This window comes from Acidovorax temperans, assembly GCF_028596105.1.
GTDB lineage: Bacteria > Pseudomonadota > Gammaproteobacteria > Burkholderiales > Burkholderiaceae_C > Acidovorax > Acidovorax temperans.
The window spans coordinates 1,127,501-1,185,171 of record NZ_CP117193.1 but is presented as its reverse complement, the minus strand read 5'-3'; the positions used below and the strand labels follow the sequence as shown (position 1 = coordinate 1,185,171).

At 61.7% G+C, this 57,671-nt stretch carries 49 protein-coding genes, 2 tRNA genes, 2 rRNA genes, 2 pseudogenes and 1 riboswitch (2 of these 56 running past the window's edge); of the genes and pseudogenes, 21 read left to right on the top strand and 34 right to left on the bottom strand.

Annotated features, from left to right (window positions below; translation table 11 throughout):
• The 9 genes from bamA to rpsB form a co-directional block, all read right to left on the bottom strand.
• On the bottom strand, positions 1–391 hold the 5' end (the start) of the coding sequence (gene bamA / locus PQV96_RS05545) for an outer membrane protein assembly factor BamA (RefSeq protein ID WP_207373271.1). Its footprint begins 1,907 nt before the window's first position; 391 of the gene's 2,298 nt are visible here — the first part of the coding sequence; the start codon lies at positions 389–391; its stop codon lies beyond the left edge, outside the window.
• 23 nt (positions 392–414) lie between these two features.
• On the bottom strand, positions 415–1,797 hold the full coding sequence (rseP, locus tag PQV96_RS05540; RefSeq protein WP_207373272.1) for an RIP metalloprotease RseP: 1,383 nt from the start codon (positions 1,795–1,797) through the stop codon (positions 415–417).
• A gap of 25 nt (positions 1,798–1,822) precedes the next feature.
• Positions 1,823–3,001 (bottom strand): 1-deoxy-D-xylulose-5-phosphate reductoisomerase, encoded by a 1,179-nt coding sequence (gene ispC, locus PQV96_RS05535; protein ID WP_207373273.1) that lies wholly within the window; start codon positions 2,999–3,001, stop codon positions 1,823–1,825.
• On the bottom strand, positions 2,998–3,852 hold the full coding sequence (locus PQV96_RS05530; RefSeq protein WP_207373274.1) for a phosphatidate cytidylyltransferase: 855 nt from the start codon (positions 3,850–3,852) through the stop codon (positions 2,998–3,000). The genes ispC and PQV96_RS05530 overlap by 4 nt, the downstream gene beginning before the upstream one ends.
• Positions 3,853–3,860: 8 nt before the next feature.
• Complete coding sequence (gene uppS, locus PQV96_RS05525) at positions 3,861–4,592, bottom strand: polyprenyl diphosphate synthase (RefSeq protein WP_207373275.1); 732 nt, start codon at positions 4,590–4,592, stop codon at positions 3,861–3,863.
• A gap of 32 nt (positions 4,593–4,624) precedes the next feature.
• On the bottom strand, positions 4,625–5,185 hold the full coding sequence (gene frr / locus PQV96_RS05520) for a ribosome recycling factor (RefSeq protein WP_044396876.1): 561 nt from the start codon (positions 5,183–5,185) through the stop codon (positions 4,625–4,627).
• Positions 5,186–5,228: 43 nt separating this feature from the next.
• Complete coding sequence (gene pyrH, locus PQV96_RS05515; protein WP_044396902.1) at positions 5,229–5,951, bottom strand: UMP kinase; 723 nt, start codon at positions 5,949–5,951, stop codon at positions 5,229–5,231.
• 53 nt (positions 5,952–6,004) lie between these two features.
• The gene (gene tsf, locus PQV96_RS05510) at positions 6,005–6,931 is read right to left on the bottom strand and encodes a translation elongation factor Ts (protein ID WP_044396877.1); all 927 of its coding nucleotides are present in this window, start codon (positions 6,929–6,931) and stop codon (positions 6,005–6,007) included.
• Between the two features lie 108 nt (positions 6,932–7,039).
• The gene (rpsB, locus tag PQV96_RS05505) at positions 7,040–7,792 is read right to left on the bottom strand and encodes a 30S ribosomal protein S2 (protein WP_273624786.1); all 753 of its coding nucleotides are present in this window, start codon (positions 7,790–7,792) and stop codon (positions 7,040–7,042) included.
• Positions 7,793–7,966: 174 nt separating this feature from the next.
• On the opposite strand from rpsB, the gene PQV96_RS05500 reads away from it, so the two are divergent.
• From PQV96_RS05500 to PQV96_RS05490, 3 genes are all read left to right on the top strand, one after another.
• The gene (locus tag PQV96_RS05500) at positions 7,967–9,313 is read left to right on the top strand and encodes an amidase (RefSeq protein ID WP_273624785.1); all 1,347 of its coding nucleotides are present in this window, start codon (positions 7,967–7,969) and stop codon (positions 9,311–9,313) included.
• 50 nt (positions 9,314–9,363) lie between these two features.
• Positions 9,364–10,590, top strand: coding sequence for an FAD-dependent oxidoreductase (locus PQV96_RS05495; RefSeq protein ID WP_273624784.1), 1,227 nt, complete (start codon positions 9,364–9,366; stop codon positions 10,588–10,590).
• Between the two features lie 91 nt (positions 10,591–10,681).
• Entirely contained in the window at positions 10,682–12,229 is a 1,548-nt protein-coding gene (locus PQV96_RS05490) for an NAD(P)H-hydrate dehydratase (RefSeq protein WP_273624783.1), read from the top strand.
• Between the two features lie 80 nt (positions 12,230–12,309).
• Here the strand turns inward: PQV96_RS05490 and rnr are convergent, their stop codons facing one another.
• Complete coding sequence (gene rnr, locus PQV96_RS05485; RefSeq protein WP_207373279.1) at positions 12,310–14,649, bottom strand: ribonuclease R; 2,340 nt, start codon at positions 14,647–14,649, stop codon at positions 12,310–12,312.
• 19 nt (positions 14,650–14,668) lie between these two features.
• On the opposite strand from rnr, the gene PQV96_RS05480 reads away from it, so the two are divergent.
• Positions 14,669–14,753, top strand: a tRNA-Leu gene (locus PQV96_RS05480).
• A 162-nt stretch (positions 14,754–14,915) separates the two neighbouring features.
• Positions 14,916–15,000: transfer RNA gene (locus PQV96_RS05475), tRNA-Leu, on the top strand.
• Positions 15,001–15,077: 77 nt separating this feature from the next.
• Here PQV96_RS05475 and PQV96_RS05470 read toward each other — a convergent pair.
• Entirely contained in the window at positions 15,078–15,515 is a 438-nt protein-coding gene (locus tag PQV96_RS05470) for a GNAT family acetyltransferase (RefSeq protein WP_207373280.1), read from the bottom strand.
• 15 nt (positions 15,516–15,530) lie between these two features.
• A complete protein-coding gene (locus PQV96_RS05465) occupies positions 15,531–18,260 on the bottom strand; it encodes a DUF349 domain-containing protein (RefSeq protein WP_207373281.1) in 2,730 nt (909 codons plus the stop codon).
• A gap of 990 nt (positions 18,261–19,250) precedes the next feature.
• Between PQV96_RS05465 and PQV96_RS05460 the strand changes: the two genes are divergently transcribed.
• The 3 genes from PQV96_RS05460 (at position 19,251) to nrdR (ending at position 22,132) form a co-directional block, all read left to right on the top strand.
• Positions 19,251–20,117 carry a lytic transglycosylase domain-containing protein gene (locus PQV96_RS05460; RefSeq protein WP_044402740.1) on the top strand — a complete coding sequence of 289 codons (867 nt, stop codon included), beginning with the start codon at positions 19,251–19,253 and terminating at the stop codon, positions 20,115–20,117.
• A gap of 116 nt (positions 20,118–20,233) precedes the next feature.
• A riboswitch (ZMP/ZTP riboswitch) is annotated at positions 20,234–20,384 on the top strand.
• A gap of 36 nt (positions 20,385–20,420) precedes the next feature.
• Positions 20,421–21,665: a serine hydroxymethyltransferase gene (glyA, locus tag PQV96_RS05455; protein WP_044402743.1), complete on the top strand. Its 1,245-nt coding sequence runs from the start codon at positions 20,421–20,423 to the stop codon at positions 21,663–21,665.
• Positions 21,666–21,682: 17 nt separating this feature from the next.
• Positions 21,683–22,132 carry a transcriptional regulator NrdR gene (gene nrdR, locus PQV96_RS05450; RefSeq protein ID WP_044402746.1) on the top strand — a complete coding sequence of 150 codons (450 nt, stop codon included), beginning with the start codon at positions 21,683–21,685 and terminating at the stop codon, positions 22,130–22,132.
• Between the two features lie 168 nt (positions 22,133–22,300).
• Here nrdR and PQV96_RS05445 read toward each other — a convergent pair whose 3' ends face one another.
• The 3 genes from PQV96_RS05445 to aroC are packed head-to-tail and all read right to left on the bottom strand — an operon-like array spanning position 22,301 to position 26,405.
• The gene (locus PQV96_RS05445; RefSeq protein ID WP_273624782.1) at positions 22,301–24,079 is read right to left on the bottom strand and encodes a bifunctional metallophosphatase/5'-nucleotidase; all 1,779 of its coding nucleotides are present in this window, start codon (positions 24,077–24,079) and stop codon (positions 22,301–22,303) included.
• Entirely contained in the window at positions 24,076–25,284 is a 1,209-nt protein-coding gene (locus tag PQV96_RS05440; RefSeq protein ID WP_273624781.1) for an MFS transporter, read from the bottom strand. The genes PQV96_RS05445 and PQV96_RS05440 overlap by 4 nt, the downstream gene beginning before the upstream one ends.
• Positions 25,285–25,307: 23 nt before the next feature.
• Complete coding sequence (gene aroC / locus PQV96_RS05435; RefSeq protein ID WP_273624780.1) at positions 25,308–26,405, bottom strand: chorismate synthase; 1,098 nt, start codon at positions 26,403–26,405, stop codon at positions 25,308–25,310.
• 189 nt (positions 26,406–26,594) lie between these two features.
• Between aroC and PQV96_RS05430 the strand changes: the two genes are divergently transcribed.
• Positions 26,595–28,751 (top strand): bifunctional diguanylate cyclase/phosphodiesterase, encoded by a 2,157-nt coding sequence (locus tag PQV96_RS05430; protein ID WP_273624779.1) that lies wholly within the window; start codon positions 26,595–26,597, stop codon positions 28,749–28,751.
• A 24-nt stretch (positions 28,752–28,775) separates the two neighbouring features.
• Here PQV96_RS05430 and PQV96_RS05425 read toward each other — a convergent pair whose 3' ends face one another.
• Positions 28,776–29,228, bottom strand: coding sequence for a CBS domain-containing protein (locus PQV96_RS05425; RefSeq protein WP_066691606.1), 453 nt, complete (start codon positions 29,226–29,228; stop codon positions 28,776–28,778).
• A gap of 100 nt (positions 29,229–29,328) precedes the next feature.
• Between PQV96_RS05425 and PQV96_RS05420 the strand changes: the two genes are divergently transcribed.
• The 3 genes from PQV96_RS05420 to PQV96_RS05410 all read left to right on the top strand — a co-directional run bounded on the left by PQV96_RS05420 (position 29,329) and on the right by PQV96_RS05410 (position 31,972).
• A complete protein-coding gene (locus PQV96_RS05420) occupies positions 29,329–30,639 on the top strand; it encodes an O-acetylhomoserine aminocarboxypropyltransferase (RefSeq protein ID WP_273624778.1) in 1,311 nt (436 codons plus the stop codon).
• Between the two features lie 2 nt (positions 30,640–30,641).
• Positions 30,642–31,460, top strand: a complete 819-nt coding sequence (locus PQV96_RS05415; protein WP_273624777.1) for an alpha/beta fold hydrolase — start codon at positions 30,642–30,644, stop codon at positions 31,458–31,460.
• A 164-nt stretch (positions 31,461–31,624) separates the two neighbouring features.
• Positions 31,625–31,972 (top strand): Mpo1-like protein, encoded by a 348-nt coding sequence (locus tag PQV96_RS05410; RefSeq protein ID WP_273624776.1) that lies wholly within the window; start codon positions 31,625–31,627, stop codon positions 31,970–31,972.
• Positions 31,973–32,071: 99 nt separating this feature from the next.
• Here PQV96_RS05410 and PQV96_RS05405 read toward each other — a convergent pair whose 3' ends face one another.
• On the bottom strand, positions 32,072–33,316 hold the full coding sequence (locus tag PQV96_RS05405; protein ID WP_273624775.1) for a YihY family inner membrane protein: 1,245 nt from the start codon (positions 33,314–33,316) through the stop codon (positions 32,072–32,074).
• Positions 33,317–33,644: 328 nt separating this feature from the next.
• Between PQV96_RS05405 and PQV96_RS05400 the strand changes: the two genes are divergently transcribed.
• Together PQV96_RS05400 and PQV96_RS05395 are read left to right on the top strand one after the other, a co-directional pair.
• Positions 33,645–34,067 (top strand): DUF2069 domain-containing protein, encoded by a 423-nt coding sequence (locus PQV96_RS05400; RefSeq protein ID WP_207373288.1) that lies wholly within the window; start codon positions 33,645–33,647, stop codon positions 34,065–34,067.
• A gap of 42 nt (positions 34,068–34,109) precedes the next feature.
• Positions 34,110–35,528 carry an FAD-binding oxidoreductase gene (locus PQV96_RS05395; protein ID WP_207373289.1) on the top strand — a complete coding sequence of 473 codons (1,419 nt, stop codon included), beginning with the start codon at positions 34,110–34,112 and terminating at the stop codon, positions 35,526–35,528.
• 14 nt (positions 35,529–35,542) lie between these two features.
• On the opposite strand, the pseudogene PQV96_RS05390 reads toward PQV96_RS05395, so the two are convergent.
• Positions 35,543–35,917: pseudogene (locus PQV96_RS05390) on the bottom strand (LysR substrate-binding domain-containing protein); the annotation flags it as partial.
• On the opposite strand from PQV96_RS05390, the pseudogene PQV96_RS05385 reads away from it, so the two are divergent.
• From PQV96_RS05385 to PQV96_RS05360, 6 genes and pseudogenes are all read left to right on the top strand, one after another.
• Positions 35,896–36,996: pseudogene (locus PQV96_RS05385) on the top strand (MFS transporter); the annotation flags it as partial. The pseudogenes PQV96_RS05390 and PQV96_RS05385 overlap by 22 nt on opposite strands.
• Positions 36,997–37,090: 94 nt before the next feature.
• On the top strand, positions 37,091–37,945 hold the full coding sequence (locus PQV96_RS05380) for a thymidylate synthase (protein WP_273624774.1): 855 nt from the start codon (positions 37,091–37,093) through the stop codon (positions 37,943–37,945).
• Between the two features lie 115 nt (positions 37,946–38,060).
• On the top strand, positions 38,061–38,675 hold the full coding sequence (locus PQV96_RS05375) for a DUF4337 domain-containing protein (RefSeq protein WP_273624773.1): 615 nt from the start codon (positions 38,061–38,063) through the stop codon (positions 38,673–38,675).
• Between the two features lie 23 nt (positions 38,676–38,698).
• A complete protein-coding gene (locus tag PQV96_RS05370; protein ID WP_273624772.1) occupies positions 38,699–39,202 on the top strand; it encodes a dihydrofolate reductase in 504 nt (167 codons plus the stop codon).
• Positions 39,203–39,404: 202 nt separating this feature from the next.
• Positions 39,405–40,169, top strand: coding sequence for an FAD-binding oxidoreductase (locus PQV96_RS05365; RefSeq protein WP_242638024.1), 765 nt, complete (start codon positions 39,405–39,407; stop codon positions 40,167–40,169).
• Between the two features lie 9 nt (positions 40,170–40,178).
• Positions 40,179–40,886, top strand: a complete 708-nt coding sequence (locus tag PQV96_RS05360) for an FAD-binding oxidoreductase (protein WP_273624771.1) — start codon at positions 40,179–40,181, stop codon at positions 40,884–40,886.
• Between the two features lie 51 nt (positions 40,887–40,937).
• On the opposite strand, the gene PQV96_RS05355 is transcribed toward PQV96_RS05360, so the two are convergent.
• The 3 genes from PQV96_RS05355 to PQV96_RS05345 all read right to left on the bottom strand — a co-directional run bounded on the left by PQV96_RS05355 (position 40,938) and on the right by PQV96_RS05345 (position 42,961).
• Positions 40,938–41,522 carry a GGDEF domain-containing protein gene (locus tag PQV96_RS05355; RefSeq protein ID WP_207373294.1) on the bottom strand — a complete coding sequence of 195 codons (585 nt, stop codon included), beginning with the start codon at positions 41,520–41,522 and terminating at the stop codon, positions 40,938–40,940.
• A gap of 91 nt (positions 41,523–41,613) precedes the next feature.
• Positions 41,614–41,772 (bottom strand): hypothetical protein, encoded by a 159-nt coding sequence (locus PQV96_RS05350; RefSeq protein WP_207373295.1) that lies wholly within the window; start codon positions 41,770–41,772, stop codon positions 41,614–41,616.
• Between the two features lie 148 nt (positions 41,773–41,920).
• On the bottom strand, positions 41,921–42,961 hold the full coding sequence (locus PQV96_RS05345) for an IS630 family transposase (RefSeq protein WP_044395424.1): 1,041 nt from the start codon (positions 42,959–42,961) through the stop codon (positions 41,921–41,923).
• Positions 42,962–43,217: 256 nt separating this feature from the next.
• Here PQV96_RS05345 and xth point away from each other — a divergent pair, with 256 nt between their 5' ends.
• The gene (xth, locus tag PQV96_RS05340) at positions 43,218–43,997 is read left to right on the top strand and encodes an exodeoxyribonuclease III (protein ID WP_207375372.1); all 780 of its coding nucleotides are present in this window, start codon (positions 43,218–43,220) and stop codon (positions 43,995–43,997) included.
• A gap of 117 nt (positions 43,998–44,114) precedes the next feature.
• On the opposite strand, the gene PQV96_RS05335 is transcribed toward xth, so the two are convergent.
• The 13 genes from PQV96_RS05335 to PQV96_RS05275 form a co-directional block, all read right to left on the bottom strand.
• On the bottom strand, positions 44,115–45,092 hold the full coding sequence (locus PQV96_RS05335; RefSeq protein ID WP_273624770.1) for a ferritin-like domain-containing protein: 978 nt from the start codon (positions 45,090–45,092) through the stop codon (positions 44,115–44,117).
• Positions 45,093–45,306: 214 nt separating this feature from the next.
• Positions 45,307–46,920 (bottom strand): nitrogen regulation protein NR(I), encoded by a 1,614-nt coding sequence (ntrC, locus tag PQV96_RS05330; RefSeq protein ID WP_273624769.1) that lies wholly within the window; start codon positions 46,918–46,920, stop codon positions 45,307–45,309.
• A 37-nt stretch (positions 46,921–46,957) separates the two neighbouring features.
• Complete coding sequence (glnL, locus tag PQV96_RS05325; protein WP_207375383.1) at positions 46,958–47,989, bottom strand: nitrogen regulation protein NR(II); 1,032 nt, start codon at positions 47,987–47,989, stop codon at positions 46,958–46,960.
• A 63-nt stretch (positions 47,990–48,052) separates the two neighbouring features.
• Positions 48,053–48,574 (bottom strand): hypothetical protein, encoded by a 522-nt coding sequence (locus PQV96_RS05320; RefSeq protein ID WP_207375375.1) that lies wholly within the window; start codon positions 48,572–48,574, stop codon positions 48,053–48,055.
• A 202-nt stretch (positions 48,575–48,776) separates the two neighbouring features.
• Positions 48,777–50,192 carry a type I glutamate--ammonia ligase gene (gene glnA / locus PQV96_RS05315; RefSeq protein WP_207375376.1) on the bottom strand — a complete coding sequence of 472 codons (1,416 nt, stop codon included), beginning with the start codon at positions 50,190–50,192 and terminating at the stop codon, positions 48,777–48,779.
• Between the two features lie 167 nt (positions 50,193–50,359).
• The gene (locus PQV96_RS05310; RefSeq protein WP_207375377.1) at positions 50,360–51,181 is read right to left on the bottom strand and encodes a competence/damage-inducible protein A; all 822 of its coding nucleotides are present in this window, start codon (positions 51,179–51,181) and stop codon (positions 50,360–50,362) included.
• A gap of 5 nt (positions 51,182–51,186) precedes the next feature.
• On the bottom strand, positions 51,187–52,068 hold the full coding sequence (locus tag PQV96_RS05305; protein WP_207375378.1) for an EI24 domain-containing protein: 882 nt from the start codon (positions 52,066–52,068) through the stop codon (positions 51,187–51,189).
• A 39-nt stretch (positions 52,069–52,107) separates the two neighbouring features.
• Positions 52,108–53,121: a sterol desaturase family protein gene (locus PQV96_RS05300; RefSeq protein ID WP_207375379.1), complete on the bottom strand. Its 1,014-nt coding sequence runs from the start codon at positions 53,119–53,121 to the stop codon at positions 52,108–52,110.
• 39 nt (positions 53,122–53,160) lie between these two features.
• Complete coding sequence (locus PQV96_RS05295; protein ID WP_207375380.1) at positions 53,161–53,949, bottom strand: polysaccharide deacetylase family protein; 789 nt, start codon at positions 53,947–53,949, stop codon at positions 53,161–53,163.
• A 21-nt stretch (positions 53,950–53,970) separates the two neighbouring features.
• Entirely contained in the window at positions 53,971–54,957 is a 987-nt protein-coding gene (locus PQV96_RS05290) for a YVTN family beta-propeller repeat protein (protein WP_207375381.1), read from the bottom strand.
• Positions 54,958–55,010: 53 nt separating this feature from the next.
• On the bottom strand, positions 55,011–55,754 hold the full coding sequence (locus tag PQV96_RS05285; RefSeq protein WP_207375382.1) for a 16S rRNA pseudouridine(516) synthase: 744 nt from the start codon (positions 55,752–55,754) through the stop codon (positions 55,011–55,013).
• 107 nt (positions 55,755–55,861) lie between these two features.
• A 5S ribosomal RNA gene (rrf, locus tag PQV96_RS05280) occupies positions 55,862–55,974 on the bottom strand.
• A 140-nt stretch (positions 55,975–56,114) separates the two neighbouring features.
• Positions 56,115–57,671 (bottom strand): 23S ribosomal RNA (locus tag PQV96_RS05275); it runs 1,322 nt beyond the window's last position.

Genomic DNA, 57,671 nt, shown 5'->3' with positions numbered 1-57,671 from the left:
GACCCTCGGTCAGACCCACATCCCGCATGGCTTTCTTGAGGACTTCCTTGTCGAATTCACGCGTGCCCGCAAACTCTACGTCGGCAATGGTAGGACGCTCTTCCACCACCACCACAAGAACGTTGCCGGACGCCTCAAGGCGCACGTCCTTGAAAAGCCCCAGGGCAAACAGCGCGCGGATGGCCGCAGCGCCCTTGTCATCGTTGTAATCGTCGCCCACGCGCAGCGGCATGGAAGCGAAGATGGTTCCCGGTTCCACGCGCTGCAGGCCTTCCACGCGGATGTCCTGAACCTTGAAAGGCTCCAGGGCCCACGCAGCGTTGGCAACAAATACCATGGCTGCAACGGCAGAGGCGGTGCGCACGCCAAGGCGAGTGATGTGTTTTTTCATGAATGGAACTGAAGCCGATATGGCTAGGCAAATACGGCCAGAAGTTTGGCGAGGTATCGGGAGATATCGTTAAAAAGAGCGATAGACATCATCAAGGCAAGCACTGCCACGCCGCCACGCTGGAGGTATTCCATCCAGGTGTCGGAGACACTTTTGCCAGTGACTCCCTCCCAAAGATAATACATCAGGTGCCCGCCATCGAGCACTGGCAGAGGTAACAGGTTCAGCACGCCCAGGCTCACGCTGATGAGCGCGAGGTAGGCAAGGTACTGCATCAATCCCATCTCGGCGGAGCGGCCTGCATAGTCAGCAATGGTCAAAGGGCCGCTGAGGTTCTTGAGCGAGGCCTCGCCAGTCAGCATGCGCCCCATCATGCGCAAGGTGAGAGTTGACACATCCCAGGTACGCTCAAAGCCCCGGGCCAGGCCCTCCCACAGTCCGTAGTCCACCTCAACCATCTCGGGGCTATCCCCCACATAGGCATTGATCCGCCCCACGGAGACGCTGCCGTCCCTGACGTTATCTGGGACCACCTCCAACTCCAGCATCTGCCCACCGCGCTCCACCATCCAGATCTGTGGAGCCACTTTGCCCTCTTGCACCGACGAACGAATCAGCTCGCGCAGCTGCATTCCGTCCACCACATTGGTGTTGCCTACCCGGCGCACCACGTCGCCGTTGCGCAGCCCCGCACGCTCAGCAGCTCCCCCTGGCATGACTTCACCAATGGATGGGCGCGTCCAAGGGGCCATCACTCCAATTTTTCTAAAGAGCTGGGCATCGGCATCGCGCACATCCAGCACAGACAGATCCATCACCACTTCGCGCGGTGAACTGCTGGGCGTGTTTTGCAACTCCAGGCGAACACGCTCGCCGTCCAGAGCACCTTGGGTCAATACCCAACGCAGCTCTTCGAACGAACGTATCGGCACCAGCTCGTCGTCGCCCGTCGCAGCCCGGCGCACCAGCTCACCACCCACCAAACCAGCCTTGTCCGCCACCGAACCGGCAACAGGGCTCGATAACACGGCTTTGGGCTCTTGCACGCCACCCCAATTGACGATGGAATACAGCAACACAGCCAGCAGCAGGTTGGCCAGAGGACCAGCAGCAACAATCGCAGCGCGGGAGCGCAACGGCTGGGTATTGAACGCCAGGTGGCGCTCGTGAGGATCCACAGGGGCCTCACGCTCGTCCAGCATGCGGACATACCCCCCCAAAGGGAACAGGCCAATGACAAACTCCGTATCGGAGCCCTTGCCCTTCCAGGTGAACAGCGGTTTGCCAAACCCCACAGAAAAGCGCAACACCTTGACACCGCAGGCAACCGCCACCCGGTAATGCCCATATTCATGGATGGCGATGAGAAGCCCCAGAGCCACGAAAAAAGCAACAACGGTCAGCATGAGACGCTCCTGAAGAAACAGTCAGTCAAAGCGCCAGAGCCGCAGCCGCACGTTGCGCAGCCACACGAGCGGCGGCATCCAGCGCCAGCAAGGACTCCAGCGAATCCGGCTTGGAGGGCTGCACCGCGTCCAAAGTTGCAAGGTTGACCGCATGGATATGGTCAAAACGCAGTTTGCCCGTCAGGAAGGCTTCCACCGCCACCTCATTCGCGGCGTTCAGCACCGCCGTGGTGCCTTCCGGAGCGTTCAATGCCTGCCACGACAGATGCAATCCAGGAAAGCGCCGGACATCCGCTTCTTCAAACGTGAGGGCCGCCAGCGCTGCAAAGTCCAGTCGGCTGGCCCCACTCTCGATTCGTTCGGGCCAGGCCAGACCGCAAGCTATAGGCACACGCATGTCGGGCGTGCCCAGTTGCGCCAGGATGGACGCATCTTTGAACTGAACCATGGAATGGATGATCTGCTGCGGATGGATCACCACCTTGATCTGCTCAGGCGCCAAATCAAAAAGCCAGCGTGCCTCGATGACTTCCAAAGCCTTGTTCATCATCGTGGCGGAGTCCACCGAGATTTTTCGACCCATGGAGAAATTGGGATGCGCGCAGGCCTGGTCGGGGGTGATCTGCGCCAAGGCCTCTGGCGCACGGGTACGAAACGGACCGCCAGAAGCGGTGAGCAAAATGCTGTCCACCCGGTCGACCCAACACGCAGGATCTTCAGGCAGGCACTGAAAAATGGCTGAATGCTCGCTGTCGATGGGCAGCAGGGTGGCGCCGCCCTCGCGCACAGCGCGCATGAACACATTACCACCCACCACCAGCGCCTCTTTGTTGGCCAGCAACAGGCGTTTGCCCGCGCGGGCAGCAGCAAGGCAGGGCGACAAGCCCGCAGCCCCCACGATGGCGGCCATGACGGCATCCACCTCTTCGTGAGACGCTATGATTTCAAGAGCACCTTGCGCTTGCAGTACGGACGTTTGAAGCCCATTTTGCTTGATTTTTTCTGCCAGCAACTGCGAATGGGGAGCGCTCGCCATGACAGCGAAGCGGGGCTTGAATTGGGCGCACTGCTGCAGCATCAAATCGACCTGGGTCGCCGCGCTGAGCGCAAAGACCTCGTAGCGATCCGGGTGCCTCGCCACCACGTCGAGCGTGTTTTTTCCGATGGACCCCGTGGAGCCCAGAACCGTGATTTTTTGCTTCATACAGAAATAAGTCGGGTGAGCATCAGCGCCAGGGGAAGCGTTGGCAGCAACGCGTCAACCCGGTCAAGCACGCCCCCATGGCCGGGCAGCAGCCCGCTGCTGTCCTTCACGCCCGCGCTGCGCTTAATCAGCGATTCGACCAGATCGCCCGCCACACTCATGGCCACCATGAACACCACGGCGATGGCCAGGAACCACCAGCCCGCGGAATACAGGCGGGTATAAAAACTGGCGACGTCCGCCTGAAAATAACGGTCAGCCACAACCCAGGCCACGGCCAGGCACAACACCCCCGCCAGACCACCCCAAACCCCCTCCCAGCTCTTGCCAGGGCTAATGGAGGGCGCCAGCTTGTTGCGGGTGAAGCGCAGGCCAAAAGCCCGGCCGGCAAAATATGCAAAGATGTCAGCCACCCACACCAGGGTGAGTACCGACAACAAGAAATTGATACCGAGGATGCGTGCCTGCACCACAGCAAGCCAGGCCAGCCACAGCGCCAGCACACCCAAACCGATGCGCACGGGCGCCGGAATTAGCGGCCAGCCGGGCACACCGGCGCGCAACAACCAGGCGGTGCATGCCACCCACAGCCCGCCGCCCAACGTCCACAACAGCGGCAACGGGCGATCCAGCCAGCCAGCCCACCAACTGCCGGCACATAAGGCCAAACACACAGCCGACAAGCCCAAGGCGGCTGCATTGCCACGCCCATTCAAGCGCCCCCACTCCCAGGCACCAGCCGCCATAAAGACCAGAACCACCAGGGCAAAAGGGGTGACGGAGGGATAGAACAACGCTGGCAGCAGGATGGCCAGCAGGACCAGGGCAGTGATGACGCGCTGTAGCAGCATGGGGCCTTTCAGCCCGGCATCGGATCACGATGCGCGGACGCTATTTGTTCAGAGGTTTTGCCAAAACGGCGCTCACGCGATTGGAAGGAATCCAATGCCTCGTCCAAGGCGGCTTCATCGAAGTCGGGCCACAGACGGTCACTGAAAAACAGCTCGGAGTATGCGGCCTGCCACAGCAGAAAATTGCTGATGCGCATCTCTCCGCCGGTGCGGATGATCAGATCAGGATCTGGTACGTGCGACATGCCCATGGCGGCGTGCAGGCTTGCTTCGGTGATGGGCATACCCTTCGCGGCCAAGCCAGCTGCTGCTTGCGCGATGTCCCAGCGGCCGCCGTAGTTGAAGCACACGTTCAGGATGAGGCGGTTGTTGTCAGCCGTAGCGGCCTCCGCCTGGGCCAGGCCCTCACTCACTTTGGCAGACAGACCTTCGCGGCTCCCGACAAAGTGCAACTGCACGCCATCTTTCTTGAGCTGGGGAACCTCTCGGCCCAGGGCCATCGCCAGGAGCTCCATGAGGCCCGAGACCTCATCGGCCGGGCGGTTCCAGTTTTCAGAAGAAAAGGCAAAAACGGTCAGGACGGAAACGCCCCGTTGCACGCACGCACGTACGCAGCGACGAAGCGAATCCACCCCTTGCTTGTGCCCCGCCAAACGCGGCAGGAAACGACGTTTGGCCCAGCGGCCGTTGCCATCCATGACGATGGCAATGTGGTGTGGCACCACCGGGGAATCAGACATTTCAACGATCAGCCAGCTCCAGCAGTGGGAGCTCAGACCGCCATGATTTCTTGTTCTTTGGCAGCGACCAAAGTATCGATCTCGGCAATATGCTTGTCTGTGAACTTCTGAACGTCAGTTTCTGCGCGCTTTTGGTCGTCTTCCGAAGCAAGCTTGTCCTTGACCAGCTTCTTGACCGATTCGTTGGCATCACGGCGCAGGTTGCGCACGGCGATCTTGGCGCTTTCACCCTCATTGCGGGCCAGCTTGGTCATTTCCTTGCGGCGCTCTTCGCTCATGGGTGGCATGGGGACGCGGATCAACTCGCCCATGGAGGCAGGATTCAGACCCAGATCGCTTTCACGGATGGCCTTTTCAATCTTGGCGCCCATGCCCTTTTCCCAGGGCTGGACGCTGATGGTGCGCGAGTCGAGCAAGGTCACGTTGGCCACTTGACTCAGGGGCACCATGGAGCCGTAGTACTCGACCTGAATGCTGTCCAGCAAAGCAGGGTTGGCACGGCCCGTGCGGATTTTTTGCAGGTTGTTCTTGAACGCTGCGATGGACTGGTCCATCTTGGTTTCAGCGGTTTTCTTGATATCGGCAATCGTCATGATGGGTTCCTTGGGGCGAGACTGCTGGGGTTCTTGGGGAAGGTCAGGCGTACACCAACGTACCTTCGTCCTCACCCATCACCACGCGCCGCAGGGCGCCATGCTTGATGATGGAGAACACTCGCACTGGCAGTTTTTGATCACGGCACAAGGCAAATGCGGTAGCGTCCATGATGCCCAGATTGCGGGACATGGCCTCATCAAAGCTGAGCTTCGTGTAACGCGTGGCAGTGGGATCCTTGTGAGGGTCGGCAGTATAAACGCCGTCCACCTTCGTTGCCTTGAGTACCACTTCAGCGCCGATCTCGGCACCACGCAGAGCGGCAGCCGTGTCCGTGGTGAAGAAGGGGTTGCCCGTGCCTGCTGCGAACACCACCACTTTGCCTTCTTCGAGGTACTGGAGCGCCTTGGGGCGGACATAGGGTTCCACCACCTGTTCAATCGCAATGGCAGACATCACACGAGCGGTGAGGCCCTGCTTGTCCATGGCATCGGCCAGGGCCAGCGCGTTCATCACGGTGGCCAGCATACCCATGTAGTCAGCGGTTGCTCGGTCCATACCGACTGAGCCACCCGCCACACCACGAAAAATATTGCCCCCCCCAATCACCACCGCGACCTGGACACCCAGGCGGGTCACATCAGCAATTTCCTCCACCATGCGGACGATGGTGGCGCGGTTGATACCAAAGGAGTCATCGCCCATCAGCGCCTCACCGGACAGCTTGAGCAAGATACGCTTGTGGGCTGGCGCGGCGATGGTCATGGGCAGTTTCTCCAATGGTTGATGGTGTTTGGGGGTTGAGCGGGGTCGGAAGATTAGGCAGCAGCCTTGGCAGCGGCCACTTGTGCAGCCACTTCAGCGGCAAAGTCGTCCACCTTCTTCTCAATGCCTTCACCCACCACGTACAGCGTGAAGCTCTTCACGGTGGTGTTGGCGGCCTTGAGCATTTGGGCCACAGTTTGCTTGCCGTCAGCAGCCTTCACAAAGACCTGGTCAGCCAGCGAGACTTCCTTCAGGTACTTCTGCACTGCGCCATCGATGCGCTTGGCGGTGATTTCAGCGCTTTGGGCAGGCTTGCCAGCAGCGATCAGTTCCTTGTTGGCTTCGTCAGCCTTGCCTTCGGCCACCGAACGCTCCTTGGCGATCAGGTCAGCAGGCACGTCAGCGCTGGTCAGGGCCACGGGCTTCATGGCAGCGATGTGCATGGCCACGTCCTTGGCGGCCACTTCGTCGCCTTCGAACTCGACGACCACGCCAATGCGCGAGCCGTGCAGGTAAGAAGCCAGCTTGGAGCCAGAGAAGTACTGGAAGCGGCGGAACGACATGTTTTCGCCGATCTTGCCGATCAGGCCCTTGCGCACGTCTTCCAGGGTGGGGCCAAAGCTGTCTTGCTCGTAGGCCAGAGCGCCCAGGGCTTCAATGCTGGCAGGCTTGTGCTTGGCGACCAGCTCCGCTGCGGCCTTGGCCATGGCGATGAAGCTGTCGTTCTTGGACACGAAGTCAGTTTCGCTGTTCACTTCCACCAGGGCACCCGTGGTGCCGTCGATGAAGCTGGCGACCACGCCTTCAGCGGTGATGCGGGAAGCGGCCTTGCCCGCCTTGGTGCCGAGCTTGACGCGCAGCAGCTCTTCCGCCTTGGCCATGTCGCCATCAGCTTCCGTCAGAGCCTTCTTGCATTCCATCATGGGGGCGTCGGTCTTGCCACGCAGTTCAGCAACCATGCTTGCGGTAATTGCAGCCATCTGTGTTCCTTCCGTATTCAGTTCAAAGTATTCAAAACTCGGGATAAAAAAAGGGGGCTAACCAGGAGCCCCGCTTTCCTTCGCGACCGCAGTCGCGCAGTCGGGTGCTTAGGCAGCCGACTCTTGCACTTCCACGAATTCGTCGGTGCTTTCCGAAGCAGCAGCCTTCACCACTTCGTTCACAGCGTTGGCGCGGCCTTCGATGATCGCGTCAGCAATGCCGCGGGCGTACAGCGTCACAGCCTTGGCCGAGTCATCGTTACCGGGGATCACGTAGTCGATGCCTTCTGGGGAGTGGTTCGTATCCACCACACCGATCAGAGGAATGCCCAGCTTCTTGGCTTCGGCCACAGCAATCTTGTGGAAACCCACGTCGATGATGAAGATGGCATCAGGCAAAGCAGCCATATCCTGGATGCCGCCGATGTCTTTTTCCAGCTTGGCGATTTCGCGGCTGAAAGTCAGTTGTTCTTTCTTGCTCAGGTTTTCCAGGCCGGTTTCCAGCTGGGCCTTCATGTCCTTCAGGCGCTTGATGGAAGTCTTCACCGTCTTGAAGTTGGTGAGCATGCCGCCCAACCAGCGCTGGTCCACGAAAGGCACGCCAGCGCGTTGCGCTTCAGTAGCGAGGATTTCACGGGCTTGGCGCTTTGTGCCGACCATCAGAATCGTGCCGCGGTTGGCAGCCAGTTGCTTGGCGAACTTTTGGGCTTCCTGAAACAGTGGCAGCGACTTTTCCAGGTTGATGATGTGAATCTTGTTGCGATGGCCGAAGATGTAGGGAGCCATCTTGGGGTTCCAGAAGCGGGTTTGGTGACCGAAGTGGACACCGGCTTCCAGCATTTCGCGCATGGTAACGGACATAAAAATACTCCAAAGGTTGGGTCTAAAATCCAGCCCCATAACTTGTTACTTCTGCTGAAGTGACAACACCTTGACGGGGCTGGTTTGCGATTGGCTTTGCCGCACCTGCTGCGCTCAGGCCCAAAGGACCACGCGCCACTGCATACAGCAAAACCCAAAGATTCTAGCACACCCATGCAAGCCGACCTGATCGCAACCCGGGCTTTGGTAGAAGCGGGCGCCCTGACTGCCGCCCAGGTGATGGACGAATCCATGCGCCTGGCGCAAGCCCCCGCCGCCGCCCACGCCTTTGTGTCCGAGCGCTTTGAAGCCGAGCGCGAGCGCCTTCACCACACAGAAACAGCGCACCTGCCGCTGGCTGGGCTGGCTGTTTCTGTCAAAGATCTTTTTGATTTGGCGGGGCAGGTCACTACGGCAGGCTCCCTCGCCTTGCATGACACACCCGCCGCAACCAGCGATGCGCCCACCGTGGCACGTTTGCGGGCCGCTGGCGGCAGCATCGTCGGCCGCACGCACATGGTGGAATTCGCTTTCTCCGGCATCGGCACCAACCCACATTTCCCAACGCCCGCGGCGTTCGACTACCGCTTTGGCCCCCTGCCTGGCGCAGCGCGAGTGCCCGGTGGGTCTTCGTCGGGCGCCGCAGTGTCGGTAGCCAGCGGTGCGTGTTTTGCAGCACTGGGCTCAGACACCGGGGGGTCGATTCGCATTCCTGCCGCGTTCAACGGCATTGTTGGTTTCAAAAGCACAGCCCGCCTGGTCCCCACCACTGGCGCCGTGCCACTGTCCACCACCCTCGACACCGCCTGCGCCATGACCCGCAGCGTGCGCGATGCCATCGTGGTGCATGAGGTTTTGGCCGCACGCCGCGTCGCCCGCAGCGCAGCCCCCTTGACTGCCTGGCGGCTGGCCGTGCCTACCCACACATTTCTCGATGCACTGGATGGCACAGTGAGCACGGCCTTCCAGCGCACGCTGGACCTGCTGCGCCAGGCTGGCGCACAGATCGAGTCGATTGATTTGCCAGAAACGGGCGAGCTGGGCCCCATGCAGGCGCAGGGCAGCCTGGCTGCCGCCGAAAGCTACGCCTGGCATCGCCCGGTGCTGGCCCGGCATGCCGAGCAATACGACCCGCGCGTGCGCAGCCGGATCGAGCGCGGCGCAGCGATGAGCGCGGCCGACTACATCCACCTGCAGCACGCCAGGCAAGCGTGGATATCAAGAATGGAAGCGCGGGTTGCAGGCTTTGATGCCCTGCTCTCCCCCACCGTCGCCATCGTGCCGCCCTTGCTGTCTGACGTAGCCCCGGGGGAAGCGCGTGACGCTGCCTTCTTCCAGGCCAACGCCCTGGTGCTGCGCAATACCAGCGTGGTCAACATGCTGGACGGGTGTGCCTTGTCACTGCCCTGCCATGTGCGGGGCGAGTTGCCCGTGGGCTTGATGGTCTGGCACGCCGCAGGGCGTGACGATGCCGTCTTGAACGTTGGCCAACGTATCGAAGAATTACTACAAAAACAATAGCTGCTGGCGCTTACCTACAAAGCGCCAGAGCCCAATTTCGCTATTAATCCATGAAGATCGCCATCGTGGGCGCCGGAATCATCGGCGTCACCACTGCATACGAGTTGGCGCACGACGGCCATGAAGTCACCGTGCTGGAACAACGCAGCGCAGCAGCGGAAGAAGCCAGTTTTGCCAACGCAGGCCTGTTATCGCCCTACCTGACCACCCCTTGCACCATCGCGGGCAAACCGAGCCCCACAGCGCAGCGCCCTTGGCACACGCACACCGGCATTCGTCTGGCCCAGGGGGCTGGGCTGCACGAACTGGCCTGGCTGTGGCGCTGGCGCCGCAGCCACACGCCCCTGTCCACCCTCGAGAGCCTGGCCCGCTACAGCCGTGAACGCACGCAAGCGATTGCTGCGCGCCACGAGCTGGACTTTGAAGCCAGCACGGGCCGACTGCTGTTTTTCCGCACCGCCAGGCAACGCGCGCAGTACCAGCCGCTGCTGGACTGGATGCGCGAGGCGGGTACGGCAGTGCAAGACATGGACGCAGATGCAGCCCGCCAAGTCGAACCCGGTCTCTCGCCCGAGGCCCCGCTGCACAGCGCCGTGTTGCTGCCCCATGCCGTATCAGGCAACTGCCGGCTGTTCGCGCAAATGCTGCGCCAGGGCATGCAGGGGGCCGGGGTGCAATTTGTTTTCAATGCCCGGGTGGCCAGCTTGTCGAGCCAGCCCACGGGAATCTGGGTGGATGGCGAGCCCGACATGCGCCGTTTTGATGCCGTGGTGGTGTGCGCAGGCGCAGCCTCGCACACACTGCTGCGCCCGCGCGGCATTCGGCTGCCCATGGCCCCGGTGTTCGGCTATTCAGTGAGCGCCCCCTTGCGCGAAGCCACCCATGCGCCGCTGACCAGCGCACTGGACGTGCAAGAGCAAATCACCATCACCCGCCAGGGCCAGCGCGTGCGCATCACCGGCGGCGCCGAACTGGGATCGCCCCAGGCCGCCCACCACCACGCCACACTCCAAAAGCTGTACCGGGCCGTCAATGACTGGTTTCCGGGAGGGGCGCAGTTGTCGGGCCCGCTGCAAATCTGGCGCGGCGCCCGCCCTACGCTGACCGATGGCGCTCCTGCCCTGGGCGGCACCGCCCTGCCCGGCATTTGGCTGAACACCGGTCATGGTGCGGGTGGCTGGGCACTGGCCTGTGGTTGCGCTCGCGCTTTGGCAGACATGCTGAGCCAACGCGCACCAGAGATCAGCGTGCAGGGGCTGGAAGCGCAGCGCTTCTGAACCCACGCTGCGCCCACCCCATGGGCGCAGCCAGCACGCACAATGTCGGGTACGGCAGTTCCCGTGAACTGCGGGACTGCAAGACCTTGCCATGCAACGCATCACGCCCGACCAAACCTACCCCCTGTTCAACACCGAAGCCACCCGCCGCCTGGAGCAAGCCATGGCCGCCCAGTTGGCGCCGCACACCTTGATGCAGCGTGCTGGCCTGGCTGTGGCGCAACTGGCGCAAGCCATTGCACCGCATGCCCGCACGATCTGGATTGCCTGCGGCCCAGGCAACAACGGTGGAGACGGGCTGGAGGCCGCGCACCATTTGGCCCGCGCTGGGCGCAAAGTTGTCGTCAGCTGGCTGGGCACCACCGAGACATTACCGCCCGACGCGCGCCAGTCCTGGGAAAAAGCCCGGCACTGCGCGAAGATTGTGTGGACCGACACGCCGCCCACCGATCTGACCGGGCAAGACCTGTGCATTGACGCCCTGCTGGGCATTGGGGTGCGGTCATCCACCAGGCAGACACCATCCGGCTCGGCACACGGCAGCGTACTTGCCCAGTGGTTGGCACAACTGCGCAGTAGCGCGGCCCCCGTGCTGGCGGTGGATGTGCCCTCTGGACTTGACGCCGACACAGGCCAGTACGCCCCCGGACTGGAGCCTGCCACTCACAGTACGGCGACGAAACCCGGCACAGCACATTACACGCTGAGCCTGTTGACGTTAAAGCCCGGACTGTTCACCGCCCACGGCAGGGACGCCGCAGGGCAGGTGTGGTGGCATGACCTGGGAGCTACCGCTGAGACCGGGCTGAACCACGAGCCCCCCACCGCCTGGCTGGCGGGCCCACCCCCTCGCGGGCACCGTAGCCACGCCAGCCACAAGGGCAGCTATGGCGATGTGGCCATTGTGGGTGGAGAAGGTCTGGCCTTGCGCGGCATGGGGATGACCGGCGCAGCCTTGCTGGCGGGCTCCGCAGCATTGCACGGCGGAGCGGGCCGAGTGCTGGTCAGCCTGCTGGACCAAGATCACGCCACCGAGATCCACACACAACCCGAACTGATGCTGCGCCGATTTGAGGCACTCGAACTGGAAAGCCTCAGCGTGGTGTGCGGTTGCGGCGGCGGGCAGGAGGTGCGCACCGTGTTGCCTGCAGTGCTGCAACGGGCTCAGGCGCTGGTGCTGGACGCCGATGCACTGAACATCATCAGCACCGACGGTGCCCTGCAACAGGCGCTGACAGCGCGTAGCGCCAGGCAACGCCCCACAGTTCTCACACCCCATCCGCTGGAGGCAGCGCGGCTGCTGCACACCACAGCCGCACAGGTGCAAGCCCACCGGCTCATGGCGGCCCGCGAACTGGCAAAAAAATTCCAGTGCACAGTGGCTCTCAAGGGGTCCGGCACGGTCATTGCCCACCCCGACGACATTCCGCACATCAATCCCACAGGCAATGGGAGGCTAGCCACGGCGGGCACAGGGGATGTGCTCGCAGGGCTCATCGGCGCAGGGCTGGCCGCAGGCATGCCACCATTACAGGCGGCTATCCGGGCCGTGTTTGCACACGGCGAAGCGGCCGATGCGTGGCCCCTCGATGAGCCTCTGACTGCCGGGGCCTTGGCGCGGAGGATCAGAATCGGGTAAGGCCAGGCGCCCAGCCAACTTCACCCCTGCAGAGGCTGACTCCATCAGCCCTCTCAGCGGCTTTCAGGCTTGCTGAGCATTCAACCTCGCCGGGGTTTGCGGGCCTTGCCCCTGGATGATTTGCCCGAGGTCGCCGCCTGCTTGACCGCTGCCTTGAGCGACTGAATGGGAGAGCGTGCCGCGCGACCACGCCCCGCAGGCTCCATATCAGTGGCTGCTTCCGGCTTGGACTTGCGCCCCTTGGCTGCCACAGTCTCTTTTCGACCAGTCTCCGAGCGACCTTTTCGCGCGCCGGAGTCGGCACTTACGCCTTTGTCCCTGAGTGCCCGCCCGAGCAGCTCCTCGTTCTCGCGCACCAATCGGAAGTCGATCTTGCGTCCATCCAGGTCCACACGGCTGACCTGCACACGCACGCGCGTGCCGATGGCATAGCGAATGCCAGTGCGCTCACCACGCAGCTCTTGTCGGGCCTCGTCGAACTTGAAGTATTCGCCACCCAGCTCCGTGATGTGCACCAGGCCTTCGACGTACATCGCGTCCAGGGTCACGAAAATGCCGAAGCTGGTGGCTGCGCTGACAACGCCGCTGTATTCCTCACCCAGATGTTCGCGCATGTACTTGCATTTGAGCCAGGCTTCCACGTCACGGCTGGCTTCGTCGGCGCGGCGCTCATTGGCACTGCAGTGCAAGCCCGCAGCCTCCCACGCCTGGGTTTCCCGGCTTGGGGGTTTGACGTCTTTTTTCGGTTTGGTTCCTGGGGCAGCAACGCGCCCCGCCAGCCGTTTGGCCAGCTTGGCATGGGCCTCGCCTGGGGTGGGCAACACGGGCAATTGGTACCGGGTGTTGCCCAAAATGGCCTTGATCACCCGGTGCACCAGCAAGTCTGGGTAGCGGCGAATCGGGCTGGTGAAGTGGGTGTAGGCCTCAAATGCCAAGCCGAAATGGCCGCTGTTGATGGGCGTGTAAATGGCCTGCTGCATGGACCGCAGCAGCATGGTGTGAATTTGCTGCGCGTCAGGCCGCTCTTTGGTCGCCTCGGCAATGGCCTGGAATTCAGAGGGCTTGGGGTTGTCGCTGATCGACATGCCCACCGCCATGGCCTTGAGATACCCGCGCAGGATTTCCTGCTTCTCAGGCGTGGGGCCCTCGTGTACACGGAACAAGCCGGGCTGCCCGCCCTGCTCAATGAAGTCCGCGCTGCAGACGTTGGCAGCCAGCATCGCCTCTTCGATCAGCTTGTGCGCATCGTTGCGCGTGCGGGGTACGATCTTCTCGATACGGCCATTTTCATCACACACGATCTGGGTTTCGGTGGTTTCAAAATCCACCGCACCACGCTGTTGGCGCGCCACCTGCAACGCGCGGTACACATCGTGCAGGTTGAGCAGATCTTTCACGCGATCCTTGCGCTTGCTGGCCTCAGGGCCACGCGTATTCGCCAGGATGGCCGCCACCTCGGTGTATGTGAACCTCGCGTGGCTATACATCACGGCGGGATAGAACTGGTACGCGTGCACCTCCCCCTTGGCCGTGACCAGCATGTCGCAAACCATGCACAGTCGCTCCACCTCAGGGTTGAGTGAGCACAAGCCGTTGCTCAACTTCTCGGGCAGCATGGGAATCACCCGGCGTGGGAAGTACACACTGGTGGCACGGTCATAGGCATCGATATCGATGGCACTGCCGGTTTCCACGTAGTGGCTCACATCGGCAATCGCCACCAGCAAGCGCCAGCCCTTGCCTCGCCCCACCTTGGCAGGCTCACAATACACGGCATCGTCGAAGTCGCGCGCATCTTCCCCGTCAATGGTGACGAGCGGCACATCCGTCAGATCAATGCGGCGCTTCTTGTCGATGGCCCTGACTTTTTCTGGCAGCGCCTTGGCCTGGGCCAGACACGCTTCAGAAAACTCATGCGGCACACCGTACTTGCGCACCGCAATCTCAATCTCCATGCCTGGGTCATCAACCTCGCCCAGCACCTCGGTGATGCGCCCGACGGGCTGCCCAAACAATGCCGGTGGCTCAGTCAACTCCACCACCACAACCTGGCCTGGCTTGGCAGCACCAGTTGCGCCCTTGGGAATCAGAATGTCTTGCCCGTAACGCTTGTCTTCCGGGGCGACGAGCCAGACGCCACTCTCTTGCAAAAGCCTGCCAATCATGGGCTGAGAGGGGCGCTCGATAATCTCTACCACCCGGCCTTCCGGACGGCCGCGGCGATCTTGCCGAACGATGCGCACACGAACGCGGTCTTTGTGCAGCACTGCTCGCATCTCGTTCGGGGGGATGTAGATATCTCCCTCACCATCGTCACGAATGACAAAACCATGCCCATCACGGTGCCCCTGGATGCTGCCTTCGATTTCGTCAGACAGGTGTGCGGGCGCAGCGCCGGGGGTGTTTTTTTTGATATACAATCTAAATCTTTCCTGAAATGCCCAGGTGGCGGAATTGGTAGACGCACTAGTTTCAGGTACTAGCGAGTAACATCGTGGAGGTTCGAGTCCTCTCCTGGGCACCAAGTTTAACGACAACCGATGACGGTTTTCGAAATAAAAAAGCCACTGCATGTTCAGTGGCTTTTTTGTTGGAGCAGGAGCTTCGCTGAGTCATTTTTTAAAAAATGACCGAGAAAGCCGAGAGCATCAAAAATTTGCTCTATAATTCAAATCTTTCCTGAAATGCCCAGGTGGCGGAATTGGTAGACGCACTAGTTTCAGGTACTAGCGAGTAACATCGTGGAGGTTCGAGTCCTCTCCTGGGCACCAAATTCAAAAACCGCTGCAAACGCAGCGGTTTTTTTTCGCCCAAAGCATGGTGAGGGATTCAAACTACCCCCCAGCTTTCAGATATCAGGAATCAGACGCTTGCCTGACGAGAATGCATCGTCCCGCGCATAACCCAACTTATCGCAGAAGCTGAGCACACTGGCGTTGCTGGTGCGCACGAGCACGTTGTCTTTGGGACAGCCCAGCGCCAGCAAGCGTTGCTCTACCTCCTCCATCAGGGTGCGCCCCAAGGACATTTGCTGATGACCGGGAGCGACGGCCAGGTAATAGACAGATCCTCGATGCCCGTCATAGCCCGCCATGGCGGTGGCTACCAGAACATCAGCCCCTCGGCTATCGGCCGGCAAGTTTCCCACGAGGAAAAGCTCTGGCTGGCAATGACTCTTGCGCTCAATATCCTTGTACGGATCGTTCCAAGGCCGGATCAGTCCGCAGTCACGCCATAGCGCGACTGCGGCCGATGCATCGGTCTCCCGAAACGGGCGAATCTTCAACGCCCGTACCGCCACTTATTTGCGCAGCAGCGTCTTGAGCACGTTCTGCAAACGGCGGGCGCTGCCTGCATCACTGGCACTCGACAACACACGAGCGGTGTCGTCACCCCATGTCTGGGCTGGCGACGGATCATTGCGGCGCGTCAGCAATTGCAGTTGCAGCATGCGGCGGGCAGCGATGTGCTCTGCGGGGGTTGGCACTTCTGCGGCAATCTCCAAGCGCAACAACGCTTCAGCAGCGTCACCCTTCGGAGCAGCAGACAGCGCCTGCGCCCAGGCGGCACGGACGGACGCAGACACACGTCCACCCAAATCCTGAGCACTGGGTAGCTGGGTCGCGTCTCGCTTTTCCCAAGCCGTCAGCAAGTGCGTCAATGCCTCGCCATGGGCCTGCGCAGCCAGTTTTTTCAGCGTTTGCTGCGCGTGCTCCATGGCATCACGCTGGGCACGGAATGCCGTATCCCCCAAACGTGGGCCACGGTCTTCGCGTTCTGGGCGGTCGCCAAAACGACCACCCCGATCGTTGCGATCACCAAAGCGCCCATCTGCGCGAGGGCCGCGACTGCCATCCCGATCACCTGGGCGACCATCTCGGCGATCTCCGGGACGAGCACCACGCCCCGCCACTGCAGGGGCATCCTTCTTCATGCCAGGCCGGTCGTCACCACGCACCGCAACCACAGGGCGCGCAGCAGGCTTGGGAGCTGCGGGCGCTGGGGCCGCGGTCTCGCCAGAGGCATCCGACGGCTGCTCGGATGCTACAGTTTCTGTAGCATCTTGCGCTGACACAGCTTGGCTCTTCTCGGAATCTGCTTCACTTTCGGCAACCGCCTGAGCCGCCAGCGCTTGGCCACGCAAAGCCGCCTCAAGGGCTTGCATGGCGGCGCGAATCTGCTGGGCATCGCCACTGGCATTGGCAGCCTCCAGCGCTTTGGAAGCCTCCAGCACAACGCGGTCGCGTGCGCTCAATTCCGTCGTGGCGCGCTCACGCTCCGCCGATTTGCGATTGAATGCCTCATCAATCGGCTTGCGGAAGGCATCCCAAAGTTTTTGCTCCTGCTTGCGGTCCAGCGGCACCGACTGGGCTTCGGCTTGCCAACGCTGCTGCAAGGACTTGACGGCATCGATGCGCAACACAGCAGCAGCACCGAGCGCAGCCGCTTCTTCGATCATGGCATGGCGTCGCGCCAGGCTTTCCTTCTGCGCAGCTTCCAGAGGAGCAGCGGCAGCAGCAATCGCCTGCTTCCACAGGGGCTGCAACTCAGCAAACAGCTTTTCGCCCACATGTCCGCTTTCACGCCAGCGGTCACCAAACTGGTAAAGCGCACGGTGGATGCCCTTCCAGTCGCCAGAGGCAGCGTGCTCCTGGGCCCATGCCTTGACCTCTTCAATCAGCGCCAGACGCTGGGCCTTGTGCTCAGCAGCCTCGCTACGGATCTTGTCCAGCCAGGCCTCGACCACCTTGTGAGCCGCATTGCAGGCTTCGTCAAACTTTTTCCACAGCGCATGGTTGGGTGCGCCGCCTTGGTCCGTTTGCTTCCACTGCTCACGCAATTGACGCAGCGTTTCCTGCATCTTGCGGCCACCCAAGGCCTGGCCCTCAGGGCGATTGAGCAGCCCTTCGGCTTTGGCGACCAGGTCCTCGCGCACCTGATCAGCGCTCCAGCGCTGCCAGCCCTCCAGTTCACCTGCAGCAACCAAAGCGGAATGGACTTGCTGCTCCAAAGCAGCATCGATGTGCTTCCCTTGGGTCTTGAGCACTGCGCGCAGCGCAGCAGCCGCGCCTGCACTGGCTTTGCCGTGGCCTTCAGCCGTTTCTTTTTCCAGCGTAGCCAACGCTTCGCGCACCGCCTGTACGGCTTTGTCACGCACTTCGGGGTCTACCTTGGGCTTGGCGGGGCGGGCTGACTTGGCCGCGGCAGCCGCTGCCTCAGAAGGCAAACCACGGGCTACGCGCAGCTCATCGGCCCACACAGGCACGGGGGGCAGAGGCGCATTGACGTCTTCAGCAGCCGCGATGGCCTGCGCCAGAGCGGGCTGAAACGCTTCCCACACCACCAGCAACTGGGCCTTGGAGCTTTCCAGCTGTTGCGGAAAGCGTGCTTCCACGCTCACCCAGCTGGCATCACTGGTCAGCCCCTGGGCTTGTTCTTGCCAGCGCGCAACGTCAGCACGCAATAACTCCAGAGCTGCCTGGGCATCGCGCCAGGACTTGGTGGAAAGCACCTCAATGCGCTGGGCCAGCAACACTGCGGCCTCGCGCTGCACCTGCACGCGGTGCTGCAGATCTTCGATGACTTTGACACGGTCAGCAATCTGTACCTTCAACAGCGACAGCGGCTCCCTCGACAAAGGCGCACCGGCCTTCGCTGCATCGCGCTGCCATGCCAGGGCATCGGCAATGTTGAGCTTGGAGGCAGACAGCAAAGCCTGGGCTTTGTCTGCCCATTCAGCCGCGATGGCCTCTTGGCCCTTGGCACGGCGGATTTCGTCCAGTCGCTCGCGGACCGCACGGGCTGCACCCTTGTCACGACCACTCAACTCCTTGAACACTTCTTGCAACTGCTCCGGCGCAGGCTGTGTGGTCAACCACTCGCGGATACGCGACGCCCGCTCTCCGGACGTGGCTGCAGAGAACGCGCCACCGGTCAATGCATCCAGTGGATGCGGCTCATGGGTTTTGGCCGGGGCCGGATTCACTTCAGGTGCTTCAGACATTTTGCTGCGGGAAAAAAAAGGAAACATGGGTTCATTGAAAAACAGAGAAGGCCTCAATGGGAGTCCCTGAGAACCTTCCCGGCCCTACACAGAGGGGCCGCGATGACGAGAACAAATATCTGCAAGGAGCTGCGGCCTGACCTCAAGCGAGGAACAACTCGCTAATGATGCCGCTGCACTCAACCCTGGGGCATGACTTGACACAAAGACTCCCAATGCACTTCTCGTCATGCCTCGTGCGGGGCTGCACCTATGGCACCGCCCCAGGAAAGGCTCCCATTATCTATATATATGCAAGCGCAGTTGCATTGGCACCGTACGGTGGGACGAAAGCACGCAAGAGTTACCTGCATAGCAACGGCTGCGCCGCAAACAAGAAAGCCCGACCAGCACCACCACAAGGCAGGCTGACCGGGCTTGACGGCTGACACAACGGTCTTTGCCATCTATTCGCACGATGGAGGAAATCGTCCTGCGTGCGAGGGGGCAAGAGATTGCCCCCAAGGGGTTGCCTTGAAAGCCTTGCCTGCTGCACCTGGGCACTGAATGCCATCGGAGGGAGGCTTGGCTTCGTTCGGCGATGCCTGAAATCACAGGCAATTTCACCTTATCAAACCGGGCATCGAACTTCAAGCTGCAATTTAAATCGGACTCATGCCACCGATAGGTTCTTTGACACCGATGCTCGCTCCCTCAAGGGAAATTCAGCAATTTGGACTGTCACAACAGAGAAAAACTGGCTAAAACCACAGTTATTTTATAATTTTTTTGTCTTAAAACTATTTTTGATAGTATTGACCAAGCATTAAGTACCCTCCTAGAATCCGCCAGCCTTGAAAACCAAGGCATCCAAAGTCCCAATCCGCTGCCGAACCCGGCTAAGTCAACACTGTCTCCCCTGCACTACGCAGTCACCGCAGACAGCAGTTGATGGCGTACCAATCCAAGCGGAAGCTCGCTTCAGCACTGCGAACACCAGCAGTCACTCCAGAGCCTCCGCCTCAGAAAGGAAGAGCTATGACAGCGTCAGGAAAATTTGTCTCCGGCCTACGAACCTTCGTGACCGATGTGACCAATGGTTTTCTTGAAATCACCCACAACAGCTTTGCCCTCATCGGCCTGGCTGTTGCCTTTGTTGCGATCACACTGACTGCGCGCCCTGATCTGCGCCAGGCAGGAGAGGAGCAACTCATGAACTGGCTGCAGGAGCGACAAGTCGCAGCCATCGGCATGCCCGTAGAGCCCGATGCCAGCGAACGCGCTACGGCAGGCAACCCCAAGGACCTGCCCAAAGAGCAGGCGGCTGTGGCCTTTTGGCTAAGCAAAAAGTACAAGGTGGCTCCAGAGCCCCTGAGCGTTCTGGTCGCTGAGGCGTATGACATTGGCACACGCACCAAGCTGGATCCGACCCTCATCCTCGCCATCATGGCCATCGAGTCAAACTTCAATCCGTTTGCCCAAAGCGCGGTCGGTGCGCAAGGCCTGATGCAAGTGATGACCCGTGTGCATACGGAGAAGTACCAGAATTTCGGTGGGCACTTTGCGGCGTTCGACCCTGTGTCCAACCTTCGCGTCGGCGTCAAGGTGCTGCAGGAGTGCATTGCACGCGCAGGTTCCATCGAAGGGGGTTTGCGCTATTACGTGGGCGCCGCCAACCTGCCCGATGATGGTGGATACACCGCCAAGGTGATGGCAGAGCATTCGCGCTTGCGCCAGGTGGCCAATGGCCGGTCTGTACCCGTCAATGCACCCGTCATGCTCTCCACCCAAGCTCCTGCGGCCACACCGGCACAAGCCGTGCCAGCCGCATCGCGCAATGCTGGCGAACGCCCCTCGGCCGAAGCCGACAGCAAGGTGGCGTTGCTCGGCTCTGTGGGCTCCTGAAGCCAGGTGCTGTCACCCCGCGTGGCAGCACAGTATTCAGACCAGACACTTACCAAAACGCCCAGCGGACTCAAAGCGCCGCCACCCGGCAGGCCCATGAGTACCTCAGCTACACTACGGGGGTACGCGACTGGCGATAGGCGTGGCACTTTTCAGGTGTCACCGCTGACGTGGAAAACAACAAGATCCGTCATCTTGTGAACCACTGGGGAGCGTGCCGCGAAGGACCTGGGCCTGAGCGTTCCGCCGTTCGCCTGGGCAGCCCTTGTTTCAAGGGACATAAGTTCATAGGACTGCCATACCATGTACGACCGCAAAATTCTTGTCGAACAAACCGATCCCGAGCTGTTTGCAGCCATCCAGGCCGAAAACGCCCGCCAAGAGCACCACATCGAGCTGATCGCCAGCGAGAACTACGCCTCCCCCGCCGTGATGTGGGCGCAAGGCACCCAGCTCACCAACAAATACGCCGAAGGCTACCCAGGCAAGCGCTACTACGGTGGCTGCGAGCATGTGGACGTGGCCGAGCAACTGGCCATCGACCGCGTGAAGAAGATCTTTGGCGCCGATGCTGCCAACGTGCAACCCCATTGCGGCGCATCTGCCAATGAAGCCGTGTTCCTGGCCTTCCTGAAGCCCGGCGACACCATCATGGGCATGAGCCTGGCCGAAGGCGGCCACCTGACCCACGGCATGCCGCTGAACATGTCGGGCAAGTGGTTCAACGTGGTCAGCTACGGTCTGGACAAGAACGAAGCCATTGACTACGACGCGATGGAAGCCAAGGCCCGCGAGCACAAGCCCAAGCTGATCGTGGCTGGGGCATCTGCTTACAGCCTGCACATCGATTTCGAGCGCTTTGCCAAGATCGCCAAGGAAATCGGCGCCATCTTCATGGTGGACATGGCCCACTACGCCGGCCTGATCGCTGCGGGTGTGTACCCCAACCCCGTGCCCCACGCCGACGTGGTCACATCCACCACGCACAAGAGCCTGCGCGGCCCCCGTGGCGGCATCATCCTGATGAAGGCCGAACACGAGAAGGCCATCAACAGCGCCATCTTCCCCGGCCTGCAAGGCGGCCCCCTGATGCACGTGATTGCCGCGAAGGCCGTGGCCTTCAAGGAAGCGCTGACGCCCGAGTTCAAGGCCTACCAGGAACAAGTGGTGAAGAACGCCAAGGTCGTGGCCGAGACGCTGACACAGCGTGGTCTGCGCATCGTGAGCGGTGGTACGCAAAGCCACGTGATGCTGGTAGACCTGCGCGCCAAGGGCATCACCGGCAAGGAAGCCGAGGCTGTGCTGGGCGCTGCTCACATGACCATCAACAAGAACGCCATCCCCAACGACCCTGAAAAGCCGATGGTGACCAGCGGCGTGCGCATTGGCACACCCGCCATGACCACCCGTGGCTTCAAGGAAGAAGAAGCGCGCCTGACGGCCAACCTGATCGCTGACGTGCTGGACAACCCACGCGATGAAGCGAACATCGCAGCCGTGCGCGAAAAGGTCAACGCCCTGACTGCACGCTTCCCTGTCTACCGCTAAGCAGGTACCCAGCGACCATGAAATGCCCCTTCTGCAGCCACCTGGAAACGCAAGTCGTTGAAACACGGGTGTCTGAAGACGGGGTGTTCATCCGGCGCCGCCGCCAGTGCGGCGCCTGTGACAAGCGTTTCACGACCTACGAGCGGCCGGAAGTGAACTTTCCGGCCATCGTCAAGAAAGACGGTCGCCGCATCGAGTACGAACGCGGCAAGCTGCTCGCCTCTTTCAACCTGGCGTTGCGCAAGCGCCCGGTGAGCACCGAGCAGATCGATAGCGCCATTGAACGCATTGAAGAAAAGCTGCTGAACCTGGGGCAGCGTGAGGTGAACTCTGGCCGCATCGGTGAGCTGGTGATGCGTGAGCTCAAGAAGCTCGACAAAGTCGCCTACATCCGCTTTGCCAGCGTGTACCGCAGCTTTGAAGACATTGACGAGTTCAGAGCGCTGGTAGACGAAGTGCGCAAATAGGCTGGTGTTGCCTGGGTTGTGCAGGCAGATACAACCAAGCTATTATTTTTATAGCTGCTTGCGCTTGCTGCATAAGCGCTATAGGCCAATTTGGCTAATAGTCCTCAATCACCCAGACATCAATCGCTTCAAAGCGCCTACGGGCAGATGTGCCCTCACCCCGGCCCACTACGGGGCACGCTGGATGCGGTTGGTGAGCGGTGGCGCTATCGGGCTGTGTGCCAGCACGTAGGCCTCCAGCACATCCAGATCGAGATCGCCGCCTGTAGTGTCTCGCCCCTCCATGAACACCGTGAAGCCATCCCCACCGCTGGCCAGAAAGCTGCTGATGGCCACCCGCACTACGGCGGTGTCCTCCAGCGGCTTGCCATGCAGGGTCATCTGGCTGATGCGCGAGCCAGCGGGTTGCGACAGGTCGTACCGGTAGCCAAATCCTTCAGACACCGACAGCACCCGAGGGGACTGCAGCGTGCTGGTGCCGCCGGCAAACTGTTGCTCCAGCACCGCGCGGATCTGCGCGCCGGTGTACGTGCGCACCATGATGTTGTTGCCAAACGGCTGAACGCTGAAAAGCTGCCCATAGCGCAGCTGGCCTTGCGCATCAGGCACCAGATCAGCCCGCAAGCCACCGGGGTTCATGAACGAGAGCTGGGCACCGCCCTTCTGCGGCGCGCGGGTCGCGGCCAACTGGGCATCTGCCACCAGATTGCCCAACGTGCTTTCCAGCGCTTCGTTGCGCACGCGCAGCAGCGGCGCACTGGCCCGGCCCACGGGCCGCTGCGCCAGGGGTTCGGCAGCGGCCTTGTAGCGTGCCACCAGTTGCTGCACGAACGGATCGGCCGGATAGGCCGGTACGGCAGCGTTCAGGGGCACCAGCCCCTGGCTGCCGGTAAATGCCTCGCCCTGCACGATGTGGTTGTGTGCAGTTTTGCGCACTACCTGGCGGGTGGCGGTGTCCACCCGCAGTGACACCTCCGTCAGCAGCGCACCGTACTGCCCGGCGCTGGTCAGCAAAAACGGGCGGGCTGGATTGATGCGGCCGTAGTCACACACATAGGCCTGGTGGGTGTGGCCCGAGACGACCACATCCACAGAGGGGTCCAGCCGCTCCAGAATCGGCACGATGTCGCCGTTGATGCCCGAACACTCCTGCCCCAGCACCTTTGCATCGGTGTAGCCCCCTTCGTGGATGGCGACAACGATCACATCGGCCCCCTGGGCACGCAACTGGGGCACCAGGGCATTGGCCGTGGCGGCCTCGTCTTCAAAACGCAGGCCTTTCACGCCCGCAGGGCTCACCATGGTGGGCGTGGCCTTGAGCGTCATGCCGATGAAGCCCACCGCCACGGTGGCATTGCCCTGCGTGAAACGTTTGATACCCGTGGCGGGCAACAAAGGCTGGCCATCTTCACGCACAGTGTTGGCGGCCAGAAAACGGAACTGGGCCCCTTCAAAGGGCTTGCTGATCTGGCAGGGCTCGCGCACCGTGAATTTCTCGCAACCGCCCTGCTGCAGGCGCAGCAGCTCTTGCCAGCCCCGGTCAAATTCGTGATTGCCTACTGCAGAGAAGTCGATCTGCATGTGGTTCACGGCTTCGATGGTGGGCTCGTCCAGGAACAGGGCCGACACCAGGGGCGATGCGCTCACCATGTCCCCAGCGGTGATCACGGCATGGTGTGGATGGCGGGCCTTGAGCTGCGCGATGGCGCTGGCCAGGTAGGCGGCGCCACCGGCGGGCACACGCTCCACGCCCTGCTGGCTGCTGATGGGTACCGCAATGTGGGGCGGCTCCAGGTTGCCGTGAAAATCGTTGAAGGCGATCAGCCCGATATCCACAAAGTTGGCATTAGTCTGCGAACCCGGAGGATGGGCGCAGCCCAGCAACGTGGTCAAAGTGAGGGTTGCCGCCAGTGCGGCGACCGCTTTGCTAGCGTTTTTCACGATCATTCCAAGCTCCGTTCCTTGAGGGCGCTGTGCCCCACCTTCCAGGCACACAGGCAGGACAGCACACTGGCCACCATGGCTGCCCAGTACACCGACGCCAAGCCAGCAGCATCGCCCAAAGCGCCCCCTGCCAATGCCCCCACCACGCCAGGCAGGCCATAAGCCAGCACCGTGTACAAGGCCTGACCGCGCCCGCGCAGGCGACCTGGGAAGTATTCCGAAAGCAGCGCCATGCACACTGTATGGTGGGCCGCAAAGGTGAGCGCGTGCAGCATCTGCGCCACCACCAGCACCAGCAACCACGCACCTGCGGCAGCCGTCATGCCCATGCGCAGCGCCATGGCAGCAGCGCACACCAGCAGCCAGCGACTCAAGGGCCAGCGCGGCAGCCAGCGCCCCTGGGTGAAGAACCATGCGATCTCTACCACCACAGACACCGCCCACAGCACGCCAATGGTGGATTTGCGATACCCCAAGGCATCCAGGTACAGCGAGAAGAACACGTAGACCGCAATGTGGGCCAGCACGTGAAAGCAAGCCGATGCGAAAAACCACCGCACCTGGGGCCTGCGCAAGACGGGGGCCATGGCAGGCCTGGCGCCATGACTGGTGCTGGAAGAAGGCTGCCCCTCTTCCAGGCGGGGCAAGAGCCAGGTGCTGGCCACCACCGCCACCAGGGTGGCCAGCGTCCAGCCTGGGAAGTCGGCCATGCCAAACTTCTCAAACCACGCCCCGGCCGCAAACACCGTGACCAGAAAGCCCAGCGAGCCCCACAGCCGCACCCGGCCATAGCGGCGCGCATCGAAGCTGCCTTCCTGGCTTACCAAGTGGGCCATGGCAGCCTCGCTCATCGGCATCATGGCGCTGGTGTGGGTGAACATGAGCAGCAGCACGGCCGCAATCCACCAAGTGCCGCCGGGCACCCACAGGCCCGCTGAAATCACCAGCGCAAGCGTCGAACACCAGCGCAGCAAGGGCACACGCTGGCCGGTATGGTCGCTCAACACGCCCCAGCCATAAGGCGCAAACAGGCGCGTGAGGGATTGCAGCGACGTCAGCACCCCGATGGTGACCAGGGGCAGGCCCAGACTTTTGAGCCAGAGCGGCAGGTACGGGTTGAAAAACCCGATGTGTGCGAAGTAACTGGCCGACAGGGCAGCAAACGGCACCAGCGGCCGCCGCGCCCCCAGCGTGCGCAAGCGCTGCATGCGAGGCGACTGCCTGGCAGGGCTTACAGGAACGAGGCTTTGATGGGCGCCACCGCGTGCACCACATCGCCGCACTGGGCCCGGTGGCGCAGGGCATGGTCCATCACCACCAAGGCCAGCAGGGCCTCGGCGATGGGCGCAGCACGAATGCCCACGCAGGGGTCGTGCCGCCCCTTGGTGATCACCTCGGTGGGGTTGCCGTGGATGTCGATCGACTCACGGGGGCTGATGATGGAGCTGGTGGGCTTGATCGCCAGGCTCACTTCCAGGTCTTGCCCGGTGCTGATACCGCCCAGCACCCCCCCAGCGTTGTTGGACATGAAGCCGTTGGGCGCCATGGAGTCGCCATGGGTGGTGCCGCGCTGGGCCACGCTGGCAAAGCCGGCGCCAATTTCCACGCCCTTGACGGCGTTGAGCCCCATCATGACGAAAGCAATGTCGGCGTCCAGCTTGTCGTACAGCGGCTCACCCAAGCCTACCGGCACGCCCGTGGCCTGCACGCGGATGCGCGCACCGCAGGAATCACCCGCCTTGCGCAATGCGTCCATGTAGTCCTCGTACTCGGCGACGTCAGCCACCGGCGCAAAGAACGGATTGCTGCGCACGTGATCCCAGCTCTCAAAGGGGATTTCCAGCTCGCCCAGCTGCGTCATGCACGCGCGAAACTGCGTTCCATATTGCTGCTGCAGCCATTTCTTGGCCACGGCACCGGCCGCCACGGTGGGGGCCGTGAGCCGGGCAGACGAGCGGCCGCCACCGCGCGGGTCACGAATGCCGTATTTGTGCCAGTAGGTGTAGTCCGCATGCCCAGGGCGAAAACTCTGCGCGATGTTGCCGTAGTCCTTGCTGCGCTGGTCGGTGTTGCGAATGAGCAGGGCAATGGGGGTGCCTGTGGTCTTGCCTTCGTACACCCCCGAGAGAATTTCCACGGCATCGGGCTCGTTGCGCTGCGTGACGTGCCGACTGGTGCCCGGGCGGCGGCGGTCCAGGTCGATCTGGATGTCGGCCTCGGACAGCGGCATGCCAGGCGGGCAGCCATCAATCACGCAGCCGATGGCTGGACCATGGGATTCACCAAAATTGGTGACAGTGAAAAGGGTGCCTAGGGTATTGCCGCTCATGGCGAGGATTATCCCAGAGCAATTCAGTCCTACATGCGCATAGAGCGCTTGGCAGAGCGCCTGTGTAGGACTAGCATGGGGTCAGACTCTTGAGAAGCGCATGCCAACCTCCCCATCGCTCCATGGAGCCCCCGCCACGCCACGCACTCTGTTGCACCATGAGCCGCCCCCCTGCTGGCCGACAGCCCCTTGCGCCAAGCCCTGGATTGCAGCGACAACGCCATCGCGCTGACCAACCGCGACCGGCAGGTGGTGTATGTCAACCAGGGCTTCACGCGCCTTTTTGGCTTCACCAGTGACGAAGCGCGGGGCCGTTACCTCAGCGACATGCTGCAGGGCCCGCACACGCACCAGGGCCTGACGGAAGCCATTCGCAGCGGATTGCGCCTGCAAGGGCATTACCACGGCGATGCGCTCATCTACAGCCGCGATGGCCAACCGCGCTGGGTATCGATGGTGGTCAACAAAGCGGATGAAGCACAGGGAGGTCCCGGCGGCTCCATCACGGTGCTCACCGACATCACCCTGACCAAGATGCATGAAGTGCTGCAAAAGCGCGTGCTCGAAAGCATGGTTAGCGAAACCAGCCTGCCCGAGCTGATGACCAGGGTGTGCAAAGAGGTGGAAAACATTGCCCCGGAGGTCACGGCCTCCATCCTGGCGGTAGACACGAACGGCCGGGGTCATCCCCTGGCGGCACCCGGTTTACCAGACCACACCTGCGCGGCACTCGATGGCGTGCAGATCGGCCCCAACGTTGGCTCCTGCGGCACGGCAGCCTATTTGGGCAAGCCTGTGGTCACCACCAACATCGCCACCGACCCGCGTTGGGATGACTGCCGCGCTCTCTTCGAATCGACCGGGCTCAAGGCCTGCTGGTCCAGCCCCATCAAAAACCACGAGGGGCTGGTGGTGGGCACGTTCGCGTTTTACTTCAAGGAGCCGCGCGAACCCAATGCGCTGCACAAGAGCCTGGTACAGGTCTGCCTGCACCTGTGCGCCCTGGCCATTGAGCGCGACGCTTCGCGCCAGCGCATCCACCAGCTGGCGTTCTTTGACGTGCTGACCGGCCTGCCCAACCGCGCCATGTTCCGCAACAACGCGGAAAGGGCCCTGTCCAGCATGGCACGTGACCACCAGACCGGCGCCCTGCTCTTCGTGGACCTGGACCGATTCAAGCAGGTCAACGACACCCAGGGCCATGCGGCCGGAGACACCTTGCTGCGGGTGGTGGCGCAGCGCCTGGGCGAATGCGTGCGCGCCCAGGACTGCATTGGCCGCCTGTCGGGCGACGAATTCGTACTGCTGCTGTCTAACTGCACCACGGAACAAGCGGTGCAAACGGCGCAGCGTGTACTGGGCAGCATCGCCATGCCGGTAGACATCCAGGGGCAGATCAACCTGCCCAGCGCCAGCGTCGGGATTTCCATTTATCCCTATGACGGCACTGACATCGACACCCTGGTGCGCCATGCTGACCAGGCGATGTACCAGGCCAAAAGCGACCATCGCCACAGCCTGCAGCTTTTCAGCCAAGAGATGAACCGGCGCACCCAGGAACGCGCCGCCATGGAGCGGGCCCTGCACCACGCACTGGAGCGTGGCGAGCTGACCCTGCACTACCAGCCCCAGATCACCTCGGACCCGGTGCTGGCGCTGCACGGCATGGAGGCCCTGGCCCGCTGGAGCCATCCCGAATGGGGCGCAGTCTCTCCAGCGCAGTTCATCCCACTGGCCGAAGAAACCGGGTTGATTCCGGCGCTTACCGATTGGCTGGTGAATGAGGTCTGCCAGCAAATCAACACCTGGCGCGCAGCGGGCATTGCGGTGCCGCACGTGGCGGTGAATCTGTCCGGGCGCAGCTTTCACCAAAAAGGGTTTGCGCAGAACGTGAGCAACACCTTGCGCCAGCATGGCTTGGCTGCGCACGACCTGCTGCTAGAAATCACCGAGAGCGTGATGATGGATGCGCGCGAGATAACTCAGGAGAACATCGAGTTGCTGAGCCAGCAGGGGTCTCGCCTGTCACTGGATGACTTTGGCACCGGCTACTCCAGCCTGAGCTACTTGCACCGCCTGCCGATCACAGAGCTGAAGCTGGACAAGTCTTTCGTGCAAGACCTGGAACACAGCGAAACGGCCCGAGCGCTCACGATTTCCGTGCTGAGCATCGCGAAGAGTCTGGGCATGACCGTGGTGGCCGAGGGCGTGGAAACGTCGCAGCAGTGCCGCTGGCTGAAAGAGCACGGCTGCGAGGTGATGCAGGGCTACCTTCTGGGCCGCCCCATGCCGGCACACATGCTGCACGCGTGGTCTTTGGAAGCCAGCGCCGTTTGCTGCAGCTGAGCACCTGGGCAGCAGCCCCTGCGCTCAGGCCTTGGTATCGTCTTCCGCAGGCCAGTCGCGGATGTAGGCCTTGAGCATCTGGTTTTCGAAGTTCTGGCTGTCTACCACGGCCTTGGCCACGTCGTAGAAGCTGATCACGCCCATGAGCATGCGCTTGTCCATCACGGGCATGTAACGGGCGTGGCGATCCAGCATCATGCGGCGCACCTCGTCCATGTCGGTTTCCAGCGTGCAGGTCAATGGCGCATCGTCCATCGCAGAGCGCACGCGCATGGTGCCCACCGAGCCCCCGTTGCGCACCATGGCCTGGATCACTTCGCGGAAGGTGAGCATGCCCACCAGGTCACCCAGCTCCATCACCACCAGCGACCCAATGTCTTTCTCGGCCATCACCTGGGCCGCTTGGGCCAAAGGCTCGTCCGGCGTCACGGTGTAGAGGGTGTTTCCTTTGACGCGAAGGATGTCGCTGACTTTCATGGTGCAAGGTCTCCGGGGGGGCGCACTGCGCTGTAGGCGTAATCGCATCAAATATAGCCCACAATTTACGCCCATATCGACAACATCGGAGACAGAACCCATGCCCGGTTATTCAGACCCCGGCTTCGACACGCTGGCGCTGCACGCAGGCGCCAGCCCCGACCCCGCCACCGGCGCACGCGCCACCCCCATCCACCTGACCACCTCGTTCGTCTTTGAGTCGAGCGACCACGCGGCCTCCCTCTTCAACCTGGAACGCGGCGGCCATGTGTACAGTCGCATCAGCAACCCCACCAACGCGGTGCTGGAGCAGCGCGTGGCCGCCCTGGAAGGCGGCGTGGGTGCCATTGCCACCGCCAGTGGCCAGGCCGCACTGCACCTGGCGATTGCCACGCTGATGGGCGCGGGCAGCCACATCGTGGCCAGCACGGCGCTGTATGGCGGCTCACAAAACCTGCTGCACTACACGCTGTCGCGCTTCGGCATCGAGACCACGTTTGTGAAGCCGGGCGACATCGACGGCTGGCGCGCTGCGGTGCGCTCCACTACCCGCCTGTTCTTTGGCGAAACCGTGGGCAACCCCGGCCTGGATGTGCTGGACATCCCCACGGTGTCCTCCATCGCGCACGATGCGGGTGTGCCGCTGCTGGTGGACTCCACCCTCACCTCGCCCTGGCTCGTCAAGCCGTTTGAACATGGCGCCGATCTGGTCTACCACTCGGCCACCAAGTTCCTGTCGGGCCACGGCACCGTGGTGGGGGGCATCGTGGTGGATGGCGGCAGCTTTGACTGGGACGGCCCCAAATCCGCCGGCAAGTTTGCCGAGCTGACGCAGCCCTACGACGGCTTCCACAACATGGTGTTCACCGAAGAAAGCACCGTGGGCGCCTTTTTGCTGCGTGCGCGGCGCGAGGGCCTGCGCGACTTTGGCGCCTGCATGAGCCCGCACACGGCTTGGCTCATCCTGCAGGGCATTGAGACCCTGCCGCTGCGCATGGCGCAGCACATGCGCAACACCGAGAAGGTGGTCGAATTTCTGGCTGCGCAGCCGTTTGTGTCGCGCGTCGGTCACCCCTTGCTCGACTCGCACCCCAGCCATGCCCTCGCGCAAAAGCTGCTGCCACGCGGCGCGGGCTCGGTGTTCAGCTTTGACCTCAAGGGCAACCGCGAACAGGGCAAGAAGTTCATTGAAACCCTCAAGGTCTTCAGCCACCTGGCCAACGTGGGCGATTGCCGCAGCCTGGTGATCCACCCGGCCAGCACCACGCACTTCCGCATGAGCGACGATGCGCTGGCGGGCGCGGGCATCAGCCAGGGCACGATCCGCCTGTCCATCGGCCTCGAAGATGCCGACGACCTCATCGACGACCTCAAGCGCGCGCTGAAAGCGGCAGAGAAAGCGGGGGCCTGACCATGTACATCCAAGTCAACGGCGCCGCCATCTACTGCTACACCGGCGGCAAGGCATTTGATGCCGCCAAGCCCACGGTGGTGTTCATCCACGGCGTGCTCAACGACCACAGCGTGTGGGCCCTGCAAAGCCGCTACATGGCCAACCACGGCTGGAACGTGCTGGCCATCGACCTGCCCGGCCACTGCCGTAGTGGCGGCGATGCCCCCGCCACGGTGGAGCAAGGCGCGGACTTCATCGGCGCGCTGCTGGATGCCGCGGGCGTGCAGCGCGCGGCACTGGTAGGCCACAGCTGGGGATCGCTCATTGCCATGGAAGCCGCCGCGCGGCTCAAGGACCGCATCAGCCACCTGGTGCTGGTGGGCACCGCCTTCCCGATGAAGGTGTCGCCCGCACTCATCGAGGCCTCGCAGACCGACCCGGAGAAGGCGATGCGCATGGTCAATGTGTTCTCGCGCAGCACCCTGTCCGCGCCCCCATCGGCCCTGGGCCCGGGCACCTGGGTGTTTGGGGCGGGCATGGCGCTGGGGCGCAAGGTGCTGCGCAGCAACACAGCAGTCAATGTGTTCCACCGGGGTTTTGTGGCCTGCGACAGCTACGCAGGCGGCGAGGCGGCCATGGCGCAACTGACCTGCCCGGTGCTGTTTGCGCTGGGCAGCCAGGACCAGATGACGGCGCCCAAGGCGGCGCAAGGACTCATCAAGGCCGCCCAGGCGGCGGGCAAGCAGGTGCAGATCACCCACCTGCCCGTGGGCCACAACCAGATGACCGAGGCGCCCGAAGAGACACTGGCCGCCATCCGGAACTTCCTGGCCCGGTGAGCCCCCAAACCCCGGCGCGCTGACAGTCCGCCGGGGTTTCAATCGCCGGTTCAAGGTGGCAGACCCGTTAGCGACAGCCCACGCGCACTGCCCCGCTGGTGCGCGCCAGAACTGCGGCGTATAACGCGGGCAGAGGGGCTTTACCCCCGCCCGGAGACAACGCCATGACCAGCCAGACTGCCACCCCGCAACCCGCGCCCAGCACAGACCCTCGGGCCTTCAAAAGCTTTGCAGAGTTCTACCCGTTCTACCTCAGCGAGCACAGCAACCGCACCTGTCGCCGCCTGCACTTTGTGGGCTCCACGCTCAGCCTGCTCTGCCTGGGCATGCTGGTGGCCACGGGCAAGCCGCAGTACCTGCTGTATGGCCTGCTCTGCGGCTACGGCTTTGCCTGGGTGGGGCACTTCGGCTTTGAAAAGAACAAACCTGCCAGCTTCAAGCGGCCGCTCTACAGCTTTATGGGCGACTGGGTGATGTACAAGGACATCTGGACGGGGAAGGTGCCGTTTTGAAGCACTGATTCGCGCACCTTCCGCCGCGTACAATTCAAGCCAAAACAGGCTCTAGCGCTTACCAATCAAGCGCCAGCAGCTATATTTTATATAGCAAAACTAAACCACCCGCTGCACACCCAAGGCGGGCTCAGTAACAGCGCTAGTCTGCAGCACATCCTCCAACAGCAAGCCTTCCAGCCGGGCTTTCGACCACAGCGGCTGCAAGCTTTCAGAGCGCTCCAGCAGCAGGCGCCGCACCAGCGGCGCCAGGGGGGTGGTGCCAGGGTTGGCAAGCAGCACATAGCGGGACTCGGGCGCGTCCGCTTCGCCCACCGCCGCATCGTTGACCTGGCCCACCCAGTCCAGCGCGGTTAGCGCCTCCAGCACCGGGGCCAGCTGCAACCCATCCACCCGCAGCAACTGCGCAAGCTGGCTGGGGCGCAGGCCCTTGATGTGCTGGTGGCGCACGCGGTGCAACTGCTGCAGCACCTCCACCGCCAGCTGAAACGTCCAGCCCGCCACCGTGCCGCGCCGCGCCACCCCGGCCAGCAGGCTGGGCAGGTAGGCCGTGACCACTGCACCCAGCAGCACGATGACCCAGGCCACATAGATCCACACCAGCAGAATGGGCAGCGTGGCAAACGCGCCATACACCACCGAATAGGTGGGCACCTTGCCCAGGTACACCGCCAACACCTTCTTGGCCAGCTCGATGCACACAGCCACAAACAGCCCACCCGTCCAGGCGTGGCGCCACTTCACTGGCGTGTTGGGCACATAGTGGTACAGCGCCGCCATGCCACCCGCCAGCACCACAAACTGGATCGAATCAAACAGCAGCTGCACCCCGTCGGGCAGGCGCTTGACCAGCCCACCCGATGCCGACATCACATACGACGTGAGCGCCAGACTGGCGCCCATCAGCAGCGGGCCCAGCGTGATGGCGGCCCAGTAGATCAGCACCCGCTGCCCCAGCGGCCGCAGGCGTTGCACGCGCCAGATGTCGTTGAGCGTGCGGTCGATGGTCAGGATGAGCGCCAGCGCCGTGGCCAACAGAATGCTGAAACCCGCCGCCCCCAGGCTGCTGGCCTTGGAAGCAAACTGCGTGAGGTAGCCCAGCACCTGGCGCGAGATGCTGTCAGGCACCAGGCTGCTGACCAGCCAGCCCTGCAGCGCATCTTGCAGCTTGCCAAAGATGGGGAAGGCGGTGAACACCGCCAGCGCCACGGTAAAGAACGGCACCAGCGCGAGGATGGTGGTGAAGGTCAGGCTGCTGGCCGTGAGGCCCAGGTGGTCTTCACGAAAGCGCTCGCGCAGTGTCTGGGCTGTGGTCTTCCACGGGAAGTGCGACAGCTCGGTCATGAGCGCCTCCACGCGCAGTGCGGCTGTCTGGAGCGTGCTATGCACTTTTACGTGCCCACGAAAGCCGGGGAAAGGCCCGGCAACTAGGCGCAGGACGCGCCGCGGTATGGATACCGCAAGCGTTCTGCAACAACGTGGCCGGGCCTTTCCCCGGCTTTCCCGAAGGGTTGGGCTCCCAGGCCAGCGCTCGCGGCGTTGCAGTCCTTGCCAAGGTCCCGACCTTGGCGGCGGACGGCGCCTTGCGATGACAGGCCTGGGGGCCCAACGTGGGTACGTAAAAGTGCATAGCACGCTCTAAAAAAGGCATGGCCGATATGATGCCACCCCAATGACTGCATCCCCCGCCATCCCCCATCCCTCCGCCGACCACGGCGTTGCCGCCACACGCTGGGTGGCCACGGGCAGCCTGCTGGCCCTGATCGTTCTGTGCCTGGCCTGGGAGCTGGTGCTGGCGCCTGTGCGCCCCGGTGGCACCTGGCTGGCCATCAAGGCCCTGCCGCTGTGCATCCCGCTGGCAGGCATCCTCAAGAACCGCATGTACACCTACCGCTGGGTCAGCCTGGTGATCTGGCTGTATTTCACCGAAGGCGTGGTGCGCGGCTGGAGCGACAAGCCCCCATCGCAGTGGCTGGCATGGACCGAAGTGGCGCTGTGCCTCGCGCTGTTCACCGCCTGCACGCTGCATGTGCGTCTGCGCCAGCGCAACGCTCGGGCGGCGGAAGCTGCCGGTGCCGCCGGTGCCTCTGATTGACACGCCCGCCCTCCTGTTTCCCGATCTTGAAGACGCTCTGCCATGACCTCTTTGCTTGACACCCTTCGCTCCATCGTGGGCGATGCCCATGTACTGACCGAAGGCGACCTCACCGCCTGGGAACAAGACTGGCGCCGCCGCGTGCGCGGCAAGGCCCTGGCTGTGGTGCGCCCGGCCAGCACGCCCGAAGTGGCAGCGGTGGTCAAGGCCTGCGCGGCTGCGGGCACCGCCATCGTGCCGCAGGGCGGCAACACCGGGCTGGCCGTGGGCTCCACGCCCGATGCATCGGGCACGCAGATCGTGCTCAGCCTCACGCGCATGAACGCTGTGCGCAACGTGGACACCGACAACCTCACCATGACCGTGGAGGCCGGCTGCATCCTGCAAAACCTGCAGGAAGTGGCGCGCAATGCGGGCGCACTGTTCCCCCTGTCGCTGGCAGCCGAGGGCAGTTGCACCATTGGCGGCAACCTGGGCACCAACGCAGGCGGCACGCAGGTGGTGCGCTACGGCAACACACGCGACCTGTGCCTGGGGCTGGAAGTGGTCACGCCACAAGGCGAGGTATGGAGCGGCCTGAAGGGCCTGCGCAAGGACAACACCGGCTACGACCTGCGCGATCTGTTCATCGGCAGCGAAGGCACGCTGGGCATCATCACCGCCGCGTGCATGAAGCTCTACCCCCAGCCCGCCGCCAAGCTCACCGCCTGGGCCGCCGTGCCTTCCATGGAACACGCCGTGCAACTGCTGGGCATGGCGCACCAGAAGCTGGGCGCGGGCCTGACGGGCTTTGAGGTGATGGGCCAGTTTGCGCTGAGCCTGGTAGGCAAGCACATGCCGCAACTGCGCGTGCCCTTTCTTGGCCAGGACGATGCGCCCTGGTGCGTGCTGCTCGAAAATTCAGACAGCGAATCTGAAGAACACGCCCGCGCACGCTTCGAATCGCTGCTCGAAAAAGCGTTCGAGGCCGGCTGCGTGACTGATGCTGTGGTGGCCGAAAACCTCACGCAAGCGCACCAGCTCTGGCACATCCGCGAGAACATTCCCCTCGCCCAGGCCGAAGAGGGGCTGAACATCAAGCACGACATCTCGGTGCAGATCTCGCGCATCCCCGCCTTTGTGGCGCACACCGACGCGGTGCTGCAGCGCGAGATTCCCGGCGTGCGCCTGGTCAACTTCGGCCACCTGGGCGATGGCAACCTGCACTACAACGTGCAGGCACCTGTGGAGGGCGACCCGAAGGCCTTCCTGCGTGACAACGAAGAGCGCGTACACCAGCTGGTGTACGACGCCGTGGCCGAATTTGGCGGCTCGTTCTCCGCCGAGCACGGCGTGGGCGAGCTCAAGGCCGACAAGCTGGAGAAGTACCAGTCGCCCGTGGCTCTGTCGATGATGCGCGCCATCAAGCAAGCGCTGGACCCGCAAGGCATCATGAACCCTGGGCGCGTGCTGAAAGCCTGAACAGCGCTGGGAACCTACGCGGGGCCATGCGCCTCGCGCAGCAGCCAGTCCCGAAACGCAGCCACCTTGGGCTGTGCAATGCACTCTGGGCGGTACACCACGTAATACGCCAGGGCCGAGTCCAGCCGCACCTGCGGAAACAGCCGCACCAGGCGGCCCGCAGCCAGGTCGTCATGCGCCATCACGCTGCGCGCTAGCGCCACGCCTTGGCCATCAACGGCCGCCTGCAGCACGGCAGCCGAGTTGTTGATGCGCAAGCCCCGGTCGGTGGGCACCCCCTGCACCCCCGCATGGCGCAGCCAGGCCTGCCAACTGGCAAAACCCGTGCTGGTATCAACAGATTGGTCATGGATGAGCACCTGCCCGCGCAAATCGTCCGGGGCTTGCAGCGTTGCCGATTTCGGTGTTTGTGATCGGCATGGCCTTGTCCACGCTGCCGGTGGGCGCTGTGGCACGCCAGCATGGCCGCCACGCGGCGTTCTTTCTGGGCAATGGGTGCGGCGTGGTGTCGGGGCTGCTGGCCAGCCTGGCACTGGTGCAGGCGTCGTTTGTGCTGTTCTGCATTGCCATGCTGTTTGGAGGCGCCTATGCGGCGGTGGTGCTCACCTTCCGCTTTGCAGCAGCCGAATGCGTGCCTGCGGCCGACAAGCCCCGTGCCTTGTCGCTGGTGCTGGCCGGTGGCGTGTTTGCCGGCGTGCTGGGACCGCAACTGGTCACCGCCACCATGAACCAATGGCCACCGCACGCCTACGCCGCCACCTACCTGTGTGCGGCGGCCGTGTCAGTGCTGTCGGCCCTGGTGCTGCGCGGTGTGCGGTTTGCGGGCGGCCCTGCCACGCCCGCTGCTGTGGGCCCAGCCCCATCGAACCCACTTGCCACGAGCAGGCCCATCCGTGACGTGGTGCGCCAGCCCCGCTTTGTGGTGGCCATGCTGTGCGGCGTGGTCAGCTACATGCTGATGAACTTCATGATGACTTCGGCACCGCTGGCCATGGAGCCGTGCGGCCTGCCACGCGAATATTCCAACTACGGCATCGAGCTGCATGTGGTGGCCATGTACCTGCCCAGCTTTTTCACCGGGCGGCTCATTGCCCGCTTTGGCGAAACCCCCATCGTTCTGGCGGACCTGGCACTCACTGCCGCCGCCGCGCTGGTGGACATGAGCGGCCAGACGGTTGCGCATTTCTGGTGGGCACTCGCCCTGCTGGGCGTGGGCTGGAACTTCGGCTTCCTGGGTGCGTCAGCCATGGTGCTGCAATGCCACACGCCACAGGAAGGCCCGCGCGTGCAGTCCATCAACGATTTCGTGGTGTTCGGCACCATGGTCATTGGCTCGTTCGCATCAGGCAGCCTGCTCTCGGCCTACGGCTGGAGCACTGTGGCCGCGCTGACGCTACCGCCCGTGGTGGTCGCTGCGGCGGCACTGCTGTGGATAGGGCGCGTGCGACAAGCGCAATCTTGCACGTAGCGAGTCAGTCGGCAGCGCAAGTGGGCCGGCCCGCTTAAAATCGCCCGCCTGGCCCGGCCCCTGCCGCGCGCCGCTTTACCTTGCGAGCCCCCACATGAACCAGCCTGCCGCCCCTGCACCGCAGCGCCCCGTGCGCTCCCAATACGAGGACCTGATGCGCCTGGTGTTCACCCAGGGGGTGGAAAAAGCCGACCGCACGGGCACGGGCACCAAGAGCGTGTTCGGCCACCAGATGCGGTTTGATTTGCGCGAGGGGTTTCCCCTGGTCACCACCAAGAAGGTGCACCTCAAGTCCATCATCGTCGAGCTGCTGTGGTTCCTCACGGGCTCGAGCAACAACAACTGGCTCAAAGAGCGCGGCGTGACCATCTGGGACGAGTGGGCACGCGAGGACGGCGAGCTGGGCCCCGTGTACGGCGTGCAGTGGCGCAGCTGGCCCACGCCCGATGGCGGCCACATCGACCAGATCAGCGATGTGATCCAGACGCTCAAGACGAACCCCGATTCGCGCCGCATCATCGTCAGCGCCTGGAACGTGGCCGACCTCAGCAAGATGGCGCTGATGCCCTGCCACGCGTTCTTTCAGTTCTACGTGGCCCCGGCGCAAGAGCCCGGCGGGCGTGGCACCCTGAGCTGCCAGCTCTACCAGCGCAGTGCCGACATCTTCCTGGGCGTGCCCTTCAACATTGCCAGCTATGCGCTGCTCACGCACATGGTGGCGCAGCAGTGCGATCTGGACGTGGGTGACTTCATCTGGACGGGTGGCGACTGCCACATCTACAGCAACCACTACGAGCAGGTCACCACGCAACTAGCCCGCACGCCCTACGCCTACCCCACGCTGAACATCAAGCGCAAGCCGGCGAGCATCCTCGAATACGAATACGAAGATTTTGAGGTGCTGGACTACCAGTGCCACCCGGCCATCAAGGCGCCTGTGGCGGTGTGACCCTGCGCCAGGGCAAGCAGCCGTAGCGCCCCAGGCCGCGCAGCGTTTGCCCCTTTCTTTCACCGCAGCCCGGGCGCTGCGGTAGTGCTTAGCAACCCTCTGACCTCCATCCCATATGTCTTCCGGCGGATTTCACGTACACGGCCCCCACGACCACGCCATTGAGCACGCCACGCATGGCCACGGCGAGCACCCTGCAGAGAGCCACGGCACTGAAGGCCATGGCAGCAGCACCAACAAGATCGCAATGTTCACCGCCATCGTCGCCACGGTGGGTGCCATCTTTGCCTACATGGGTGGCGCCACGCAGGCCAATGCAGGGCTGATGAAGAACGATGCTGCCATCAAGAAGACGGAAGCCTCCAACCAGTGGAATTACTTCCAGTCCAAGAGCACCAAGCAGTCCCTGGCCGAGCTGGCCCGCGACCTGACACCCAGCGAGCAGGAAAAGGCCAAGTACCAGGCCAAGATTGACCGCTACGAAACCGAGAAGAACGAGATCAAGAAAGCTGCAGAGGGCCTGGAAGCCGAAGCCCGCGCCTTTGATGAAAAGAGCGAGGCGCAGATGCACCAGCACCACCGTTGGGCGCAGGCCACCACGGCGCTGCAGGTTGCGATTGCCCTGGCCGCGATTGCGCTGCTCACACGCAAAAAATGGCTGGAATGGGGCATGTACGGCGTGGCCGCCATTGGCCTGGGCGTGGGCACCCTCGCGCTGCTCCATATCTGACCCCTCTTACCGCACAGGCCACCATGCAACCGCTGCACCTGATTTACGCCCGCGCCGCCAATGGCGTGATTGGCAAGGACAACACCATGCCCTGGCACCTGCCCGAGGACATGGCGCATTTCAAGCAACTGACGCAGGGCTGCGCGGTCATCATGGGCCGCAAGACCTGGGATTCATTGCCCCCGCGTTTTCGGCCACTGCCGGGGCGCACCAACATCGTGGTCACCCGCCAAAGTGACTGGCAGGCCGAAGGTGCGCTGCGCGCTGACAGCCTGGAAGGCGCGCTGACCCTGGCCCGCGCAGCCACCACCGAGCCCCACCGCCCGGTGTGGGTGATGGGCGGAGCACAGATCTACGCCCAGGCCCTGACCCTGGCCAACCGGGTCGAGGTCACAGAGATAGCGCAGGACTTTGACGGCGATGCCTACGCGCCCACGCTGGGCGCTGAGTGGAAGGAAACCACGCGCAGCTCGCATGTCTCCACCAACGGCCTGGCCTTTGACTTTGTGAGCTACGTGCGGGGCTGAGTGGCGATTTCACAAGGGATTGGAAAGATGCTATGAGGCGCAGCTACGCGCTCCTGATTTCATAGCTGCTGGCGCTTACCCATCAAGCGCTAGAGGCATTTTTCACCTCTAACCGCTGGGCCAGCCACTGTGCCCAATTTTTCATTGGCCTGACGTAACCCGCGTGCTAAAACGGCGTTTTTCTCAGGAGGGAAAGCGCTCGATGGCCCATCGCAAAAGTCTCACACGCGCGGCAAAACAACGCCGCATCGCGCACTTCTTGGCGCAGCCTCTGCAAGCGCCAACCCCTGGCCACAGCGCCACGTTGACGGGGGTACAGAAGGCCGACCTGGAAGCGCGCACTGTTGGGCGCGTGGTCTTTCCGTGGGATGCTGACTACGACGCGGACCGGCAGGAAACCAACCCTGCGTTCCAGTATTACCCCCTGGTCATCGTCTACTGCGCTTGCGAAACCGACGTGCTGGTGAGCATGGGAGTGGCCAGCGACGCGGGCTTGGCGGTATCAGTACGCTCAGGCGGGCACAGCACGGCAGGCTATTCGGTAAACACCGGCGGCATGGTGATTGACCTGAGCGAGATGAAGGGCGTGGTACTGGACGAAGACCGGGCACTGGTGCATGTTCTGCCTGGCACGCCGTTTGAGGTGTTCAACGGCGCACTCAACGGCACGGGCTGGCATGTGCCCACGGGGGCTTGCGGCAGCGTGTGCGTGGCCGGTTTTGTGCAGGGTGGGGGCTATGGCTATACCTCGCGGACTTTTGGCATCCAAAGCGACAAGGCGGCAGCGTTTCGTATTGCGCTGGCCAACGGAACGGTAGTGACCGCCAACGAACGCGAGAACGCCGACCTGTTCTGGGCCTTGCGGGGCGGCACGGGTGGCAACTTTGGCGTGGTGCTGCAGGTGAGCTACCACATGGTGCGTCTGCCATCGGTGTGGGGCTGGTCCATCACCTGGCAGGCGGCGTAAGCCGCGCAGGTGCTGGCGCTGCTGCAAAAGGACTACACCCGCCAGGGAGCCCCCGAACAGCTGGGTTACATGATGAACCTGGGCTACTACAACGGGCAGGTGGTGTACATGGTGCAAGGCATGTACTGCGGCCCGCGGGACGAGGGCTACGCCGCCATTGAGCCCCTGCTGCAAATCACCGGCGCGCAACTGGTGGTGGACAAGGTGGGCACGTACCCGGAGCTGAACAACTATTTTGAAGACCACCCCTACCCCCTGCCGCAAGACCTGCCTGACGGCATTTGCGAGACCAAGGCCAGCGGATATATCGACAAGCCCATTCCCCAGGCGGTGTGGCAGCAGGTGATCGACCAGTTCCACCAGGCCGTCAACCCCTGGAGCACGGTTTACACCGAGCCCTACGGCGGCGCGATTGCCCGCTACCCGGTGGAAGGCAGCGCTTTTGTGCACCGCCATGTGGACATGGACATCGTGATTGACGGCTGCTGGCGCAACGCAGAAGAGCGCGTGAAGGTACAGGCCTGGATCGACGGGCTGTACGACCTGCTGAGGCCCTACATGAACGGGCATGTGTACCAAAACTACCCCGACCGGACTCTGGAGGACTTTGCCAACGCCTACTGGGGCGATGAGACGTACCGGCGGTTGCGCGAAGTCAAGACGAAGTACGACCCCACCAACTTCTTCTGCTACGAGCAGAGCATTGCACCTTTGTAAGCCGCGCCTGCGGGCTGGGCGTGGTGCCGCGCCTTGCGGAGTGCATGGCACTCAGGCCGAGGCAGGCACTGCGTAGTGCACGCTGCCCTTGCCGCCCCGCTTGGCTTCGTACATGGCGTGGTCGGCGCGGGTCAGCAACTCGTCCACCTGCGCGGGCAGCGGCGGGTGGGCGGCCACCCCGATGCTCACACCCAGTGTCACCTGCACACCATCGGTGTCGGGCAGCGCAAAGGGCGTGTCAAAAATCTGCAGCAGGCGGTCGAGGAACTGCTGGAGCTCCTGCGGGCTGGGGTTGCCACGCATCAGGATGGTGAACTCGTCGCCCCCCAAACGGGCCAGCGTGTCGCCAGCGCGCACGATGTGCGCCAGGCGCTGGGCCACCAGGCGCAGCACGGTGTCGCCCATGTGGTGGCCATACACGTCGTTCACGTCCTTGAAACCGTCCAGGTCCATGAACAGGATGACCACCCCCTCTGTCGCGTCGTCCCCCTGCCCGTCCAGGCTCTCCACCGCTTCGTGCGCCCGCACCATGAAGGCGCCCCGGTTCAGCAGCCCCGTGAGCGAATCGTGCTGCGCCAGATGCAGCAATCGGTCGGCAGCGGCGACGCGCTCGGTGATGTCTTCGATCTGGCACATGATGGACACCGTCTCGCCGCGCAGATTGCGCGCGGGCGGCCTCGCTGTACAGCGAGGTCAAAGTGCGGCCCAGCAGTTCCTTGGGGCGCACCTAGAACCAGTTGGCATAGGCCTCGTTGGCGTACAGGATGTTCAGGCTGGTGTCGACCACGCAGATCGTCGCGCCTGTATGGCGAGTGACGATGTCCAGCAAGTGCGGTGCGGGCAATGACTCGCCAAGGGCTGCAGAGTGGGATAGGCGTTCGTTCATAGAAAGCAGGCGACACCAAGGGGCTCCAAAGCGAACGGGGTCCAAGCCCATCTGGGACCCTCATCCCAACGCCAGACAACAAGCCACTGAAAGCCACCAGGGACTGAGCGACCGCGTAGCGACACTATTGCTCCGGCCCCATGAAGTCTCAAGCGGCGGCATATTTGACGCGGGGATCCTGAAAGTAGCTCATCACCCGCTCGGGTGACTTCTCCAGCATGGCCATGTGTTCGTTGGCCGCATCGCGCAGTTTTGCCTTTGTTCTGACCGGGACCCGCTTGCCCATGGCCTGCTTGAGGTCGGCGTTCAAACGCTCTTCTGGGTTGAGTTCCGGGCTGTAGCTGGGCAGGTAGAACACCTCGATCTGTTCCTTTCTCTCTGCCAGCCACGCCTTGACCGGTTTGCTGTGATGTACACGCAGGTTGTCAAGGATCAGGAACACCTTCTTGCCCGCGTCCTTGATCAAGGCCTCCAGGAACTCAATCAACTTGTCGCTGTTGAAGGCCTCGTCAATGATCATCCAGCGTGCCTTGCCCCGGTTGGTCACCGTGGCGATCATCGACAGCTTCTGGCGTGTGCTGCCCACCGTGAACGCCACGGGTGTCTCACCTGCTGGTGCATAGCTCCTGCCGCGTACATCGGTGTTGACCAGTGCGGTCTCATCGCCCCAGTGGATTTCGCCGCCCTCAGCCTTGGCCTTGGCCTCGATGGCCGGGTAGTGTTCATCTAGCCAGGCCTTGACGGCTTCGGGGCGTTGTTCGTATGCCTTCTTGATGGGCTTTTGTGGGGTGAAACCCCAGCGTGCCAGGTATTTGCCCACGGTGCGCACACCCAATTTCAAGCCACATTCCTGTTCGATAAGCTGCATCACGGCGGCGCGACTCCACAGGAAGAAGTCCATCTTCAATTGCTCGGGACGTTTGTCGCAGATGGTCTTTTGGATGTGGACTTCTTGCTCGGGCGTGAGCAATCGGGCATCGCCTTTCGTGCGACCACGACCGGCTGGTTTGATGGCTGGCCAGCCGCCTTGCTCGAACAGATCAAGCACCTTGCGCACAGCCGGGTAGCTCAAGCCCGACATCTGCACCAGTTCCATGACTTTGATGCCCCGTTTGTGCAGTCGGATGACTTGCTTGCGCCGCTCGTGAAGCTGCTCCAGGGTTTGGTATCTCGCGTCTTCTTTGTCCATGCTGCTTCGAACGCGAAAATCAGCAGAAAGTTCAATCTTTATGGGGCCCGATCAATAGGATAACCCAGGCCACCCAAAACAGCACCTTGAATCATGGGCAATCTATCAACTGCCCGCCTCCCAGTGGGGAGGCGGCCAAAATGCAGCCTGACGCGGCGCCTTCAACCGCCCCGAACCCGCCACCTCACCTGAAGCTGGGCGCCCCAACAGGTTCTAATCCTCTCCATCTCTGGACACCATCACACCACACCCACCCATGAAAATTGCCACCTGGAACGTCAACTCCCTGTCTGTGCGTCTGCCCCAAGTGCTGGCCTGGCTGGCCACCAACCCGGTGGATGCCTTGTGTCTGCAAGAGCTGAAGCTGACCGATGACAAGTTTCCGCACGTTGCACTGCAAGACGCGGGCTACCACGCCGTGGCTTTTGGACAAAAGACATACAACGGCGTGGCCATTCTGACCCGCACGCCGGTGCGCGACGTGGTTCGCAACATTCCGGGGTTTGACGACGAGCAATCCCGCGTGATCGCCGCCACGCTGGACACGCCCGAAGGCCCGCTGCGCTTGCTCAACGGCTACTTTGTGAATGGTCAGGAGCCCGGCTCGGAAAAGTTCGCCTACAAGATGCGCTGGCTGCAGGCTCTGCACGACTGGATTCAGGCCGAAATGGCTGCACACCCGCGTCTGGTGCTGGTGGGTGACTTCAACGTGGCGCCCGAAGACCGCGACTCTTACGACCCGGTGGGCCTGCGCGAAACCATTCACCACACCACGCAAGAGCGCGACCATTTCAAGGCGCTGCTGGCGCTGGGGCTGACAGACGCCTTCCGCATGTTTGAGCAGCCGGAGAAGTCCTTTTCATGGTGGGATTACCGGATGCTGGGCTTTCAGAAAAACCGGGGCTTGCGCATTGACCACATTCTGGTGAGCGAAGCGCTGCGCCCTCAGGTCACCGCGTGCGTGGTAGACCGCGCCCCTCGCAAGAACCCCCAGCCCAGTGACCACGCGCCGGTGGTGGTCACCTTGGGGGCCTGATCTACGCGCACGGCCCTACCACCGCACCACGCAAAAAAGCTGCAGAGCTTTCACTCTGCAGCCGCTAGCGTGACGGCAGGCCGGGACACCCCCGGCCTGTTTCGCTTCAGGCACCGCTTATCGCTGGGCGTAGCTGTCGCGCAGCGCACGCACTTCGTCGTGGTTGCGCTTGGCGCCCTGGGCCTGGCGCTCTAGCAGCGCGCGCACGTCGGCAGGCAACGCGGCGTTCAAGGCCTTGCGGTAGCGGGCCACCGCAGCGTCTTCACCACGCTCGCACTCCTCCAGAACGGCCTTGTCGTCGCGTGATGACAGCGCAGCCTTCACCGACACCCAGCCCCGGTGCACCGCCCCTGCGATGGTGCCGCCGGAAGCGGGCTCGCCCCCAAAGCGGCGAATTTCGCGCTCCAGCTCTTGCGCTGCTGCGGCGCACTGCTGCGAGTGGCGCAGGAAGATGCTCTTGAGTTCGGCCGAATCGGCATGGTCGGCGCAGGATTGGAAGCCGTACTCGCCGTCGCGGGCAGATTCCAGCACGTCGTTGAGGACTTCCACCACATCGTCACCGTCAGACGTATCCATGGCTCCCACGGCACTCGCAGCGCCCTGGGTGCCTGCGCTGCCCAGGCGGGTGTGGGCTCGGTTGGAAGCGCGATCCCAGGCCGCCCGGGTCGCAGGGCGCACATCAGACCAGGCCAGGCCGCCCGTGGCGTGGCGGGCACGCCAGTCGTCCGCCAGTCGGGGCTCCACGGCATCGAAGTCGCCTTCGTAGCGGCCCACGGCAGACCAGCCCAGCTCGTAGGCCGGACGGTATTGCTCATAGGGGCGACCTGGCACGTGGTAAGGCTCGCGGGTGTAGTTGTCACGCCAGTAAGCGTCTTCTTCGGTGGGGTTCACCGCCTCGGCAGCCGCCTTGCCGGCCAGTCCGCCAGCAACGGCACCTGCCACGCCACCCACCACAGCACCCACTGGGCCACCAAAAGCACCTGCGGCCGCACCTGCAGCAGCCCCGCCCAGGGCGGCACCTACTCCAGTGCCCACGGGGTGTGCGCCTGGCTCATCGGTAATGGGGTCACGGTTGGCATCTCTGTAATCCGACATGAAAAATCTCCGGTTGGTTGACAGTGATTTCATTATTGAAACCACCGCCCGCCACCGAGGTCGGAGGAAGGACCCCACCGGTGTAGGACAGGGTGCCCCTGTCTTGACCGTCACGCCAGTGCTGCAGCGCGGCCCGAGGCCGCACACAGACACCGCGCGCAAGCTATCAATTCAATAGCTGCTGGCGCTTATTCCATAAGCGCTAGAGGCGAATTCAGCCTTCATCTGCCGCATCCAGGCCCAGTTCCTGGATCTTGCGGGTGATGGTGTTGCGGCCAATGCCCAGGCGTTGCGCGGCTTCCATGCGCCTGCCGTGGGTGGCCACCAGCGCGGTGCGGATCAGCTGCGATTCAAACCGGCGGTTGAGCACATCCCACACATCTGGCTCGCCCGTGGCGAGCAGCTTTTGCGCTTCTGCCTCCAGTGCATGCTCCCACCCCAGGGGCGTGGCTACGGGCGGTGCAGCCACGGGGGCTACAGCGTCACCCGGGGGGCTGATGGATACATCGGCTGGCGGGGCAGCCCAACCCACAGCCCCCTGGCTGGGCACAGCCACCGGCGCCACGGCCGCTGCAGTGGGCGCGGGCTCAGGGACGGGCACAGGCGCCGGGGTGGGCGTAGCCGCCACGGGCTCGGCAACCGGCACCAAGGGTGCTTCCAGCACTTCGGGCGGCAGGTCTTGCAGCGAGATGACCTGGGCAGGTGCCATCACCGTGAGCCAGTGGCAGATGTTCTCCAGCTGCCGCACGTTGCCCGGAAATGAAAACTGCTCCAGGCGAGCCAGCGCTGCATCCGAAATGCGTTTGGGCTCCACCCCCAGCTGCCGCGCACTTTGCTGCAGAAAGTGGCGGGTGAGCATGGGCACATCGGCGTGGCGCTCGCGCAGCGCGGGCAGCCGCAGGCGAATCACGTTCAGACGGTGGAACAAGTCTTCACGGAACCCGCCTTCCTTCACGCGCTGCTCCAGGTTCTGGTGGGTTGCGGCAATCACGCGCACATGCGACTTGACGGCGGCATGGCCGCCCACGCGGTAGAACTGCCCGTCAGACAGCACGCGCAGCAGGCGGGTCTGCAGGTCAAACGGCATGTCGCCGATTTCGTCCAGAAAGAGCGTGCCGCCCTCGGCTTGCTCAAAGCGCCCACGCCGCTGCGTCTGCGCACCGGTGAAGGCGCCGCGCTCATGGCCGAACAGCTCAGACTCCAGCAGGTCCTTTGGAATGGCTGCCGTGTTGATGGCCACGAACGGCCCGTCGGCTACGGGCGAATGCTTGTGCAGCGCGCGCGCCACCAGCTCCTTGCCCGAACCCGATTCACCGGTGATGAGCACCGTGACCACGCTTTGGCTCAGCCGGCCGATGGCGCGAAACACGTCCTGCATGGCAGGCGCCTGGCCCAGCATTTCGGGGGTGGCAGTCTGGCGCTCTTCCGTCACCTCTTCGCGCTGGCTTTCCTCGACCGCGCGGCGGATCAGCTCCACCGCTTTGGGCAAATCAAACGGCTTGGGCAGGTACTCAAACGCGCCACGCTGGAAGGCCGAGACGGCACTGTCCAGATCGGAATATGCCGTCATGATGATGACGGGCAAGCCCGGCTGCATCTCGCGCACTTTCTCCAGCAGCTGCAGACCCGAGCCGCCGGGCATGCGAATGTCGCTGACCAGCACCTGGGGGCCTTGTCGGGCTGGGTCACCCGCCGTCACATCGGCCAGGGCGTCGAGCACCTCGCGCGGGTGGGTGAAGCTGCGCGTGGGCAGGTTCTCGCGCGCCAGCGCTTTTTCCAGGACGAAGCGGATCGACGGGTCATCATCTACTAACCAGATCGGCTTCATGTGTGTTTACCTTCCCTGTGGTTTTGTGTCTCAGACCTCAGGGGAGCGGAATCAGGATTCGGAAATCGGTGCGACCCGGAACACTGTCGCACTCGATCAACCCGTGGTGCCGCTGCACAAATGTCTGTGCCAGCGTCAAACCCAATCCTGACCCACCGTCGCGCCCTGACACCAGCGGATAAAAAATCCGCTCTTTGATGGCATCTGGCACCCCGGGTCCGTTGTCGATGACATGCAATTCCAGTGCCAGGCGATAGCGTTGGCGGCCGAAGGTGACTTGCCGGGCCACCCGGGTGCGCAAGGTGATCACGGCATCGCCCTGCGCGATACGCTCGGTCAGGGCCTGCGCCGCGTTTTGCACCACGTTGAGCAGAGCCTGAATGAGCTGCGCGCGGTCACCCCGGAATTCAGGAATGGAGGTGTCGTAATCGCGCACAACCTTGAGCCCCTGGGGGTACTCCACCAGCACCAGCGAGCGAACGCGTTCGCATACCTCGTGGATGTTCACATCTCCCACCAGATGGGGGTGCCGGTGGGGGGCCAGCAGGCGGTCAACCAGGCTTTGCAGCCGGTCGGCCTCGTGGATGATGACCTGGGTGTATTCCTTGAGGTCGCGGCTTTCGAGCTCCATCTCCAGCAGCTGCGCTGCGCCGCGAATGCCGCCCAGCGGGTTCTTGATCTCGTGCGCCAGGTTGCGGATCAGCTCCTTGTTGGCCAGGGCCTGCTCGCGCAGGCGCTCTTCGCGGTCTTGGCGGGCCTGCTGCTCCAGCGGCCACAGCTCTACCAGCATCTCGCCCATGCGCTCGGAAGCGGCCACGTTCACATGCACCGGCACCGGGTCTTGTGTGGGCCGCCGCAGGCTGGCCTCAAACCTCAGTGCGGCAAAGTCTTGCACCTTGGCCCCTGTGAGCGCGGTTTGCAGCAGCGCAGGGTCGGTAAAGAAGGCGGAGAAATCAGCGCCTTCGAGCGTGCGACGCGACAGGCCCAGCGTGTTCTCCAGCGCCGCATTGGCAAACTGCACAGCCCCATCGGCGCGCAGCACGGCGATCAGCGTGGATAGAAGGTCCAGAGAATGAAAACGGCTGAGGCCCTGGTTGGCGTCAGCCGCGGTGGAAGTCCTCACGGGTCAGAATCAGTTGGCAGGCAAACGGCTCAGCTCACGCTTGATACCAGCAATATCGCTCTCGCTGCGCGCCACGGAGGCCTTGAGTTCTGCCGTGCGCTCCATATAACGCTGGGGGTTGCGCAAGTCCAGCGCATTGCGCTCTGGCTGGCCGCCGTTGTATTCCTTGACCAGCTCGGCATGGCGGGCTTCGGCCTTGCGCAATTCAGATTCCAAAATCGCGCGGGCATCGGAGTCGCGGGCGCGCTGGTCATTGTTGGTCACGCGCGGTGCGCCTGCTGGCGAGGCAGAAGAGGCCGATGAAGATGATGCGGCAGACGACCCACCACCGGACGCAGCGCCCCCGCCACCCGAGGGGCGTGAGCCTTGAATCACCGTGACGTTGCCGCCCTCCACCAACTTGCAGCCACGCTCTTTGGCCTGCGTGGCGTTGTTGGTGTATTCATTTCCACAGCGGTAGATTCGGTCTTGCGCAAAAGCGAGCACGGGCAAGGTCGCAATGATCCACAGGGTAAGTAGCGTTTTTTTCATAGAGTTCCTCGCACTGCTCATGCAGGATTGCCTTGGAGTATCCCCCAATCGCTGCACATCGCCAATGCAGCGCCGCCCCCGCCCCGGAGGGATTTGTGTGAGGATGCAACGCTTGCAAACACCAGGGTCGTCGCCCGAAACAGAGGCCTCAAGAAAAAAGGCGGCCGAAGCCGCCTTTTGGTTGATCACCCAAGACGGGCCATCACAGCGAGTAGTACATGTCGTACTCAACAGGGTGCACAGCCATGCGGAAGCGGGTCACTTCAGCCATCTTCAGATCAATGTAAGCATCGATCATGCTGTCGGTGAACACGCCACCCTTGGTCAGGAACGCGCGATCCTTGTCCAGGTGCTCCAGCGCTTGGTCGAGGCTGTGGCACACGGTGGGCACCAGCTTGTCTTCCTCTGGGGGCAGGTGGTACAGGTCCTTCGTTGCAGCTTCGCCGGGATGGATCTTGTTTTCCACGCCGTCCAGACCCGCCATCAACAGGGCGGCAAAGCCCAGGTAGGGGTTCATCAGTGGATCGGGGAAACGGGCTTCCACGCGGCGGCCCTTGGGGTTGGCCACGTAAGGAATACGGATCGAAGCGGAGCGGTTCTTGGCAGAGTACGCCAACTTCACAGGCGCCTCGAAGTGAGGAACCAGACGCTTGTAGCTGTTGGTGCCAGGGTTTGTAATGGCGTTCAGGGCACGGGCGTGCTTGATGATGCCGCCAATGTAGTACAGAGCGTAGTCAGACAGGCCGGCGTAGCCATCGCCAGCGAACAGGTTCTTGCCGTCCTTCCACACGGACTGGTGCACGTGCATGCCGGATCCGTTGTCGCCGTGGTAAGGCTTGGGCATGAAGGTGGCGGTCTTGCCGTAGGCGTTGGCCACGTTGTGGATCACATACTTTTGCAGCATGGTCCAGTCAGCGCGCTCGACCAGCGTGCTGAAGCGGGTGCCGATTTCGTTCTGGCCAGCACCAGCCACTTCGTGGTGGAACACTTCGACAGGAATGCCCAGCGATTCGAGGATCAGGGACATTTCGGCGCGCATGTCTTGCGTGCTATCGACAGGAGGCACGGGGAAATAGCCGCCCTTGACGGTAGGACGGTGGCCGCGGTTACCGCCTTCGAGCTTGGAGCCGGTGTTCCAGGGGGCTTCGTACTCTTCGATTTCGTAGAAGGTGTGGTTGGGCTCTGTGCTCCAGCGCACCCCGTCAAAGATGAAGAATTCTGGCTCAGGACCAAAGTAGGCGGTATCGCCCAAACCAGAAGCCTTCAGGTAGGCTTCGGCGCGCTTGGCGATGGAGCGTGGATCGCGGTCGTAGGCTTTGCCATCGCTGGGCTCGATCACATCGCAGGTCAGGATCAGCGTGGTTTCTTCAAAGAAGGGATCGATGTTGGCGCTGTTCGGGTCAGGAATCAGCTGCATGTCGGAGGCTTCGATGCCCTTCCAGCCGGCAATCGAAGAGCCGTCGAAGGCGTGGCCCGAAATGAACTTGTCTTCGTCAAAGTGAGAGACAGGCACCGTGGTGTGCTGCTGCTTGCCACGGGTATCGGTAAAACGGAAGTCAACGAACTTGACTTCGTTTTCCTTCACCATCTTCATCACATCTGCAACGGTCTTGGCCATCAGGTTCTCCTGGGTAAAGCGCTTGTTGAAAAATCTACTGAAACTAAGCAGGTTGCGTGCCAGCCGCACTCAATCCCGCACTACGGTGGCGCAGTGCACGCAGCCCCTGCGAGAAGCTCACAACACATTGCACCAAAAAGGTTAATACAGCCCAAAGCCTGCGAGCACTACATGGCGCGCACCAACTCAGGGCCCAAGTCTGCACCAATATCGTGCAGACCTTGCAGCAAGGCAGTCCAACCCGCAGGAACCAAGTTCTGGGGGCCTTTCACCCCTAGTTCGATATGGCGTCCGTACTGCGGGTGATCCACACTGGGCAGGCTGAATACCCGCAGACCGGGATGGTTACGCTCCACCTGTTCCATGAGGGGTGTCAGGGCAGCCTCCATGGCACCCAGCACGATCACAGAATGCTCCACCTGCGGTGCCACGTGAAAAAGATGGCGGTAGTGCTGGTCCAGCACCCACTCCATCATGGGCCACGCCATGACCGGGAAACCTGGGAAAAAATGCACCACCCCACCCGCGGGGCTGGTGCAGCTGAACCCTGGAATTTTGTTGTACGGGTTCGGAATCACCTCTGCGCCCTGGGGAAATACACCCATATTCAGACGGTGCACATTGTCGGCGCGCTCAGGCTCGTAGGCAACGCCTTGTTCTTTGGCCACGTCTTGCATCCGCTCGCGAATCAGAGCTGCAGCTGTGTCATGCAGCACCAGCTCACGACCCAAAGCTTTGGCCGCGCACTGGCGGGTGTGGTCATCCGGCGTTGCCCCGATGCCTCCACAAGAAAAAACAACGTCTGACGATGCAAATGCCCTTTGCAAAGTGGCGGTGAGTCGCTCTGGGTTGTCACCGACGTAGTCGGCATAAGAAAGCGCAAGGCCTCTCACCCCTAATAGCTCAATGACTTTGGGAAGGTGCTTGTCTGCACGTTTGCCCGAAAGAATCTCGTCACCGACGATGATCAAACCAAAAGAGGGAGACATAGATCTCAATCGAGTTGTTGGGGGCTTGGTGGAAGCTGCGCCTGCCCTGGCGCCCCCGGTACAGCAGCACCGTTTGCTGCGCCCGCCGCAGAATTGGCGGCACGCAATTGCGCCAGCGCCTGCAAGCAGAAGTGAGCAAACCACAGCGATGAAAATGCAAAAACCAGCGTGTAAATCCAAATGGCCAACGGCAAGAGAACCACAAACGCTGCGGCAAACACGACACCCGAGGCCCACACAATACTGGGAGCAGCCCCAAGGTAGCCCGTCAGGACCCCCATGCCCAGCAGGGTGACCCGATGGCGTCGTAGCACCTCTCTGCGCTCGTCCTTGCTGGCATGCTCGGCCAGCGCGTCAAAAGCCATCACTCGATAGGTTAGCCATCCCCATATCAAAGGCGGTAATACCAGTACCAGCGGGGGGACCAGCCATAAAGGCACAGAAAACAACAATGCCAGGAGTGCCATCACCGTGGAAGCCAGCGACCACGAAATGCTGGCCAACAAAGAACCGCCCTGCTTTCGCTCTAGAGACGGGAACCTCCTAACGGCCACCATATTCACCAGGGCGGGCGTCATCAGAAAGGCGACGGCCAAGAGGGAAACGACCACCAACACCGGAGAAGCGAGCAAGACCACCATCAACGGCGCGAGCCAATCCATCACGTTGGCAACGCCCCAAGACGCCAACCACGACAGCATGCTTGCCAGCAAGGTGGAATCGTCCAGCAATGAAGCCATTCCTTGGACAGCGGCATCCCAATAAAAATGTTGCAGCACCAGCGCCAGCAACGCCATCAACAGCAGCGGCACTGCAGACAGCAGCATGACGCGCGGCCGCAAACAATATGCGGCGGCTCGCCAAAAGGAATCAAAGAGCAAACCCATGGCGCAAGCATAACGCGCAGATCTGGCGCACCTATCAACCTATGCTCGTCCCAACAATCGGCAGATGCCAAGCCATTGTTGCGACCAAAAGCCATTTCCGTAGTCGCGTACGCGGCCATGTGCATCGGGCTCGACCTGGTCTCGAATACCGGTAGGGTCATATCTCAACTCAAAATTGGCCGTCCCCATCAGCATGTCCCACCAGGGAAGCAGCACACCAAAGTTGTGCCCGCCCAAGACAACCTTTCTGGCATCAGCGCGGGAGCCTAGCTTGCCACCTTTGGGGGTCTGAACGGTTTCATGCCCTATGCCGATGCTGTGATGCCTCCGGTGAAATCGAGGGCTGATCCAAAGCCGCTCGCCGATGGAGCCAAACCATGCGCGAAGATTGGCGTGCTGAAAGCTCTCGCTCAATTGGGTGATGGCGACAATGGCAATAAACTGGGTCGGCGCCACCCCAATGCACTGGGCTACAACAACCAAGATGAAGTCGCGTAGAACATCATCCAGCAAATGGTTGCGGTTGTCCGTCCACATCGTCATTTGCTGCTGAGAGTGGTGTAGCGCATGCAGCTTCCACCACCACTCAAAATGGTGCTGGCCTCGGTGAATCCAATAATCCACAAAATCGAAGACTACCAGGTAGATCAGCAAGCTAACCCAAGGAATATCCGTGACTCCGGGAAGCAAACCATCTAACTGCAATGGACTGAAGCCAATGACGCGAAGCGCACCAAACATCGAGTCCATGAGAGGTGTCAGCAGAAAAAAGACTGCGACACGGAACACCCCCAAACGGTGAATGAGCGTGTAAAGCACATCCACCCGGACTGCGGCTTTATTCACTACGGGCTCCACTGGTTTCCACTTTTGCAGAGGCCCAATAACCAAGCAAATCACAGCGATCTGAAGCATGCCCACCAGCAACCACCCAGCCGCCACATAGCCGGACTCCAGAATTCCGCCCCAACCCAACATAAACAGTAGCGGCTGAATCGTATTTTCAAACACCCACTGCTGGGCGGCGTCGAAAGCGCCGGCAACCCAATCCATACGACAGCATCCTTATTCTGAAGTGGCAACCCCGCGGACTCAAAAAGCCTGACCTATGCCCAATTGAGGATGATCCTTGAGAGTCTTGAAGCAAAAGCCCTTTTGCTTGAGGCCAACGATGAGAGGCTCCAGTACTGCTGGAGCCCAAGGGTCTTGCCTGGACCATATCCCCAAATGGGCCATCAAGATATCTCCAGACCGGATGCCACGCAGCGCCTTGTCGAGCAACATGGCATTGCTGAACTTCTCGCTCGGTAGCTCATCGCCCAAAAAACCGGCCGCAGCCCATCCCACATGCCGGTACCCACATGACCTGGCCGCGAGTTCGAGAGATGGGGATAGCCTGCCACCAGGTGCTCGAAACAATGGCAGAGGTGACTTGCCGGTGAGCATATGAAGCCTGCGAGAAGATTGTGAAAGCTCTTCGCAATAGCCGTGACGGTCAAGGATGTAGGTTTCTCCCTGCCGTGAGCCCGCCGAAGGTTTCACCCGAAATGCATGCATACCGGCATCCGCAACCCAGTAAACATGGTTGAAGGTGTGAGAAGCAAATTCATGCCCTTCTTTCGCCCTCTCACGCCACCAGCCCCCCCAATGCTCCCCGAGGCTACCGTCACCCTCTGTCGTCTTTTCATTGGCGGCAAAAAAGGTAACCAACACTTTCTGCCTCGCCAAAATATCGGCGATCACTGGCGCAACGGCCATGTGCCCGGTATCGAAGGTCAAATAAACGGGCTTCTTGCAGTCTTGCGCAGGCGTGGCTGATGCCTGCGAGTGATACAGCCCGGCAAGTGCAAAGCCGCCAACTACACAGAGCAGAAAGCGCATGGAGAGCATTTGGCCAGAGTATTAACGTGGCGCGTGCTGCAAAGTCCAGACACCATGAGGTGACTTACCTACCGGTACCTGCTTGATCACTTTTCTCTCTACGGTATCCACCACAGACATCTTTTTGGCCCAACGTGAACTGACAAAGATAAAGCGGCCGTCTGCAGACACGTCCATGCAGTCAGGCCCTCCTGGTACGGGATAAGTGTCCACCACTTCTTGTCGCTGCATGTCCAGTTTGCTGATCGTATTAGCCACTCTGTTACTCACGTAGAGATGGCGCTTATCGCCCGCAGCGCGAAAAGCGTGTGCACCACTGCCTGTTTTTATTCTTTTGATGCTTGAAGGTTGAACTCCGCTCACGTCAAAAACCTCGACGCTGTCACTACCAGTCAACCCCACAAAAAGTCGCTTGTCATCGGGGCTACCGTAAATATCGGCAGGCATGGCGCCTGTTTTCGTACGCCAGCGGATCGATTGCGTCGCAATGTCCATCGCAACCAGCTCATCGCTGTCCTGCATCGACACGTAAGCAGTGGTGCTTTTGCTATCAATCCAGATATGACTCGGCGTGCGAGACGTGGCAACTCGTTTCGCCAAGGTCAGCTCTTTACCATCCCATTTATAAAAATCCACATGGTTCAGCCGATTGGCTGCAGTGACCAGCCACTTCATGTCAGGGGTAAATCGAAGATGGTAGGGATCGACGATGTCACGAACAGTTCGCTGTACCTCAGCGGTGCGCGGATCAATGAACGTCAATGTATCGCTGAGCGCATTGGCAATAATGATCGAACGCTCGTCCGGCGTGAGATACAGATGGTGCGGCTCCTTACCGGTCGGTATTCTACGAATCTCCTCCCATGTCACAGGATTGATCACACTAACGTTGGCATCCAACGAGTTTAGAACAAACAATGGCGTCGTCTGTGATGCGAATGCCGAACTAGAAAGCGCAACAAAAGCCCAAAAGAAGAAGAGAAATCGGGATGAGAGAAAGGAACCCACAAACGACCTTTTGATGAATGAAATCGTCGCCCTAATACCAACCAAGGCGTCTATCAGCCTTGAAAGCCCAAATCGCGCAAATGCTCTTTCCCCAGCCACATCCACTCACCGGGTTTTAAGGACTCGGGTAATTCCAATGCGCCAATTTGTGAGCGGTGGAGCTGCTCCACCCTGTTACCCACGGCAGCCAACATGCGTTTGACTTGGTGGTATTTACCTTCGAGCAGGGTCAACTTGAGCTGATGAGAGCCAATCAATTCAGCCCCTGCCGCCTTCACAGCTATTGGGTCATCATCCAAGACGACCCCTTCCAACAATTTTGAAATTTGACGAGCATCCACGGGGTGTTTCGTAGTCACCTCATACACCTTAGGTACATGCTTCTTGGGAGAGGTCATCCGATGGATAAATTGACCATCATCGCTCAGCAACAACAAACCTGTGGTGTCTTGGTCCAGCCTACCAACCGCCTGCACTCCGTGGATGGCGTTCTTTGTCGGACGCTGGCGCAATGGCGCAGGCAGCAGGGTGTAGACACTGGGATATGCCGACGGCTTCTGTGAACACTCAGTTCCAGGTGGTTTGTGCAACAAGATATAAGCTTTTTCGCACCAAGGCCACTCCTGCCCTTGCACCAGCAGCCGAAGACCTTCAGGATCGTACTCCGCACTTGAATCAATGCACTTATCAAAAGGCTGCCCGTCAAGACTAACCTCTACCCAGCCTTGCTGAACCAACCCTGCACACACCCTTCGGGTTCCGAACCCTTGCGAAAACAGGATGTCTTGTAGCTGCATATCCGATGGCTTATGGGTATAAGCGTTACGTGAATGTGAATATCAGAGGCCCATAAGACAAACCCCCCCACTCCATAGGGAGAGGGGGGGGTATGCGGGCTGTAAGAGCCTGACGATGACCTACTTTCACACGGGAACCCGCACTATCATCGGCGCAAAGTCGTTTCACTGTCCTGTTCGGGATGGGAAGGAGTGGTACCAACTTGCTATGGTCATCAGGCATAACTTGGTGCTAAGCAGTCTTGGGACTGCTCGGCGAATTCATAGAGTTTGGAATCAGGTTTTTGTATTTGACTGCGTCTAACTTGGCATAACAGACTTTGAGCTTTTGCACTGAAGTGCATTGGCTATCAAAGTTATAGGGTCAAGCCGCACGAGCAATTAGTACTGGTTAGCTTAACGCATTACTGCGCTTCCACACCCAGCCTATCAACGTCCTGGTCTTGAACGACTCTTTAGGGGGCTCAAGGCCCCGGCAGATCTCATCTTGAAACGAGTTTCCCGCTTAGATGCTTTCAGCGGTTATCTCTTCCACACTTAGCTACTCGGCAATGCCACTGGCGTGACAACCGATACACCAGAGGTGTGTCCACTCCGGTCCTCTCGTACTAGGAGCAGGCTTCCTCAAATCTGCAGCGCCCACGGAAGATAGGGACCAAACTGTCTCACGACGTTTTAAACCCAGCTCACGTACCTCTTTAAATGGCGAACAGCCATACCCTTGGGACCGGCTACAGCCCCAGGATGAGATGAGCCGACATCGAGGTGCCAAACACCGCCGTCGATATGAACTCTTGGGCGGTATCAGCCTGTTATCCCCAGAGTACCTTTTATCCGTTGAGCGATGGCCCTTCCATACAGAACCACCGGATCACTATGTCCTGCTTTCGCATCTGCTCGACTTGTCAGTCTCGCAGTTAAGCACGCTTATGCCATTGCACTATCGTCACGATGTCCGACCGTAACTAGCGTACCTTCGAACTCCTCCGTTACGCTTTGGGAGGAGACCGCCCCAGTCAAACTGCCTACCATGCACTGTCCCCGATCCAGATAATGGACCTAGGTTAGAACCTCAAACACACCAGGGTGGTATTTCAACGTTGGCTCCATGAGAACTAGCGTCCTCACTTCAAAGCCTCCCACCTATCCTACACAGATCTGTTCAAAGTCCAATACAAAGCTACAGTAAAGGTTCATGGGGTCTTTCCGTCTTTCCGCGGGGAGATTGCATCATCACAAACATTTCAACTTCGCTGAGTCTCAGGAGGAGACAGTGTGGCCATCGTTACGCCATTCGTGCAGGTCGGAACTTACCCGACAAGGAATTTCGCTACCTTAGGACCGTTATAGTTACGGCCGCCGTTTACTGGGACTTCAATCAAGAGCTTGCACCCCATCATTTAATCTTCCAGCACCGGGCAGGCGTCACACCCTATACGTCCACTTTCGTGTTTGCAGAGTGCTGTGTTTTTATTAAACAGTCGCAGCCACCGATTTTTTGCAACCCCTTTGGGCTCCCTCCGTACGAGTTCACCTACTTGGGGCATACCTTCTCCCGAAGTTACGGTATCAATTTGCCGAGTTCCTTCTCCTGAGTTCTCTCAAGCGCCTTAGAATACTCATCTCGCGCACCAGTGTCGGTTTGCGGTACGGTCGTCAATAGCTGAAGCTTAGTGGCTTTTCCTGGAAGCAGGGTATCACTCACTTCGTCTGCAAGCAGACTCGTTATCACCCCTCATCTAAGCCCGGCGGATTTGCCTACCAGGCACGACTACAGGCTTGAACCAACATATCCAACAGTTGGCTGAGCTAACCTTCTCCGTCCCCACATCGCACTATTGATCGGTACAGGAATATTGACCTGTTTCCCATCAGCTACGCATCTCTGCCTCGCCTTAGGGGCCGACTCACTCTACG

Bases quoted from the DNA above. Each gene is read 5' to 3' on its own strand.
- rseP (WP_207373272.1), bottom strand. From the start codon at position 1,797: ATGCTGACCGTTGTTGCTTTTTTCGTGGCTCTGGGGCTTCTCATCGCC.
- ispC (WP_207373273.1), bottom strand. From the start codon at position 3,001: ATGAAGCAAAAAATCACGGTTCTGGGCTCCACGGGGTCCATCGGAAAA.
- PQV96_RS05530 (WP_207373274.1), bottom strand. From the start codon at position 3,852: ATGCTGCTACAGCGCGTCATCACTGCCCTGGTCCTGCTGGCCATCCTG.
- uppS (WP_207373275.1), bottom strand. From the start codon at position 4,592: ATGTCTGATTCCCCGGTGGTGCCACACCACATTGCCATCGTCATGGAT.
- frr (WP_044396876.1), bottom strand. From the start codon at position 5,185: ATGACGATTGCCGATATCAAGAAAACCGCTGAAACCAAGATGGACCAG.
- pyrH (WP_044396902.1), bottom strand. From the start codon at position 5,951: ATGACCATCGCCGCGCCAGCCCACAAGCGTATCTTGCTCAAGCTGTCC.
- tsf (WP_044396877.1), bottom strand. From the start codon at position 6,931: ATGGCTGCAATTACCGCAAGCATGGTTGCTGAACTGCGTGGCAAGACC.
- rpsB (WP_273624786.1), bottom strand. From the start codon at position 7,792: ATGTCCGTTACCATGCGCGAAATGCTGGAAGCCGGTGTCCACTTCGGT.
- PQV96_RS05500 (WP_273624785.1), top strand. From the start codon at position 7,967: ATGCAAGCCGACCTGATCGCAACCCGGGCTTTGGTAGAAGCGGGCGCC.
- PQV96_RS05495 (WP_273624784.1), top strand. From the start codon at position 9,364: ATGAAGATCGCCATCGTGGGCGCCGGAATCATCGGCGTCACCACTGCA.
- PQV96_RS05490 (WP_273624783.1), top strand. From the start codon at position 10,682: ATGCAACGCATCACGCCCGACCAAACCTACCCCCTGTTCAACACCGAA.
- PQV96_RS05465 (WP_207373281.1), bottom strand. From the start codon at position 18,260: ATGTTTCCTTTTTTTTCCCGCAGCAAAATGTCTGAAGCACCTGAAGTG.
- PQV96_RS05460 (WP_044402740.1), top strand. From the start codon at position 19,251: ATGACAGCGTCAGGAAAATTTGTCTCCGGCCTACGAACCTTCGTGACC.
- glyA (WP_044402743.1), top strand. From the start codon at position 20,421: ATGTACGACCGCAAAATTCTTGTCGAACAAACCGATCCCGAGCTGTTT.
- nrdR (WP_044402746.1), top strand. From the start codon at position 21,683: ATGAAATGCCCCTTCTGCAGCCACCTGGAAACGCAAGTCGTTGAAACA.
- PQV96_RS05445 (WP_273624782.1), bottom strand. From the start codon at position 24,079: ATGATCGTGAAAAACGCTAGCAAAGCGGTCGCCGCACTGGCGGCAACC.
- PQV96_RS05440 (WP_273624781.1), bottom strand. From the start codon at position 25,284: ATGCAGCGCTTGCGCACGCTGGGGGCGCGGCGGCCGCTGGTGCCGTTT.
- aroC (WP_273624780.1), bottom strand. From the start codon at position 26,405: ATGAGCGGCAATACCCTAGGCACCCTTTTCACTGTCACCAATTTTGGT.
- PQV96_RS05425 (WP_066691606.1), bottom strand. From the start codon at position 29,228: ATGAAAGTCAGCGACATCCTTCGCGTCAAAGGAAACACCCTCTACACC.
- PQV96_RS05420 (WP_273624778.1), top strand. From the start codon at position 29,329: ATGCCCGGTTATTCAGACCCCGGCTTCGACACGCTGGCGCTGCACGCA.
- PQV96_RS05415 (WP_273624777.1), top strand. From the start codon at position 30,642: ATGTACATCCAAGTCAACGGCGCCGCCATCTACTGCTACACCGGCGGC.
- PQV96_RS05410 (WP_273624776.1), top strand. From the start codon at position 31,625: ATGACCAGCCAGACTGCCACCCCGCAACCCGCGCCCAGCACAGACCCT.
- PQV96_RS05405 (WP_273624775.1), bottom strand. From the start codon at position 33,316: ATGACCGAGCTGTCGCACTTCCCGTGGAAGACCACAGCCCAGACACTG.
- PQV96_RS05400 (WP_207373288.1), top strand. From the start codon at position 33,645: ATGACTGCATCCCCCGCCATCCCCCATCCCTCCGCCGACCACGGCGTT.
- PQV96_RS05395 (WP_207373289.1), top strand. From the start codon at position 34,110: ATGACCTCTTTGCTTGACACCCTTCGCTCCATCGTGGGCGATGCCCAT.
- PQV96_RS05380 (WP_273624774.1), top strand. From the start codon at position 37,091: ATGAACCAGCCTGCCGCCCCTGCACCGCAGCGCCCCGTGCGCTCCCAA.
- PQV96_RS05375 (WP_273624773.1), top strand. From the start codon at position 38,061: ATGTCTTCCGGCGGATTTCACGTACACGGCCCCCACGACCACGCCATT.
- PQV96_RS05370 (WP_273624772.1), top strand. From the start codon at position 38,699: ATGCAACCGCTGCACCTGATTTACGCCCGCGCCGCCAATGGCGTGATT.
- PQV96_RS05365 (WP_242638024.1), top strand. From the start codon at position 39,405: ATGGCCCATCGCAAAAGTCTCACACGCGCGGCAAAACAACGCCGCATC.
- PQV96_RS05355 (WP_207373294.1), bottom strand. From the start codon at position 41,522: ATGTGCCAGATCGAAGACATCACCGAGCGCGTCGCCGCTGCCGACCGA.
- PQV96_RS05350 (WP_207373295.1), bottom strand. From the start codon at position 41,772: ATGAACGAACGCCTATCCCACTCTGCAGCCCTTGGCGAGTCATTGCCC.
- PQV96_RS05345 (WP_044395424.1), bottom strand. From the start codon at position 42,961: ATGGACAAAGAAGACGCGAGATACCAAACCCTGGAGCAGCTTCACGAG.
- xth (WP_207375372.1), top strand. From the start codon at position 43,218: ATGAAAATTGCCACCTGGAACGTCAACTCCCTGTCTGTGCGTCTGCCC.
- PQV96_RS05335 (WP_273624770.1), bottom strand. From the start codon at position 45,092: ATGTCGGATTACAGAGATGCCAACCGTGACCCCATTACCGATGAGCCA.
- ntrC (WP_273624769.1), bottom strand. From the start codon at position 46,920: ATGAAGCCGATCTGGTTAGTAGATGATGACCCGTCGATCCGCTTCGTC.
- PQV96_RS05320 (WP_207375375.1), bottom strand. From the start codon at position 48,574: ATGAAAAAAACGCTACTTACCCTGTGGATCATTGCGACCTTGCCCGTG.
- glnA (WP_207375376.1), bottom strand. From the start codon at position 50,192: ATGGCCAAGACCGTTGCAGATGTGATGAAGATGGTGAAGGAAAACGAA.
- PQV96_RS05310 (WP_207375377.1), bottom strand. From the start codon at position 51,181: ATGTCTCCCTCTTTTGGTTTGATCATCGTCGGTGACGAGATTCTTTCG.
- PQV96_RS05305 (WP_207375378.1), bottom strand. From the start codon at position 52,068: ATGGGTTTGCTCTTTGATTCCTTTTGGCGAGCCGCCGCATATTGTTTG.
- PQV96_RS05300 (WP_207375379.1), bottom strand. From the start codon at position 53,121: ATGGATTGGGTTGCCGGCGCTTTCGACGCCGCCCAGCAGTGGGTGTTT.
- PQV96_RS05295 (WP_207375380.1), bottom strand. From the start codon at position 53,949: ATGCGCTTTCTGCTCTGTGTAGTTGGCGGCTTTGCACTTGCCGGGCTG.
- PQV96_RS05285 (WP_207375382.1), bottom strand. From the start codon at position 55,754: ATGCAGCTACAAGACATCCTGTTTTCGCAAGGGTTCGGAACCCGAAGG.